Origin of the sequence: Streptomyces sp. NBC_00523, assembly GCF_036346615.1 — a bacterium.
GTDB lineage: Bacteria > Actinomycetota > Actinomycetes > Streptomycetales > Streptomycetaceae > Streptomyces.
The window spans coordinates 2907565-2964525 of sequence record NZ_CP107836.1 but is presented as its reverse complement, the minus strand read 5'-3'; the positions used below and the strand labels follow the sequence as shown (position 1 = coordinate 2964525).

The window sequence follows — 56961 nt, the reverse complement described above, 5'->3', positions numbered from 1 at the left end:
GCTGACGGTACGTCTCCAGGATGGAGGCATGCAAAGGATCTGCGTCATCGGCGGAAGCCGGTACTTCGGAAAGCTTTTGGTCCAACGGCTGCTGGAGGCCGGGCACTTGGTCACGGTCGTGAACCGCGGCTCCGCCCCGCCGCCCCCGGGCGCCGAGCACCTCGTCGTGGACCGTGACGACGAGGCCGCCCTCACCGCCGTGCTCGGGGACCGCACCTTCGACGTGGTCGTCGACCAGGTCTGCTACACCCCGGTCCAGGCCGCGAGCGCCGTCCGCGTCTTCGGGGGCCGCACCGCGCGGTACGTCATGACCTCCACCATCGAGGTCTATGACCCGGCGACGGCCGCGCTGCCGCCCGTCGCCCCCGGCGTCCCCGTGGCCGAGGGACAGGTGGACCCGGCCGGCTGGCGGGTACGGCCGGACCTGCCGTGGCACGACGCGGCGTACCTGGAGGCCCACTACGCCGAGGGCAAGCGGCAGGCCGAGGCGGTGTTCACCCGGGAGGGCCGCTTCGCCTTCGCCTCCGTGCGCAGCGCCCACGTACTCGGCGGCGGCACACAGGAGTTCACGGGCCGCCTGGCGTACTACGTGGAGCGGGTCGGCCGGGGCGAGGAGATCGCCGTACACCGCGAGGAGCGGCCCACTGTCTTCATCCATTACGCGGAGCTGGCCGGGCTGCTCCACTGGGCCGCCACGGCCACCGGCTTCACCGGTCCGCTGAACGCCTGCTCCGACGGCCTGCTCGACGTGACCGGCCTGACCGCCGCCATCGCGGCCGAGAGCGGCGGGCGGGCCGTGCACCGGACCGCCGCCCCGGACGAGCCGACGGGCCCGTTCTCCTTCGACCGGTTCTACGCGATGAGCAACCGCCGTGCGAAGGAGCTGGGTTTCGTCTTCTCCCGTACCGCCGACTGGCTGCCCACCGCCGTCGCCGAAGCGGCCGCCGCCCCCGCCACCTGAGGAGTACGCCATGCGTCACCGCACCATCGGAGAGCTGAAGGTCAGTGCCATCGGGCTCGGGGCCATGCCGCTCTCCATCGAGGGACGCCCCGACGAGCGGCATGCCGTGGCCACCGTCCACGCCGCGCTCGACGCGGGCATCACCCTCATCGACACCGCCGACAGCTACCACTGGTACGCCGGTGAGCGGGGCCACAACGAGCGCCTCGTCGCCCGCGCGCTGCGGAGCTACGGCGGCGACACCTCCGGCGTGCTGGTCGCCACCAAGGGCGGGCGCGGACGGCCCGGCGACGGCAGTTGGACCGTCAACGGCGCCCCCGAGCACCTCAGGCGGGCCGCCGAGGAGTCTGCCGGGCGCCTGGGCGTCGAGGCCATCGGCCTCTACCAGTTGCACAAGCCGGACCCCGGGGTGCCGTGGGCGGACTCCGTCGGCGCGCTCCGGGATCTGTTCGACGCCGGTACGATCCGCGCCGCCGGGATCTCCAACGTGACCACCGGGCAGATCCGCGCGGCCCGGGCCATCCTCGGCGACGCCCTGGTCTCCGTACAGAACCAGTACTCGCCCGCCGTGCGGGGCAGTGAGCCCGAGCTCCGGCTGAGCGAACGCGCGGGCCTCGCCTTCCTGCCGTGGAGCCCGCTGGGCGGCATCTCCCGCAGCGCGCTCGACGGCCCGTCTGGGCCGGCCTCCGAAGGCACCGCCTTCCACCGCGTCGCCGCCGCGCGCGGAGTGAGCCCCCAGCGGGTCGCCCTGGCCTGGCTGCTGGCCCGGTCACCGGCGATGGTCCCGGTACCGGGAGCCAGCCGCCCGGCGTCCGTCCAGGACTCGGCGCTCGCTGCCGAACTCAACCTGGACGAGACGGAGTCGGCGCTGCTCGACGAGGCGGCGGGCCGGGTCAGCCGGTGACCGGCGGGCGCCCGAGTCCGTGGCGGTCCGCCCACCCGGAGATCGCCGCTGCCAGCTCCTCCGGCCGGTCCTCCGGGGCGTGGTGGCCGGCCGGTCCGTGCCGGGAGACCTCCAGACCCGCGATGTTCGCCTCGCACCAGGCCACGGTCGCCGCGTCGGTCATGGCACCCGGGCCCGGCTCGAACGCGGCCAGCAGCTTGGGCACTTCGGGGCTCGCGGCCAGCCAGGCGTCGTAGCGCTCGATGCGGGCCACGACATCGGCGGGCTCACCGTCCAGCGGCATCATCCGCGTCCACGCCAGAATCGGGCGGCGGCTCTCCGGGGTGGGGAAGGGGCGGCGGTAGACGTCGAGGTCGGCCGGGTCGAGCGGGGTGGCGAGCGTGGCCGGCAGCCCCTCGATGAACGCGTCCTGCTCCAGGATCATGCGCTCGCCCACTCCGGGCGTACGGAGCAGGGTGAACAGTTCGCGTCCGGCGGGCGGGAACTCGTCACCGTACAGCGGCTTCACGATCGTCTCCATGAAGGCGAGCGCGCGGACGCTTCCGGGGAGGCGGGCGGCCCGGTCGAAGGCGAGGGCGCCGCCCCAGTCGTGGCCGATCAGCACGGCCCCGTCCAGGCCGAGCGCGTCGAACCAGGCGTCGAGGTGGCGGGCGTGGTCCTCGAAGGAGTAGGCGAGCCGGGGTTTGCCGGACTCGCCCATGCCGATGAGGTCGGGAGCCAGCAGCCGGCGGCCGGGCGCGGCCACCCCCGGCAGGACGTTGCGCCAGAGGTGGGAGGAGGTCGGGTTGCCGTGCAGGAAGACGAACGGCAGGCCGTCGGGGTCGCCGGACTCGCGGTAGTGGACGGTGGTGCCGAGAACGGGAACGGTGGGCATGGGAGTGCGTCACATCGCTTTCTTCACAGGGGAATTCACACGTTGAGGCTCAGGAACCGGTCGACGGTGATCTCGATGACCGTCAGGTCCGGCGGACCGGGCGGGGCCGCCCCGTAGCGGGCGGTGTAGCGGCGTACCGCCTCCGCCAGCCGTACGGGATCGCCGGTCACCGAGGCCCGGCCTTCGAGGGTGATCCAGCGGAAGCCGTCCGCCTGGCAGAGCGCGACCCGGGCCACCGGGCCGCCCGCCGACACGTTCCGCGCCTTGCGGGTGGCGGCCCGGGTGGTCACCCGCGCGAGGCCGGTGGCCGCGTCGTAGGTGAAGCGGACCGGGGCCACGTGCGGGGTGCCGTCGGGGCGCAGGGTGGTGAGGGTGGCCGTGCGGTCGAGGGCGAGGAAGTCGTGGGCGGCGGCGGTGAGCCGGGGCCGGTCCGGGCTCACTTCTTCCTCACGCCCTCGTTCCAGATGAGCTTGGCGATGTTCGGCTTCACCGCGGTCGTGACGACGCCCATGGCCGTACGCACATGGCGTCGTTCGTCCAGTTCGCGCAGCATGCTCGCGGCGAGGTCGGAGCGGGCCGTGAAGACGCCGTCGGCGCTGGACGGGGCGGTGAGGTAGTCGGTGACGGCGGGGTGCTCGAAGAGGCCCGACGGGCGGACCAGCGTCCAGTCGAGGGCCGTGCGGCCGACGATGTCCTCCATGCGGCGCATGTCCGCGTGCAGGGTGCGGCCCAGGCGCCGGTTCACCAGCGGGTCGAGCACGTGGTTGAAGAAGTGCGCCCCGGTGGGCCGCCACGAGGGGTCGGCGATGCTGGAGCTGACGACCAGCAGCCGCCCCACGCCGTGCCGGTTCATGGCCCGGGTGATGGCCGCCGCGCTCTGCGAGTACAGGGTGACGGGCGCCTTGCTGAAGCGGGCGCCGAGCGCGGACAGGACCGCGTCCGCCCCCTCGACCGCCGCGTCCACGGCCGCCGGGTCGGTGGCGTCGGCGACGGCCTGGGTGACCCCGGGGCGGGCCGGCAGCGAACCGGGGCGGCGGACGACGGCGGTGACCTCGTGACCGGCGGCGACGGCCTGCCCGGTGAGATGGCGTCCGGTCGGGCCGGTGGCGCCGAAGAGCGTGATGCGCATGGTGTGGGCTGCTTCCTGCGGGGTGCGGTGGGAACGCCTTGACTGTGCGGATCACGCGCCGCAGGCTCAACGCTGATGAATAACGCCCAGGCCGCCCCCGCCCGGACCCGTGGCCGCCCCCGGGGCAACCCGCCGACCCGCGCCTCGCTCGTCGTCGCGGCGCGGGCCCTCTTCCTGGAGCGCGGCTACCGGGCCACCACGCTGCGCGCCGTGGCCGTGGCCGCCGGGGTGGACGCGGCCCTGATCTCGTATCACTTCGGGTCAAAGCGCGGCCTGTTCGCCGAGGTGATGCAGGTCGGGTGCGCCGAGGCGCTGGCGGTGGACGAGGTGCTGCGCGGTGACCCGGCCACCCTGCCCGGACGGCTCATCGACGCGGTGACGGGCCTGTGGGAGGACGCCGACTTCCGGCGGCTCGCGAGCGGGGGCGAGGCCGCCTCAGAGGCCGTCCGCGACTACCTGGAAACGGAGCTGCTGGGGCGGCTCGTTGAATTTCTCGGGGGGTCGGACGCGACCGCCCGCGCCACCGCCGTGGTGACCGTGCTCGGCGGAATCATCTACACCCGCTATCTGAACCCCCTCCCCACCCCGGCCGCCCTCACCCCGGCCGGGACCCGCGCCGCCCTCACCCCGGCCGTCCGCGCGGCACTGGCTCCCCGGCGCCGGTAGCCCTGCCCGGAGCGGCCCGTCTCCACCCCGGGGCGTGGACCCCTGGGTGGAGTCCCTGAGACCGGGGTCCACCCGGGGGTCCAACCCCCTAGGGGGAGCTCCTTACAGCGAGCCAGGGGCCGTTCCTCCCGGTGGAGGACGTGCGGGGGCGGGGTCTCTCCGTAGCGTGGTTGTCGTACCGCAGACGCATCGCACAGGCAACACCGACGCACCGCACAGGCACCGCGGACACACCGCCCGAGGGGCGGACCGGAGGGAACGGGGTGGGGAAAACCCCACCGGAAGACTGCGCTGGGCACCAGCGCGCCGGACCCCCTCCCCACAGCAGACTTCACAGCAGACGGCGACACCCCGTCGCTGACCGACATAGGAGAAAAACCGTGACAACGGCTGTAACCATTCCCAGGCACGGGGGCACTGGAGGGCGTACGGCCGTGGCTGCGCGGGCGCGGCAGGTCGTCAAGGCGTACGGGACCGGAGAGACCCGGGTCGTCGCGCTCGACCACGTCGACGTGGACATCGCCCGCGGCCAGTTCACCGCGATCATGGGCCCGTCCGGCTCCGGCAAGTCGACGCTGATGCACTGCCTGGCCGGCCTCGACACCGTGACGTCCGGACAGATCCACGTCGCCGACACCGAGATCACCGGGCTCAAGGACAAGAAGCTCACCCAGCTCCGGCGCGACCGCATCGGGTTCATCTTCCAGGCTTTCAACCTGCTGCCGACGCTGAACGCGCTGGAGAACATCACGCTGCCGATGGACATCGCCGGCCGCAAGCCCGACGCCGCCTGGCTCGACCAGGTCGTGGAGACCGTCGGCCTGGCCGGACGCCTCAAGCACCGGCCGACCCAGCTCTCCGGCGGCCAGCAGCAGCGCGTCGCGGTGGCGCGCGCCCTCGCCGCCAGGCCGGAGATCATCTTCGGCGACGAGCCGACCGGAAACCTGGACTCCCGGGCCGGTGCCGAGGTCCTGAGCTTCCTGCGCAGGTCCGTGGACGAGCTGGGCCAGACCATCGTCATGGTCACCCACGACCCGGTCGCCGCCTCCTACGCGGACCGGGTGCTCTACCTCGCCGACGGGCGCATCGTGGACGAGATGCACAACCCCACCGCCGACCAGGTGCTGGACCGCATGAAGGACTTCGACGCGCGCGGGCGGACGTCATGACCGTCTGGAAGACCTCGATGCGCAACTTCCTCGCGCACAAGGGACGCATGGCGCTCTCCGCCGTCGCCGTCCTGCTCTCGGTGGCGTTCGTCTGCGGCACGCTCGTCTTCACCGACACGATGAACGCCACGTTCGACAAGCTCTTCGCCGCGACTTCGGCCGATGTCACCGTGAGCCCGAAGAACGCCGAGGTCGACGACATCCCCAAGAACGGCAAGCCGGAATCGCTGCCGGCCTCCGTCCTGGCGCGGGTCGCGAAGGCCGACGGGGTGAAGAAGGCCGAGGGCGGCGTCTCCAGCTCGGCCGTCACCGTCGTCGACAGCCACAACAAGAACATGGGCTCCGAGACCGGCGCCCCCACCATCGCCGGCAACTGGACGCAGAACGACCTGCGCTCCATGGAGATCACCTCCGGCCACGCCCCGCGCGGCCCGACCGAGGTCATGGTCGACGCCGACACCGCCGAGAAGCACCACCTGAAGATCGGCGACGAGCTGCGCACCATCGCGGCCACCGGCGACATCACCGGCAGGATCAGCGGCATCGCCACCTTCAAGGTGACCAACCCCGGCGCGGCGATCGTCTACCTCGACACCGCCACCGCCCAGCGCGCCCTGCTCGGCGCCCCCGACACCTTCACGCACCTCTCCGTCACCGCCGCACCCGGCGTCAGTGACAGCCGGCTGAAGCAGAACGTCGCCGAGGCGCTCGGCGGCTCGGCCGCGTACAAGCTCCAGACCCAGAAGGAGGCCGCGGCGGCGAACAAGGACTCCATGGGGTCGTTCCTCGACGTCATGAAGTACGCGATGCTCGGCTTCGCCGGGATCGCCTTCCTCGTCGGCATCTTCCTGATCGTCAACACCTTCTCGATGCTGGTCGCCCAGCGCACCCGCGAGATCGGCCTGATGCGGGCCATCGGTTCCAGCCGCAAGCAGGTCAACCGCTCGGTGCTGCTGGAAGCGGTGCTCCTGGGCATCGTCGGATCGATCCTCGGCGTCGGCGCCGGGGTCGGGCTCGCCGTCGGGCTCATGAAGGTGATGGGCGCCATCGGCATGGAGCTGTCCACCGACGACCTCACCATCGCCTGGACCACCCCGGTGACCGGCCTCGCGCTCGGCATCATCGTCACCGTCCTCGCCGCGTACGTCCCGGCCCGCCGGGCCGGCAAGGTCTCGCCCATGGCGGCCCTGCGCGACGCCGGGACCCCCGCGGACGCCACGTCGGGCTGGGTCAGGGCCGGCATCGGCCTGGTCCTCACCGGCGCCGGCGCGACCGCCCTGTGGTGGACGACCCGGGTCGACGAGGCGAGCGACGGTTCCGCCTTCCTCGGGCTCGGTGTGGTCCTCACCCTGATCGGCTTCATCGTCATCGGCCCGCTGCTCGCCGGAGTCGTCGTACGGGCGCTCAGCGCCGTGCTGCTGCGGTTCTTCGGCCCGGTCGGCCGGCTCGCCGAGCGCAACGCCCTGCGCAACCCGCGCCGCACCGGCGCGACCGGCGCGGCCCTGATGATCGGCCTGGCCCTGGTGGCCTGCCTGTCCGTGGTCGGTTCCTCGATGGTCGCCTCGGCCACGGACGAGCTGGACAAGTCGGTGGGGGCGGACTTCATCGTGCAGTCGGGCAACGGCCGGCCGATCGTCCCGCAGGCCGCCGAGGCGCTGGCCGCCGCGCCCGGCATCGAGCACCTCACGCACTACCGGGTCCTGGACGCCAGGCTCACCACCCCGGACGGCGTGACGAAGAAGCAGGAGGTCACGGCGGCCGACCCGAGCTACCAGCAGGACGTCCGGCGCGAGGTCCTCTCCGGCGACCTGGCGAAGGCGTACGGCGAGAACTCCATGTCGGTGGGCGAGGACTACGCCACCGCGCACCGCGTCAAGGTCGGTGACACGATCACCGTCGCGTTCGCGGGAGGCGACACGGCGAAGCTGAAGGTCGCCGCGGTCACCTCGGACGAGACGTCGCTCGACCAGGGCGCGATGTACATGAACACCTCGACCGCCCAGCAGTACGTCCCCGCCGCCAAGATGCCCCAGAACATGCTCATGTTCGCCAAGGCGAAGGACGGCGAGGAGGACGCGGCCTACGCGGCGCTCAAGGACTCGCTCGCGAAGTACCCGACGTACAAGGTCCAGAACCAGGCCGACTTCAAGGAGGACCTGAAGGACCAGATCGGCCAGCTCCTGAACGTCGTCTACGGCCTGCTCGCCCTGGCGATCATCGTCGCGGTGCTCGGTGTGGTGAACACCCTGGCCCTCTCGGTGGTCGAGCGGACCCGCGAGATCGGCCTGATGCGCGCCATCGGCCTCTCCCGCCGCCAGATGCGCCGGATGATCCGGCTGGAGTCCGTCGTCATCGCCCTCTTCGGCGCCCTGCTCGGCCTCGGCCTGGGCATGGGCTGGGGCACCTCGGCCCAGAAGCTGCTGGCCCTGGAGGGCCTGGGCGTCCTGGACATCCCGTGGCCGACCATCCTCACGGTGTTCGTCGCCTCCGCCTTCGTCGGACTGTTCGCCGCCCTGGTCCCGGCCTTCCGGGCGGGCCGGATGAACGTCCTGAACGCGATCGCCACGGACGGGTGAGAGTCACCGGCACGACCGGCCCCGGCCCGCTCCTCGGAGCGGGCCGGGGCCGGTCGTGTGGCCTGTGAGGCCCCCGTCGCGCAAGCGGCGCCCTTCCCCGAGTCGTACGCTAGTAACCCCCGGCCCTCCGGGGGTGGTCCCTGGGCCAGGCCGGGCTCGCACGAGCCGGCACGCACATCTGCGGCGTTGTCGTCAGTCGCCTACGCTCCGCGTGGGCTCCTTCCTCCGCCTTGCAGCTGCACGCACCGGCCCGCGCTCCCTGATCCGGCCCGGCCCAGGGACCACCCCCGGCACGTGTCGGGCCCTTCGCGTTGCCCCCGGGGCAGCGCGCCCTGGCGGCAGCCGGCCGTCAGAGGCCCTTCTCCTCACCCGGACGGAAGCCCTTCATGAGCCTGAACGGTCTGCTGGATGTCGTCGTACGTGATCCGGCGCTCGACGAAGCGGTGAAGGCCGCCGGTGACGGCCACCGGATGCACATCGACCTGGTGGGCCCGCCCGCCGCGCGGCCCTTCGCCGTCGCCGCGCTGGCCCGGGACGCCGGGCGGACCGTCCTCGCGGTCACCGCGACCGGCCGGGAGGCGGAGGACCTGGCGGCCGCGCTGCGCACCATGCTGCCGTCGGACACGATCGCGGAGTTCCCGTCGTGGGAGACCCTGCCGCACGAGCGCCTGTCGCCCCGCTCCGACACCGTGGGCCGCCGGCTCGCCGTGCTGCGGCGCCTCGCGCACCCGCGCGCCGACGACCCGGAGACCGGGCCGGTCTCGGTCGTCGTCGCGCCGATCCGGTCCGTGCTCCAGCCGCAGGTCAAGGGGCTTGCGGACCTGGAACCCGTCGCGCTGCGCACCGGGCAGAGCGCCGACCTCGGCGAGACCGTGGAGGCGCTGGCGGCAGCCGCGTACGCCCGGGTCGAACTGGTCGAGAAGCGCGGCGAGTTCGCGGTGCGCGGCGGCATCCTGGACGTGTTCCCGCCCACCGAGGAGCACCCGCTCCGGGTGGAGTTCTGGGGCGACGACGTCGAGGAGATCCGCTACTTCAAGATCGCCGACCAGCGGTCCCTGGAGGTCGCCGAGCACGGCCTGTGGGCGCCGCCCTGCCGTGAGCTCCTGCTGACGGACGAGGTGCGGGAGCGGGCCGCCGCGCTCGCCGAGGCCCATCCGGAGCTGGGCGAGCTCCTCCACAAGATCGCCGAGGGCATCGCGGTGGAGGGCATGGAGTCCCTCGCCCCGGTCCTCGTGGACGACATGGAGCTCCTGCTCGACGTGCTGCCCAAGGGCGCGATGGCCGTCGTCTGCGACCCCGAGCGGGTCCGGACCCGGGCCGCGGACCTGGTCGCGACCAGCCAGGAGTTCCTCCAGGCGTCCTGGGCGGCGTCGGCGGGCGGCGGCGAGGCCCCGATCGACGTCGGCGCGGCCTCGCTGCGGGGCATCGCGGACGTCCGCGAGCGGGCCCGTGAGCTGGACATGATGTGGTGGTCGATCTCCCCGTTCGCCGCCGACGCCGAGCTGGACGACGACACGCTGGCGCTGGGCATGCAGGCGCCCGAGATGTACCGGGGGGACACCGCGCGGGCGTTCGCCGACACGAAGGGCCGGCTGGCCGACGGCTGGCGCACGGTGTACGTCACGGAGGGACAGGGGCTCGCCTCGCGTACGGTCGAGATGCTCGGCGGCGAGGGGATCGCGGCCCGGCTCGACCCGGACCTGGACGAGATCACCCCGTCCGTGGTGCACGTCTCGTGCGGGGCCATCGACCACGGCTTCGTCCACCCCGGCCTGAAGCTCGCCGTGCTCACGGAGACCGACCTCACCGGGCAGCGCACCGCCACCAAGGACCTGGGCCGGATGCCGGTGCGGCGGCGCAAGACGATCGACCCGCTGACGCTGGAGACCGGCGACTACATCGTGCACGAGCAGCACGGCGTGGGCCGCTACATCGAGATGGTGCAGCGCACGGTGCAGGGGGCGACGCGCGAGTACCTGCTGGTCGAGTACGCCCCCGCCAAGCGCGGGCAGCCCGGCGACCGGCTGTACATCCCGACCGACCAGCTGGAGCAGGTCACCAAGTACGTCGGCGGCGAGGCCCCCACCCTGCACCGGCTCGGCGGCGCGGACTGGACGAAGACGAAGGCGCGCGCCAAGAAGGCCGTCAAGGAGATCGCCGCCGACCTGATCAAGCTGTACTCGGCCCGGATGGCGGCCCCCGGCCACACCTTCGGCCCGGACACCCCCTGGCAGCGGGAGCTGGAGGACGCGTTCCCGTACGCCGAGACGCCCGACCAGCTGACGACGATCGCCGAGGTCAAGGAGGACATGGAGAAGTCGGTCCCGATGGACCGGCTGATCTGCGGCGATGTCGGGTACGGCAAGACGGAGATCGCGGTCCGCGCGGCGTTCAAGGCGGTGCAGGACGGGAAGCAGGTCGCCGTCCTCGTCCCCACCACGCTGCTCGTGCAGCAGCACTACGGCACGTTCACCGAGCGCTATTCCCAGTTCCCCGTCAACGTACGCGCGCTGAGCCGCTTCCAGTCCGAGGCCGAGTCCAAGGCGACGCTCGCCGGGCTGAAGGACGGCGCCGTCGACCTGGTCATCGGCACCCACCGCCTGTTCTCCTCGGAGACGAAGTTCAAGGACCTGGGCCTCGTCATCGTGGACGAGGAGCAGCGGTTCGGCGTCGAGCACAAGGAGCAGCTGAAGAAGCTCCGCGCCAACGTGGACGTGCTGACCATGTCCGCGACGCCCATCCCCCGTACGCTCGAAATGGCGGTCACCGGCATCCGCGAGATGTCGACCATCACGACCCCGCCCGAGGAGCGCCACCCGGTCCTGACCTTCGTCGGCCCGTACGAGGAGAAGCAGATCGGCGCCGCGATCCGGCGTGAACTGCTGCGTGAGGGCCAGGCGTTCTACATCCACAACCGGGTCGAGTCGATCGACCGGGCGGCGGCGCGGCTGCGCGAGATCGTGCCCGAGGCGCGGATCGCCACGGCGCACGGCCAGATGTCCGAACAGGCCCTGGAGCAGGTCGTGGTGGACTTCTGGGAGAAGAAGTTCGACGTCCTGGTCTCCACGACGATCGTCGAGTCCGGCATCGACATCTCCAACGCGAACACGCTGATCGTGGAGCGCGGCGACAACTTCGGCCTCTCGCAGCTGCACCAGCTGCGCGGCCGCGTCGGCCGAGGCCGCGACCGGGGTTACGCGTACTTCCTGTACCCGCCGGAGAAGCCCCTGACGGAGACCGCCCACGAGCGCCTGGCCACGATCGCCCAGCACACCGAGATGGGCGCGGGCATGTACGTGGCCATGAAGGACCTGGAGATCCGCGGCGCGGGCAACCTCCTCGGCGGCGAGCAGTCCGGCCACATCGCGGGCGTCGGCTTCGACCTGTACGTACGCATGGTGGGCGAGGCGGTCGCCGACTACCGGGCCTCCCTGGAGGGCGGCGTGGAGGAGGAACCGCCGCTGGAGGTCAAGATCGAGCTCCCGGTCGACGCGCACGTCCCGCACGACTACGCCCCCGGCGAGCGGCTGCGCCTCCAGGCGTACCGCTCGATCGCCTCGGCGTCCTCGGAGGACGACATCAAGGCGGTCCGCGAGGAACTGACCGACCGCTACGGCAAGCTCCCCGAACCGGTCGAAAACCTCCTCCTGGTAGCCGGCCTGCGCATGCTGGCCCGCGCCTGCGGAGTCGGCGACATCGTGCTCCAGGGCCCGAACATCCGCTTCGCGCCGGTGGAGCTGCGCGAGTCGCAGGAGCTGCGCCTGAAGCGCCTGTACCCGAAGACGGTCATCAAGCCGGCCGTCCACCAGATCCTGGTCCCCCGCCCGACCACGGGCAAGATCGGCGGCAAGCCGGTGGTGGGACGGGAACTGCTGGCTTGGACGGGGGAGTTCCTTACGACGATTCTGGGGTCGTGAGCGGCCTACCCGGACGCGGCTGCGGTCTTGAAGACCAGCCACACGGTCTTGCCGACGACGTGGTCATCGACTCCGAAGTCGTCGGCGAGTTCCCGCACGAGGTGTAGCCCGCGTCCGGAGCAGGCGTCGTCGGCGGCCTGCTGGACGCTGGGCTGACCGGGCCCGCTGTCGCGGACCTCCAGTCGTACCCGGTCCTCGGCTCGGTGGAGGACGACGCCGAACTCCCGGCCGGGCAGCACGCCGTGCAGCAACGCATTGGTGGCGAGTTCCGACACGCACAGCCTTATGTCCTCGATCAAGGTGTGAAGCTGCCACTCGGCGAGGACGCCGGTAACGAAATCGTGTGAGGCACCGACAGAGGTGCGCCTGCGGGTGAAGCGTTGTTGCTGCACCAGGGACACGGTGGTTCACCGCCTTGCTTGCGGGTTGTAACGTGACGACGACCTTACTGCTATTCATGAAAAGCGGCAAGGTTGCGCTTCGGTGGGGTGCAACTGGGCCTCCCATCCGGACATGAGGCAGGCTGGGTGTCGTGTCGGTGGGAGCTGCGGAGGAGACGGACATGGGCGGTAACGAATGGGTCAGCACGTCGACGCCCTACCTCGCCGCGCCCTCCGGCGCTCCGGGCGACATTTGGGCGGCCGAGGCTGCCGCCGAGGGGCGCCGGGGGAGTCAGCGCATTGTCCAGGCGGGCGAGGTGCAGGCCCCGGAAGTGGTCGCGGAGCTGCTCGGGGTGGCGGCCGGGGAGGACGTCGTCGCCCGGCGCAGGATCATGTACCTCGACGGCGAACCCTGCGAGTTGACGGACACGTACTACCCGCTGGGCATCGCGGGCGGCACCGGCCTCGCCGGTACGGCCAAGATCCCCGGTGGGGCGGTCAGGCTCCTGGCGGAGCTGGGCCACGTCGGCGTACGCGTACGTGAAGAGGTGACCGCGCGGCGGGCGACCGGGTCCGAGGCCGATCAGCTGGCGATGGTGGAGGGTGACCCCGTCCTCCAGCTGACGCGGCTCACCCTGGATGAGGCGGACCGGCCCATCCAGGTCGACGTCATGGCCATGCCCCCGCGACGCCAGAAGCTGCGCTACGAGATCAGGATCGGATGACCGTGCCCAAACCCGAAGCCGACGCCGCCGACCGCCGTTCGCTGCATGAGCGGATCGCGGCTGATCTCAGGGACCAGATCATGGGCGGAGACCTCGCGCCCGGCGCTAACCTGCCCTCGACGGCCCACCTCAAGGAGCGGTTCGACGCCTCGAACGCAACGGTCCAGAAGGCGGTGCAGCTACTCAAGGACGAGGAGCTGGTGATCGGCAGAGCGGGCGCGTCGGTGACCGTCCGCGAGCACCGCCAGCGGACCGTGCGCCCGGCCGCGTCCATGGCCCCGGCGGGCGAGGGGGAACCGTACCGATGGCTGACCGAAGCGGCGAAGGGCGGCGCTCGGGCGCACAGCACCCTGCTCGAAGTGGCCGAGGTCCAGCCACCGGCGGATGTTGCGGAGGCGCTGAGGCTTTCGGAGGGCGATCCGGCTCTGCTGCGGCGCCAGTTGCTCGCGATCGACGACGAACCCGCCGAACTCGTGGCCTCGTACTACCCGCTGGACATCGTCAGTGGAACGGCGATGACCGTTCGCCGCAAGATCCCGGGTGGAACCCCGACGCTGCTCGCGGAGCTGGGGTACCCGCCGCGGCTCAGCGTCGACCGTGTGTCCGCGCGCGTGCCCACCCAGGAGCAGTACCAGGCGCTGCGCCTGCCTGGCGGGCTGCCGGTGCTGCGTACGCTGCGCGTCGTCTACAGCGATGACGAGCGTCCCATCGAGGCCACGGTCATGGTGAAGGCGGGGCATCTGTACGAGGTGCAGTACGAGTTCACCGCCAAATAAGCCCTCATGGGGCGGGTGTGTCCCCCGTGTTGAACAGCAGTCGGCCGACCAAACGGAAGGCCTCCTCCGGGTCCCGGTCGCCCACCGCGTCGTCCAGGTTGCCGCTGAGCAGGAGCGTGGCGAAGCCGTGGGCGAGGGACCAGGCGGCCACGCCCGCGAGGCGGGGGTCGTCGGTGGGGGGCAGGCCGGCGACGCCCGCGCGCAGTTCCGTCGTCGCGCGGGCCTTCGCCGCCAGGAGGTCCGGGGCGTCCGTGCGGTAGAGGTCCGGCTGGAACATCACCTGGAAGTGGGCCGGGTGCGCCCGCGCGAAGCGTACGTACGCCACGCCCCGCTCCGGGAGGTCCGGAGCCGCCGCCAGGGCGTCCGCGAACAGGGCGTACCCCTCGGCGGCGATCGCGGTGAGCAGGCCCGTGCGGTCCTTGAAGTGGTGGGCGGGGGCGGCGTGGGAGACGCCCGCCCGGCGGGCCAGGTCGCGCAGGCTGAGCGCGGCGGGACCCTCGGTCCGGATGACGTCGAGGGCGGCGGTGAGGACGGCCCGCCGCAGGTCGCCGTGGTGGTAGGCGCGGTCGCTGGTCATGGACAGCAGGTTACGCGGGATCTAGTCGTTGACAAGTTCGCCGATGACGCGCACTCTTGGGATCTAGGCAGTGGCTAGATAGCGGCCGGTGCGTGGCGGAAGGTGTGGACATGTCCGAGGAACTGGGTCGCGTACGGCAGTTGTGGCACCTGCTGGAGCCGGTGCACGCCGTCCTGTACTACGCGCCGGAGGCGTTCGAGGAGGCCGCCGCGCTCGGCTACGCGGTCGATGAGCGGTGGCCGAGCTACTTCGCCTGGCGCGCGGCGCCGCTGGGAGCGGCGGGGGCGGACCGGGTCGGGGAGGCGTTCCACAGCTTCAGCCCGCGCATGGTCGGCGCGTACGTCCCCGCCGTCTGGTCGGTCGCCTCGCCGGACGCGGTGCTCGCGGCGCGCGGCCGGGCCGTCGACCGTACGTACCAGGCGCTCCTGGGCGACGGGATCACCGCGCCGGACACGGCCGAGGCCGCCGCGCTGCTGCGGCGCGTCGCGGAGGCGGCCGACACCGCGGACCGGCCGATGGCCGCCGCGAACGCCGCGCTGCCCTGGCCCGACGCTCCGCACCTCGCCCTGTGGCACGCGGCGACCGTCCTGCGTGAACACCGGGGCGACGGCCACCTCGCGGCGCTGGCTGACGCGGAGCTGGATCCGGTCGAGGCGCTGGTGTCCTTCGCGGCGATCGGGGCGGCCCCGGCCGAGGTGTTCGCGAGCCGGGGGTGGGGCGACGAGGAGTGGCAGGCGGCGCTCGACCGGCTGGAGAAGCGGGGCCTGGTGGCCGCCGACGGCACGGCGACCGAGGCGGGCCGGGCGCTGCGGGCCGAGGTCGAGCGGCGTACGGACGAGGCGGCGGCCGGTCCTTGGCGGGTGCTCACGGACGCGGAGCGGGAGCGGCTGGTCGCACTGCTGGGCCCGCTGTGGGTCGCGGCGATCGGGTCGGGGCTGCTGCCGCCCGAGAACACGCTGGGGATCGGAAAGGTGTAAGGCCGCGGGGGCGGGAAGGCGGGCGCGAGGTGTGATCAGGCCCGCACGCGGGTACGGATCGCGGCCATGAAATCCTCCTGGCGGGGAAGACGTTCGTAGAATTCCCTGGTTGGTTCGGCTTTCTCACCGTCAGGACGGCTACGAGTGATATCTCCCCGCGTGTGTCGAGTGATGGTCCCCGCCCTGGCCGCCACGGCCGTGCTCGCGCTGAGCGGCTGCGACCCCGACCAACTGCCCAAGGACATCGACACCACCGGCGGCGGCGCGGACGGCGGCGGCCAGTCCGCCACCGGCTTCGGCGCCAGCCCGCTGACGAACGACGACGGGACGAAGCCCGGCCTCGCCCCCCTCACCTCCGACAAGGACCGTGCGGCGGCGCGGAAGATCATCGAGAAGGTCGCCACCAAGGGGCGCGGCCCCAAGACCGGGTACGAGCGGGACAAGTTCGGGTACGCGTGGAAGGACTCGGTGGACGACGTCCCCCTGTCCCACAACGGCTGCGACACCCGCAACGACCTGCTCGCCCGGGACGGCAAGGACGTCGAGCTGCGCTCCGGTTCGAAGTGCGTGGTCGTCTCCATGACGCTCAAGGACCCGTACACCGGCAAGACCATCGAGTGGCGCAAGCAGCAGGCGACCAAGGTCCAGATCGACCACGTCATGCCGCTGTCGTACGACTGGCAGATGGGCGCCGCCCACTGGAACGAGTCCAAGCGCCAGCAGATCGCCAACGATCCGCTCAACCTCATCCCCGTCGACGGCCCGGCCAACAACGCCAAACGCGACGCGGGCCCCGCGACCTGGCTCCCCCCGTACAAGCCGATCCGCTGCGCGTACGTGCTCCGCTTCGCGCAGGTCTCCCTGAAGTACGACCTGCCGGTGACGAGCGCGGACAAGGACATGATGCTGAAGCAGTGCGGCGGCTGACGCGGCGGTAGTCACGCGGGGCGGCGGGCACGGTCCGCCGCCTTTCCGCGTGCCCCGGGCGGGTCCTCAGAGCCCCGAGCCCCCCGTCGCGTCGATCACCGTGCCCGTCACCCAGCGGGAGTCGTCCGAGGCGAGGAACGCCACGATGTCCGCGACGTCCTCCGGCTGTCCGACGCGGCCCAGCGCGGCCAGGGACGCGGAACGTGCCTGGGCCTCGGCGTCGCCGCGCAGCCAGTCCGCGTTGATGTCGGTGTCGATGATGCCGGGGGCCACCGAGTTGACCGTGATGCCGCGAGGGCCCAGTTCCTTGGCGAGGGTCAGCGTGAAGTTGTCCAGGGCGCCCTTCGTCGCGCTGTAGGCGATGATGTTCGGCATCGCGACCCGGGCCGCGCCGCTGGATATGTTGATGATCCGGCCGCCGTCGCGCAGCCGGCCGAGCCCGTGGCGGACGATGAAGAACGGTGCCCGCACGTTGACGGCGAAGACCGCGTCGAACGCCTCCTCGGTGAGCGAGGACAGCTCGGAGTAGAGACCGACGCCCGCGTTGTTCACGATGATGTCCACCCCGCCGCCGGGCGCGTGCGCGGTGATCTCCGCGTCGAACGCCTCCCACAGCGCGGCCGCGTCCCCATGGGCGCCCAGCTCGGCCCGGAGGGCGAATGCCGAGCCGCCGTCCTTCCGGATGACCTCCACGACCTCGTCGGCCGCCGCCGCGTCCCGGGCGTAGGCGACGGCGACGACGGCGCCCTCGCGCCCCAGCCGTTCCGCGATGGACCGGCCGATGCCCCGGCTGCCACCCGTGACCAGTGCGACCTTGCCCTCAAGTGCGTGTGCAGGCATGACTGTTACCCCTCGACGATTTGTTGAGCGATCATTCCAGAAAGAACGTAGCACGACTTCTTGAGTGGGCGCTCTAGAATGTGGGGCATGGGTGAGACAGGTGCGGTGCGCGGACGGCCGCGCTCCTTCGACCGGGACGCCGCGCTCGCGGCGGCTGTCCGGCTGTTCTGGGAGCGAGGCTACGGGGCGACCTCGATCGGTGAGCTGACGGAGGTGATGGGCATCCGGCCCGCGAGCCTCTACGCCGCGTTCGGCGACAAGCGGTCGCTCTTCGAGGAGGCGGTCGCCGCGTACGGGAGGACGCCGGTCGGGACCTTCATGCGCGACGCCCTGGAACAGGAGCCCACGGCCTACCGCGCGTTCGCACGCCTTCTGCGGGAGGCCGCGCGGATCTATGCGGACCCCTCGCACCCGGCGGGCTGCATGGTGATCAGGGGGGCCGTGAACGTCACCTCGCAGGACGCCGGGGTGGCCGACCGCCTGAGGGGCGTGCGCAACTCCAACATCACGGCCTGGGAGGCGCGGCTGCGGGACGCGCAGCGGACGGGCGAACTGCCGGAGCGGGTGAACCCCCGGGCCCTCGCCGGGTACTTCGCGACGGTCGTTCAAGGCATGTCGCAGCGCTCCTGCGACGGGGCGGGCCCGGACGAGCTGGCCGAGATCGCCGAACTGGCGCTGGCCGCCTGGCCGGGGGAGCGCGAAGGGTGAGAAGACGCGGAAAACCCGCCCTGGGGGCGGGTTCCGCGGGGGCCGGGCGCGCTGCGCGGGTCAGAGCTTCAGGTCCCACTGCGTCGAGTCGTACGTGAAGCTGGGGCTGACCTCCACGGTGAGGTTCTTCGCGTCGGCCGGTGCGTCGAACGCGTAGAGCACCGTGACCTTCTTGCCCGGCAGGATCGTGCCGGTGAAGCCCGAGCCGACCTTGTCGTCGAAGATCTGCTCCGCGTCGACCCCGTCCTTCCCGGCCCGTCCTTCGACGGTGACCAGCGCCGAGTCGAACTTCTCCTTGCCCGCGTTTTCGATCACCACGGCGACCTGGTACGCCTTGTTGCCCTTGGTGTGACCGGCCGCGAACTCGCCGGGGGAGTACTTCGTCGCGTCGCCCACCGTGACCGTGAGGTCGTCGTCGTACACGATCCCGTCACCGGCCTCCAGCGCCTCACCGGTGGGCTTCTCCTCCTTGCCGGCCTTGTCGTCGCCGGACTTCTCCTTCTCCGCGCCCTTGCCCTTGCCGGCGTCCTCGCCCGCCTTCGGCTTCGCGGACGTCTTCGTGTCCGACACCGCCTTGTTCAGGTCGTCCACCGCGTCGCCCACCGCCCTGAAGGTGATCACCGCGCCGACCACCGACATGATCAGCGCGATCAGTGCGAGGACCGTGCCGAACGTGGCCATCTTCTTGTTCGTCGCCTCGCCCCTCTTGGCGCGGCCCCGGCCCACGAGCCCCAGGATCAGCGCGATCGTCCCGAGAATGCCCGCCAGCCAGAAGAGGAACGGGATGAGGCCCGACACCGCGCCGATGAGCCCGAGGATCAGGGCGGCGATGCCCAGTCCGTTGCGCGCGGGGCGCAGGCCGGGCGCGTGAGCGGGGCCGTACGGCTGCTGCGGCTGGGAGTGCGGGGGCTGCGGGGACTGCGGCGGCTGCGTGAACTGGGACATGGCTGTGCCCTTCGGCAAGTACGGGATGAAGTGGTGAGCGGATCCACCTGACGCCGCTCGTTCAGAGACGGGTCAATCACAGCATCATCTGTGAACCGAGTCAACACGGTTCACGCGAAAGAGGTTCATGCACGCCGTGAATCGGTGGCGAGTGCGCTGCTGTGTACGGGTCGGTATGCTCGCCCCGACCCGCCAGCGGTACAGCACAGGGAGACAGCAAGTGCCGGAGAACGCGACAGAGGTGACCGCCGCCGGGATCGCCCGCCTGGCAGGCGTGGGGCGCGCCGCCGTCAGCAACTGGCGCCGTCGGCATGCCGACTTCCCCCACCCCGTGGGCGGCACCGAGACCAGCCCGTCCTTCGCCCTGGCCGAGGTCGAGCGATGGCTCCGGGACCAGGGCAAGCTGGTCGAGGTCCCCCTCCGTGAACGCGTCTGGCAGCAGCTCGCCGGCCACCCGGCGGGCCCCGTCACGGCCCTCGTCCACACCGGCTGCGCCCTGCTCCTGGTGAATCGCAGCCCCGCCGCCTGGCGGGAGATCACCGGCGTGTCCGACGAGCGGATGGCCGGGGTGCTCTCGCTCGCCCTGGACGACGCCCTCGCCGACCGCTTCGGCCCCGCCGGGAACGGGCGCGCCGTCCGCACCCCGGACCGCGCCGAGCTCCTGCCGTCCGTGCCGCTACTGCGCGGCGCCGCCGAGCTGGCCGCCGGGACCGGCGGGACCGGCGTCCACGAGACGTACGAGTTCCTGCTCGGCCGTCAGCTGGACGCCAACCCGCGCCAGTACACGCTCACCCCGCCCGGACTCGCCGAACTGATGGCGGAGCTGGCCGGTACCGGCGGTCCGGGCGTGCGCACGGTGCTCGACCCGGCGGCGGGCACCGGCGCCCTGCTGACCGCGGCCCTCGGCCCGGCGGACGCCGCGGGAGCCCCCGACACCACGAGCCGCCCCACCGCCCTCCACGCCCAGGAGAGCGACCCCGGCCTCGCCGCCGTCACCGCGCTCCGCCTCGCCCTGCGCACCGCGGACACCCCGCGCACCACCCCCGGCGACCGCACCCTCGACGTGCGCACCGGGGACACCCTGCGCACCGACGCCTTCCCGCGCCTGGCCGCCGACGCGGTGCTCTGCCACCCGCCGTTCAACGAGCGCAACTGGGGCCACGACGAACTCGCCTACGACCCGCGCTGGGAGTACGGCTTCCCCGCCCGCACCGAGTCCGAACTCGCCTGGGTGCAGCACGCGCTGGCCCGGCTGCGCGACGGCGGCACCGCCGTCCTCCTGATGCCCCCCGCCGCCGCCTCCCGCCGCTCCGGCCGCCGCATCCGCGCCGACCTGCTGCGCCGGGGCGCCCTGCGCGCCGTCATCGCGCTCCCGGCCGGCGCCGCACCCCCGTACGGCATCCCGCTCCACCTGTGGGTGCTCCGCAGGCCCGGCACCGAGCCGCAGCCCACGCCCGAACTGCTGCTGATCGACACCGCGGAGCCCGCCGAGCAGACCACCGGCGGAGGCCGTGACCGCCTCGACCTGACCGCCCTGCGCCACGCGGTACTCGACGCCTGGCACGCGTACGAGGGACAGCAGCCGCAGCCCACGGCACCGCACTCCGCCGCCTCCCGCACCGTCCCTGTCATCGAACTCCTCGACGACGACGTGGACCTCGCCCCCGCCCGCCACCTCCCGTCCCCCGCCGCCACCGGCGGGCCCGCCGAGCTCGTCGGCGTACGGGAGCGGCTGACCACGACCCTGGGCCTCGCCACGAGCCTCACCCCGCCGCCCCCCGCGCCCACCGCACCCGCGCACCGCCCGCTCACCACCCTCGGCGAACTCGCCCGCGCGGGCGCCCTCCAGCTGCGCCACGGAGGCGCGGGCACCGGGACCGGCCCCGTCCTCACCGAGCACGACGTGCTGGGCGGCGCACCGCCCTCCGGCGCCCCGGCCACCGGCGCCCCGGCCACCGGCGCCCCCGAGGAGCCCGTCCTGGTCGAGGCGGGCGACGTCGTCGTTCCCGTGCTCGGCGGCGTCACCGTCGTCCGGGTCGTGGACGAGGCCACCGCGGGCGCCGCGCTCGGCCGCAACCTCCAGCTGCTGCGTCCCGACCCGGCCGTGCTCGACCCCTGGTTCCTCGCCGGCTTCCTGCGCGGCACCACCAACAACCGGCAGGCCAGCAGCCACGCCTCCACCGCCACCCGGCTCGACGCCCGCCGCCTCCAACTGCCGCGCCTGCCCCTGGCGGAGCAGCGGCGGTACGGCGAACGGTTCCGCGCGCTCGCCGCGTTCGAGGACGCGCTGCGGCTCGCCGGAAGGCTCGGCGGACAGCTCGTCCAGGGCCTCTACGACGGTCTGACGGACGGTACGGTCACGCCGGAGTGACCGGAACCACAACGGTTCCGCACAACCCCAAGCCCTCTGTCGGTGTCGCCCCTTACGCTCGGATCCGCACGCACGCCCGTGTGCGCGCGGACGTTTCACGACCAGGCAATCCAGGAGCAGCCATGTACGCCCCGGGTCTTCCGCCCACGGCGCCGCGCCGAGTCCCCGGCAGGGCCTGGATCGTCTCCATGCGCGTGCTGTTCACCCTGCTCGCGGTCTGCTCCTTGGGCTTTCTGCTGTGGGCACCGCTGCTCAGGCTCGCGTTCGTCCGCCGCCGTGCCCTCGACTGGTGGTTGGCCGGCACCGGCTTCGCGTTCATCTGTGTGGTGGTCGCCGTACTCGGCAGGAACGAGCCGAACGTGGAGGCGGACGCCATGGACAACGCCTTCATAGCGCTGATGCTCCTGCTCCTCGCGGCCGCCTGTGTGTACTACCTCGTCGCCGACGTACGTTTCCACGCGCGCCTGACCGGGAAGGGCGCCGGACTCCCGCACCAGGGGCCCGACTACGCGTACGTCACCACCGTGCCCGTGCCCACACCTCCGTACGGACAGCCGCAGCCCTACCCGCCGCACCCCGGGCAGCAGCAGGCCCACCCGCTTCCCCTCACCCGCTGCCCCCAGCCGGAGGACGCGCGCCCCGCCCCGCCCCAGCGCATCGACCAGGTCCGCGCCGAGCTGGACGAGCTGAGCGACTACCTCCGCAAGGAGGAGGGCCGGTGAACGGTCGCCTCATCGGCGGGCGGTACGAGCTGGCGACGATCCTCGGCCAGGGCGGCATGGGCCAGGTCTGGACGGCCTACGACCAGCGCCTCGACCGCCGGGTCGCCGTCAAGCTGCTGCGCCCCGACCGGGTCACCGGCCCCATCGGCAGCGAGGCCGCCGAGGAACTGCGCCGCCGCTTCGTCCGCGAGTGCCGGGTCACCGCGCAGGTGGATCACCCGGGCCTGGTCACCGTGCACGACGCCGGCAGCGACGGCGACGACCTGTTCCTCGTCATGCAGTACGTGGAGGGCGCCGACCTCGGCGACCACCTCGCCGAGCACGACCCGTACCCCTGGCCCTGGGCCGTCGCGGTGGCCGCGCAGCTGTGCGCCGTCCTCAGCGCCGTGCACGCCGTGCCGATCGTCCACCGCGACCTCAAGCCCCGCAACGTGATGGTCCGTCCGGACGGCACCGTGCTCGTCCTCGACCTCGGTGTCGCGTCCGTCCTCGACACGGACACCACCCGGCTCACGCACACCGGCTCGCCCATCGGATCCCCGGCCTACATGGCCCCCGAGCAGGCCATGGGCGGCGCGGTCGGCCCGTACACCGACCTCTACGCCCTCGGCGTCCTGCTGCACGAACTGCTCAGCGGCGATGTGCCGTTCGCCGGGTCCACCGCCCTCGGCGTGCTGCACCGGCACCTGTACGAACCGCCGCTGCCGGTCCGCCAGATCCGGCCCGACATCCCCGAGGCGCTGGAAGCGCTGGTGCTGCGGCTGCTCGCCAAGGACCCGCAGCACCGCCCGGACAGCGCCCAGGAGGTGTACGAACACCTCGCCCCGCTGCTGCCCGCGCGCGGCTCCCGGCCGCCCGCCGGGCCGCTCGATCCCACCCGCCCCTTCCTGCGCCCGCACGCCCCCTGGCCCGACCGCGCGACGGTCCCGCCGCCCGCCATGCCCGCCACCCCGCCCGCCCGTACGGACGTCGCCGCCGCCGTGGACGAGGTCAAGCGGCTCCTCGGCGAGGGCCGCATCACCCAGGCCGTGGACATGCTCGGCGGGCTCCTCCCGGTCGCCGCCGAACAGCACGGGTCCGGCTCCCCGGTGGTCCGCATCCTGCGCAAGCAGTACGCGGCGACCCTCATGGACGACGGCCAGTACCGCCGCGCCCTGCCCGAACTGCGCCGGCTCGCCGACGACCGGGCCGCCGAGGCGGGTTCCGCCGACCCGCAGACCCTCGGCTACCGCTGCGACGTCGCCCAGTGCCTGGAACAGCTCGGCGAACCCGCCGCCGCGCTCGCGGAGTACCGCGCCGTGCTGCCGTACTACGAGAACCAGTACGCCACGGGCAACGACCCGGCACGCTCGTACGAGATCCGCCACCGCATCGGGCAGTTGCTGCTCGCCCTCGGCGACCACGCGAACGCGCGCGCCCAGCTCCAGTCCCTGCTGTACGACACCGAGCGCGCCTACGGACCGCACCACCCGCTGCCCGTCGAGCTGCGCCGGCAGCTGGAACGCCAGATGGAGGTCCGGGGCGGCTGAGGCCCGGGACGGGCCGTTCACCCGATGGCCGCCCACCGGCCACGCCGGGCTCCGGAGGGCGACACATTGACCGGTTGATGTACATGGGTGCTGATCTCGCTGGTGGTGCCTTGTTTCAACGAGGAAGAGATCCTCGAACGCTTCCATGAACGCGTCACGGACGAAATGTCCCGTCTCGGGGACGCGTTCGAGGTCGTCTACGTCGATGACGGAAGCGCCGACCGGACCCTGCCCCTCATCCAGGAGCTGGCGACCGCCGACCCGCGCGTCCGGTACGTCTCCTTCAGCCGCAACTTCGGCAAGGAGGCCGCCATGCTGGCCGGTCTCCAGCACGCCGAGGGGGACGCCGTCGTCCTGATGGACGCCGACCTCCAGCACCCGCCGGAGCTGGTCGGACGCATGCTCCAGGAGCACGCCCGGGGCTACGACCAGGTCATCGCCCGCCGCACCCGGGCCGGCGACCGCGTCACCCGTACCCTCTCCGCGCGCGCCTACTACTGGCTGATCAACCGCCTCGTGGACGTCGAACTGGTCGACGGAGTCGGAGACTTCCGCCTCCTGTCCCGCCGCGCGGCGGACGCCGTGCTCTCGCTCACCGAGTACAACCGCTTCTCCAAGGGCCTCTTCTCCTGGGTCGGCTTCCCCACCACGACGTTCAGTTACGAGAACGCCGTACGGGAACAGGGCCGCTCCGCCTGGACCTTCGGCAAGCTCCTCAACTACGGCCTCGACGGGCTGCTCTCCTTCAACAACAAGCCCCTGCGCGCCGCCCTCTACCTCGGCCTGCTCCTCACCTCCGTCGCCCTCGCCTACGCCGCCTGGATCGTCGGCGTCGCCCTCGTACGCGGTGTCGACACCCCTGGTTACGTCACCCTGCTCGTCGTCGTCACCGCGCTCGCCGGCGTCCAGATGGTCCTCGCCGGAGTCGTCGGCGAATACGTCGGGCGCATCTACTACGAGGTCAAGCGCCGCCCGCACTTCCTGGTCAAGGCCACCAACACCCGGACCCGCGAAGCCGCCGCCGAGCCGGAGCCCCGGGAGTTCGTACGCCGATGACGGTCACCGCACAAATAGCACGTTTCGCGGTCGTGGGCGTGGTGAACACCGGCACGTACTACGGCCTCTACCTGCTCCTGCTGCACTGGCTGCCGTACATCGCCGCCCATGTGCTCGCCTTCGCGCTCAGCATGACCGGCTCGTTCTTCCTGAACTCGTACTTCACGTACCGCACCCGGCCCACCTGGCGGAAGTTCCTGCTCTTCCCCCTCACCAATGCGGCCAACTTCGTCATCACCACCGGCGGCGTCTACCTCTTGGTCGACCTGGCCGGATTCAGCGACCGCTACGCCCCGCTGCTGGCCGCCGCGGCCGCCATTCCCATTACGTTCGTGGTCTCGCGCACGATCATGCTGCGGCCGGAAGGCCGGGCCGTGTAGGACACAATGTCCCCGGCACGCGGGAGGGCCGTCCTCCCGCCGCCTTGATTGCACGAGTCACCGAGGGGTGTTGTGAACGGAAGAAGAAGCCGGGCGCTGCTGAAGGCCGTGACGCCGATGCTGGAGCCCGGGGAGCAGATCGTGGCGATGTCCCTGGTGAACCTGAGCGAGATATCGGTCAAGCGGAACCTGGCGATGGGCGTCGCCGCCGCGGTACTGAGCGGCGGGACGATGATCGCGGCGGCGGCCCCCACGCCGATCTACCTGGCGATCAGCCGCGAGAGGCTCTTCCTCTTCGTCGCCAACCCGGCCTTCGCGAAGCCGGACCGGCACCTGGCCACGTTCCCGCTCCGGGGGCTCACGCGCACCGAGGTCAAGAACCGGGTCCTGAAGAAGTCCTTCGACCTGGTCGACGCGTCCTCCGGCAGCGCGCTGCGCCTCTTCTTCCCCGCCCTGGTCAGGAACAACAGCCTGGACATCGTGGCCGGACTCGTCCCCGTCGCGGAGGCCACCGTCTGAGCCGGGGCGGCCCGCATCCCCAACTCCTCCCGAATCGTTGGTCGAATCAGTGGCCCGGACCGGTTCCACTCCCTAACATCGATCACCGCAAGGCTTTGTGCACCGCCGCACAATCTCCTCGGGAGGCTCCTTTGCACCGCCGCCGTCGCACCGCGCTCACCGTCTCCGCCGCGCTGCTCGCCGCAGCGCCGCTCCTCTCCGCCTGTGGCAGCCAGGCCCACCCCGGCGCCGCGGCCGTCGTCGGCGGCGACCGGATCACGGTGTCCACCGTGCAGGCGCAGGTGGCCGATGTGCGCGAGGCGCAGGGCTCGTCCCCGCAGTCCGCCCAGCTCACCGACCAGTCCGGCCAGCTGGCCCGCGCCAAGCTGCACGGGCTGATCCTGGACCGCGTCCTCGACCGGGCCGCGGCGGACGCGGGCGTCACGGTGAGCCGTGCCGAGATCCAGCAGATGCGGAAGTCGGCCGTCGCCCAGTACAGCGGCGAGAAGGGGCTGCGGCAGGCCGTCCTCCAGGAGCGCTGGCTCGCCCCGGGCCAGATCGACGCCTTCCTGCGCGAGCAGATCCAGATCACGAAGCTCGGCCAGGCCCTCGGCGCCGACCCGTCGACGCCCGAGGGCACCAAGGCCATCGGCGACGCGCTGACCAAGGCGTCCAAGGCGCTCCACGTCGACGTCAACCCCCGCTACGGCACCTGGGACAACCAGCAGATCCAGCTGGGCGACTACAAGGCCCCGTGGATCTCCCAGGTCACCAAGCCCGCCCAGGCGGCCGCCGAGGCCGGGGCCTGAGCCCCCGGTGACGGCCGGGGTAGATTCGGTGGCGTGAACGCTGAAGACCCCGGCCGCATCGTCCTGCTCACCGTCAGCCACCGGGTCGCGCCCGGACTGCTGTCCTGGCCCGCCTGGCAGGCGCTGCACGGCGCCGACGAGGTGCGCTGCGGCGAGCCGGAGCAGCCGCAGCTGCCGTATCTGAGCGAGGCCGGCGTCACCGTCACCCCGGGCGTCCCGGACGCCCAGGAGCTCGTGGACGCCTGCGCGGGCGGCCGCACCGTGGTCGTCCTCACCGGCGGCGCGGGCGACCAGCCGCTCACCGACGGCCTGGCCCGGCTGGCCGGCTCCGGGCGGGTCCGGATGCCGGACCTGGAGCTGCTGCCCGGCGCGTACGACCTGCCGGGCGCCAGGCTCCTCGACCTCGTCCAGGTCATGGACCGCATCCGCGTCGAGTGCCCCTGGACCTCGCAGAAGACCCACAAGGGCCTCGCCAAGTACGCCATCGAGGAGGCGTACGAGCTGGTCGAGGCGATCGAGGACGGCGACCGCGAGGAGCTGCGCGAGGAGCTCGGGGACGTACTGCTCCAGGTCGTCTTCCACGCGCGCATCGCGGAGGAGGACGAAGAGGAGCCGTTCTCCGTGGACGACGTGGCCGGCACGCTCATCGAGAAGCTGATCCACCGCCACCCGCACGTCTTCGGCGACGAGACCGCCGAGACCCCGGAGGACGTCCACGCGCACTGGCTGCGCACCAAGGCGATCGAGAAGCAGCGTGAATCCGTCACCGACGGCGTACCGCTCGGCCAGCCCGGCCTGGCGCTCGCCGCGAAGCTCGCGAGCCGGGTCCGTACCGCCGGACTCGACGTGCCGCTCCCCGAGGGCGACGACATCGGCTACCGCCTCCTCGCCCTCGCCGTACGGGCCCAGGAGGAGGGCGTCGACCCGGAGGCCTCGCTGCGGGCCGCGGGACGCGCGTACCGGGACGCGATCCGGACGGCGGAGGGCACCGGATAACGTCGCGCTCGCCGTCTCCGCCCCCCTACGCGTTGCTCGCTGCCGCCGTGAACTCCACCGGGAGCGTGCGGAGGCCGCGCATGATGAGACCGCCCCGCCATCGAAGGTCACCGGGTTCTACGGCCAGGTGAACGTCGGGCAGGCGACGGAACAAGGTCTCCAACGCGATGCGGCCTTCAAGCCGTGCCAGAGGTGCACCCAAGCAGTAGTGAATGCCGTGCCCGTATCCGAGATGCTGATTGTCCCGACGGGACAGATCGAGCGAGTCCGGCTCGGGGAAACGGGCCGGATCGCGGTCGGCCGCCGCGAGAACCACGAGCACGGGATCGCCCTCGCGGATCTGCGTTCCACCGATGTCGAGCGGCTCCGTGGCGTAGCGCCAGGTGGCCAGCTCCACCGGGCCGTCGAAGCGCAGCAGCTCCTCGATGGCGGTGTCCAGAAGGCGCTCGTCTTCTCGCTCGACCGCGTTCTGGAACATGGCACGCTGCGAGGGGTTCCGGAAGAACGCGTGCGCGCTGTTGCCGATCAGGTTGATGGTCGTTTCGAAGCCCGCGAAGAGGATCACGAAGCACATCGCGGCGGCCTCGTTCTCGGTGAGGTGCTCGCCGTGGTCGCTCGCCCGGATCAGCGCTGAGATCAGGTCGTCGCCGGGGTTCTCCCGCTTGCGGTGGATCAGCTCCGCGAGGTAGGCGCGGATCTTCTTCACGGACCGGGCGACCCCACCGCGCGGGCCGCCGCCGTGCCGGATCATCATGCCTGCCCAGTCCCTGAAGTCGTCCTGATCCTCCTCGGGTACGCCGAGCAGATCGCAGATGGCGTAGATGGGAAGCGGAAAGGCGAAGTCATGGATCAGATCCGCCTCCCCCTTCTCCACGAAGTCATCGATGAGCCGGTCCGCCAACTCCTGTACGCGGGGCCCGAAAGCGGCGATCGTCCGGGGCGTGAACGCCTTGGACACCAGTCGACGCAGCCTTGTGTGGTCGGGCGGGTCGATGTTCAGCAGATGCGTCATGAGGTTGGCACTGCGCTCGCCCGGGATGCCGGTCTTGCTCTTGCCCTGGGCGTCCTTCGCGTGGTGAGCCGGATTCTTCGAGAGACGGCTGTCCGCGAGGGCCTGCCGCGCGTCCGCGTAGCGGGTGACGAGCCAGGCCTCCACACCGCTCGGCAAGGTCGTCCGGTGTACGGGGCTGTGCTCCCTCAGCCAGGCATAGGCGGGGTACGGGTCGGTGGCGAACTCCCAGGTGAAGAGTTCGGGCGGCGGAGTGCGGTTCACACGACGACGGTATCCGGCCCCGTGGCTCCGGTTCTGCCGCAGGCGGCCGCGAGACGAGGCCGACGATCGCCCTACACGAACGAGTGACGGGCCGCCCATTTCCACAGAAAGTGCTCGTACGTGCAGCATATTCTCTTCTGAAAATGGCACCGGCCTCACAGCGCTTGGTAGAGCGCCATGAGGCCGAAACCTTCCCGGCGGTGCGTCAACACCCCGGGGACGGAACAGTCTCGGAGGACTGAACATGCCCATTGTGGCACGCCTACGCCTGCCCACTTCAGCCGTGATCGTCGTGGCGAAGTACGCGCGAGTCTCCACCGGCGAGCAACTCGACGGCTTCGGCCTCGAAGACCAGAAACGGATCTCCGACGGTTGGCTCGCCCGTCATCCGGAGGCCACGGTCTACGACGAGTACGTGGACGAGGCCGTCTCCGGTGCGCTGGAGAGCCGGCCCGAGATGGACCGCCTCGTCCAGGATGCGCGCCGAGGTTGCTTCAACCGCATCCTCGTCCCCGCAGTGGACCGAATCGGCCGCACGGCGCGTGCCGCGTACCAGTGGGCCTGGGACATGGCAGACCTGGGTGTCCACTTCCTCTCGGCCAGTGAGGACATCGACACCAGCACGGAGACCGGATGGTCCCGGTTCATGCGACACGTCACCCTTTCCGAAATGGAGTGGCGGCGCATCAGGGAACGAACATACGCCGGTCGTGAGCTGAAGATCAGCTATGGAGGCTGGCCCGGCGGCCCCGCCCCCTACGGCTACAGGATCGCGAAGGACACGACAACGGTGGGAGGGCGGCAGAAGACGTTCAGTGTTCTGGTCACCGATGACGACGAGTCCAGGGTGCTCTTCGCTGCCACCGAGTTCATTGTCGACCGGGGTATGAACATTTCCGAGGCGGCCGAGGAACTGAACGCGCGGGGGCTTCTCACCCGCAGCGGCGTGCCGTGGGGTGCGGCGAATCTCCGCAACCGCCTGCACAGCGAGACCATCCACCGCGGCTACGTCGTCTATCGCAAGACAAACCGAGGTGCCGGTAAGAACAACACTCGGCTCCACGAAGACGGCAGCCCCGTCCATGGTGACCCGGTCAGGATGGGTGTTCCGCCCATTCTGTCCGAGGAGCGCGCCCGACAGCTCATGGAGACCCTCAGAAGCATCGGGTTCCAGAACGGCCGAATCAACGACCGGATCTATCCCCTGAGCGGCCGGATCGACAGTCTCTGCGGGTCGGTCTACACCGGCACGGGGCGGGGGAGCGGGAAAGCGCGTGGCTACCGCTGTAAGGGCTCGGTCGGGGAAGGGGGTGCCTGTCGAGAGCCGCACTTTGATGCGGCGGAGCTGGAAGCAGCCGTCTGGACCCAACTGGCCGATCTCATGAAGGACAAGGACCAGCTGTGGGCGAGGGTAGCCGAGTGCCTTAGCAGCCCGCAGGGGGACAAGGAGAAGTACGAGAAGCGGGTACGCGTTCTTGCCGACGACATCGCGGTGCGAGAGGACCTCATCCACCGGCAGGTGCCCGCATACCTGGCAGCCGGTATCGATCCCCTTGTGCTCACGGCCGGACTCAAGGCGATGGAGCAGGAGCTGGAGGAGTGCAGAAGGCAGAAGGAATTCGCCGAGCAATGGCTGCAGGCACAAACCGATCACCAGTGGCAGGCGGGGAAACTTGCCGCCCTCGCGAGCGACGCGAGTGAGGGGCTCGACAGCATGACGCCGGACGGGCGCAAGGAGCTGTGCGACTTCCTCAACGTCCGTGTCACACCTCGGGCGATGGGTAAGGCGAGCAGGTCCGGCATCAGGTGCGAGGTCAGGGAGTGGCATCACGAAACGGGGACTTTGGTACCTCCCGACCCGACGGGTGAGGAGTGGGAAGCGGTTCTGGCGATGTTGCGTCGATTTCTCCCCGAGAAGTCGAAGAAGCACTTCATCTCGAAGTACGACATCCGCGTGCAGTTCTCCGGCATGCTCCACAGGTTGCGGAGCGGCTTGCCATGGGGCGAGATGCCGCTTATCTGGGGGCCGATCAACCCCATGAGAGAGCGCCAGCGCTTCTGGTGGAAGCGGGGAGCCTGGCCGGAGATCATGGCCGTTCTGGGAGCGGACCGCCGAGGTGTGGAGGCGTACCGGCATTCAGTGCTGCCGCAGCTCACCGTCACCGTTCAACCGCGTGAGGGTCTGTCGGTGCAGGTGTGCAGTGACGCTCTCGATGCCAGTGCAGCGCTGTGATGCGGCAGGTCCGGCGCTTCTCCGTGGCTGTGGAAAGGGGCATGCGCGGGCGGCTGAAAGTGACACTCTGTCAACCCTGTGACTTTCGCGTGATCTCTACTGCATCGACTTGTGACTCACGTTCGAGTTTCGCTAGGTTCACCGTTCGACTCACCAGTCGCTTGTCAGTCACACGGAAGGCATCTCCCATGGGCTCCGCGAACGGCAGACACCGCCGCCCTCGTCAGGCACCCGCCATCGTGGTCGCCGCAGGCGTCACCGGCTCGGCCATCGCCATCCCGCTGCTCGGCGCGGCAAGCGCACACGCCGCGGACACCGCGACCTGGGACCGGGTGGCCGACTGCGAGAGCGGCGGCATGTGGAGCGCCGACCTCGGCAACGGCTCCTACGGCGGTCTCCAGTTCACGCCGGAGCTGTGGAAGGCGTACGGCGGTGAGTCGTACGCCGAGCGCGCCGACCTCGCCAGCCGCTCGCAGCAGATTGCGGTGGCCGAGCGGGTCCTGGCCGCCAAGGGCCCCAAGGCGTGGCCGAGCTGCGCGGTGATCTCCGGGCTCACCAAGGCCGCGGGCAAGGCGGACGTGGACCCGGGCGACAAGGGCGAGGAGGACCCCGCCCGGGGCGCCGACTCGGGCCTCGACGCCGGTCTCGGCACCGACCCGGTGGACGACGCCTCCTCGGGCTCGTCGGCCACCGCCTCGGACGAGGCGTCCGACGCGGCCACCACGGGCAAGGAGGCCGGCAAGAGCTCCGGCAAGCACGCGGGCAGGAGCGCCGAGGAGAAGGCGGACGCCTCCGCCTCCCCGTCGGGCGACGCTTCGGCCGACCCGTCCGCCGACCCCTCCGGCACCCCGTCCGCCTCGGACGACCCGTCCACCACGCCCTCGGGCGACCCCTCCGCGGACCCCTCGGCCGGCGCGACGGACGACGCGCGGGCGAAGGGCGGCAAGCACCGGGGCGCCCCGGCCGCCGACGACGCCACCGGGACGGCCGACGGGCGCGACACGGGCCGCCACGCCTCGCGGGGCGACGGCGACGCGCGCGACAGTGCCACGGGGCCGGCTGGCGGCACGTACACCGTGCGGCCGGGCGACAACCTCTGGGCGATCGCCGACGCGCAGGACCTGCCCGGCGGCTGGCCCGAGCTGTACGAGGCGAACAGGGCCGAGGTGGGCTCCGACCCGGACCTCATCCTGCCCGGCCAGAACCTCGATCTGGGCCTGGGTGACCTGGCCCCGGACCAGGTCGCCGAGAGCGCCGGATGAGCCGTTAGAGCCCCCTGCGCTTTGGGTGGTTTAAGAGGCCCATGTCCCACTTTTGACCGAGTGAGACATGGGTCTCTTTGCGTGAACTCACGCCCCTTGTCCGGGAGGTCCCGCCGCATCCGTTCCGACCTGCACAAATGAGGGTTCATCGGATGCTCTTACGGGATGATTATCCGGTATGTCCTTCTTTGAATATGACCGGTGGGTGTGATTACGGTCAGAACCGCTCGCACCGCGGGCCCCGTCGACCGTCACGCCGAATCCTGCCGTCGGTCGGAGGGAACAGACGCGAAAGCGCCGTAGGCAGGAGCGGGGGACCCAGGTAGGCGCTGGGCCCGGTCGTCGGGAGACGGGCGGGGCCGGCTAGGGGTGAAGTCGCGCCAGGAGCGCGGCCGGGCAACTCACTTGGCCCGAACCCGACAGCTCACCTCGCAGGCGTCGGTGAGGAGAAGACTCGATGCTGCTCAACCGCAAGGGCAACAAGCACCGCCGCCCCTCCAAGGCCGTCCGTGTCGCGACGCTCGCCGGTGTCGCCGGTGCCGCCGTCGCCGTGCCGCTGATGGGCGCGACCAACGCCTCCGCCGCCTCCGTCGCCACGTGGGACGCCGTCGCCCAGTGCGAGTCCGGCGGCAACTGGTCGATCAACACCGGCAACGGCTACTACGGCGGCCTGCAGTTCTCCCAGTCCAGCTGGGCCGCCGCCGGCGGTACGCAGTACGCGCCCCGCGCCGACCTGGCCACCAAGGCCCAGCAGATCGCCACCGCCGAGAAGCTCCTCGACCTGCAGGGCCCGGGCGCCTGGTCCTGCGCCGGTGCCGGCAACCTGACCAACGACGGTGTCGACCCGGGCGTCGACACCGGCTCCGGTGCCGCGAAGCAGGAGGCCCCCAAGCAGGAGGCCGCCCCGAAGAAGGCCGAGCGCACGGAGGCCCCGGCCACCAACCGCTCCGACCGCTCGGACGCCCCGAAGGCCGCGAAGAAGACGGTCACCACCCCCACCGGCAAGAAGGTCGCCAAGGGTGACGGCGAGTACAAGGTCGTCTCCGGTGACACGCTGAGCAAGATCGCCGCCGAGCACCACGTCAAGGGCGGCTGGGAGCGGCTGTTCAAGCTGAACAAGGACATCGTCCAGGACGCCGACCTGATCTACCCGGGTCAGCAGCTCCACCTGACGAAGTAACGAAGCAACCGCGATCCCTCCTCGCTGATCGCTCAGGCCGCCCCGGCCCGGCACGCACTCTCCCCCCGTGTGTTGCCGGGCCGGGGCACGCCGCATTGAGGCCGCCGGGCACCCGTGAGCGTTCAACTGTTGTAGTTACCAGTCAGTAGTTATCCGGCCTTTCGCTCCGGTATGCCCGCCCTTGGGTCCTTTTTCGTCCCAGGGGACGGGCGGTCGGCCGACGCCGACGGCCGGGCCGGTTAGGCTCTTGTCGCAAGGCCAAAGTGACCCTGCACAATCAGCGTCATATCCCAGAAGGAGATGCCTCGTGCCGTCCATCGACGTCGTCGTAGCCCGGGAAATCCTCGACTCCCGGGGCAACCCCACGGTCGAGGTCGAGGTCGGCCTCGACGACGGCAGCACCGGTCGTGCTGCTGTTCCGTCCGGCGCCTCCACCGGCGCGTTCGAGGCCATTGAGCTTCGCGACGGCGACCCCAACCGCTACCAGGGCAAGGGCGTCGAGAAGGCCGTCCTCGCCGTGATCGAGCAGATCGGCCCGGAGCTCGTCGGCTACGACGCCACCGAGCAGCGCCTCATCGACCAGGCGATGTTCGACCTGGACGCCACGGAGAACAAGGGCTCGCTCGGCGCCAACGCCATCCTCGGCGTCTCCCTCGCCGTCGCCCACGCCGCCTCCGAGGCCAGCGACCTCCCGCTGTTCCGCTACCTCGGCGGCCCGAACGCGCACCTGCTGCCCGTTCCGATGATGAACATCCTGAACGGCGGCTCGCACGCCGACTCCAACGTGGACATCCAGGAGTTCATGATCGCGCCGATCGGCGCCGAGTCGTTCTCCGAGGCCCTGCGCTGGGGCGCCGAGGTCTACCACACGCTGAAGAAGGTCCTGAAGACCAAGGGCCTGTCCACCGGCCTCGGCGACGAGGGCGGCTTCGCGCCGAACCTGGAGTCCAACCGCGCCGCCCTCGACCTCATCATCGAGGCCATCAAGGAGGCCGGTTACGCCCCGGGCAAGGACATCGCGCTCGCGCTCGACGTCGCCGCGTCCGAGTTCTACAAGGACGGCTCGTACGAGTTCGAGGGCAAGTCCCGCTCGGCCGCCGAGATGACCGAGTACTACGAGGAGCTCGTCTCCGCGTACCCGCTGGTCTCCATCGAGGACCCGCTGTACGAGGACGACTGGGCGGGCTGGAAGGTCATCACCGACAAGCTGGGCGCCAAGGTCCAGATCGTCGGCGACGACCTCTTCGTCACCAACCCGGAGCGCCTGGCCCGCGGCATCGAGGAGGGCTCCGCCAACGCCCTGCTCGTCAAGGTCAACCAGATCGGTTCGCTGACCGAGACCCTGGACGCCGTCGAGCTGGCCCAGCGCAACGGCTTCAAGTGCATGATGTCGCACCGCTCCGGCGAGACCGAGGACGTCACCATCGCCGACCTCGCCGTCGCCGTGAACTGCGGTCAGATCAAGACCGGCGCCCCGGCCCGCTCGGACCGCGTCGCCAAGTACAACCAGCTGCTGCGCATCGAGGAGATCCTCGACGACGCCGCGGTGTACGCGGGCCGCTCGGCGTTCCCGCGCTTCAAGGGCTGACGCCCCTCGCGGGTACCCCCCGCCTCCGTCCGTCCCCGCGCCCGGTCACGTACCGTGTGCGGGGACGGACGTCGTAATGGGGAGGCGGGAACATGGCCGTGAAGGACAGGGACCGGTTCTCCACCGCGACCCGGCTGCGGCTGCTCGGTGAGCAGACCGCCGCCCGCGTCTACCGGTCCCAGAACCGGCGCCAGGCCCGCCGCTCCCGGCTCACCGGCCGGGCCGCCTTCCTGGCCCTGGTCGTCTGCTCCCTGGTCGTCGCCCTCGCGTATCCGATGCGTCAGTACGTGTCGCAGCGCGACGAGATCGCCGACCAGCGCAGGCTGGCCCGCGAGGCCGAGGCGCGCACCGAGGAGCTGCGGGACCAGAAGGCCCGGCTCCAGGACGACGCGTACATCAAGCGGCTGGCCCGCGAGCACCTGCACTACGTTCTTCCGGGGGAGACCGGCTACACCGTGGTCGACCCCGACGCGGTCAAGGAGCGCAACGGGAAGCCGGCCGAGACGGACCGGCCCTGGCACTCCAACCTGTGGGACGGCGTGGACAGCGCCGACCGCGGCTGACGGCCGTCCCCATCCCCGTACCTCTGCAGAACCCGCGGTTCGAGCAGTCCGATCAGCACCCTAGGCAGGCATGGAAACGCCCCCTCCCCAGACCGAGCCCACCGTCCCCACCGAGGCGGACATCGCCGCGTTCCAGCAGCAGCTGGGCCGCCCGCCGCGCGGGCTGCGCGCCATCGCGCACCGCTGTCCGTGCGGCAACCCGGACGTGGTCGAGACGCAGCCCCGGCTGGAGGACGGCACGCCGTTCCCGACGACGTTCTACCTGACGTGCCCCCGCGCCGCGTCCGCGATCGGCACGCTGGAGGCGAACGGGGTCATGAAGGAGATGACCGAGCGCCTGGGCAAGGACCCCGAGCTCGCGGCGGCCTACCGGGCGGCGCACGAGGACTACATCGCGCGGCGCGACGCCATCGAGGTCCTGGAGGGCTTCCCGAGCGCCGGTGGCATGCCGGACCGGGTGAAGTGCCTGCACGTGCTCGTCGGGCACTCGCTGGCGGCCGGTCCCGGCGTCAACCCGCTGGGCGACGAGGCGATCGCGATGCTGCCGGAGTGGTGGCGCAAGGGACCCTGCGTGTCGCCGTGCGGCGAGCAGGGTACGGACGAGGGCTGAGGGGGCGGCAGACATGACGCGCGTGGCCGCCATCGACTGCGGCACCAACTCGATCCGCCTGCTGGTCGCGGACGCCGACCCGGTCACCGGGGAGCTCGTCGAGCACGCCCGGCGCATGGAGATCGTCCGGCTGGGGCAGGGCGTCGACCGGACCGGCCGGCTCGCCCCCGAGGCGCTGGAGCGCACGTTCGCCGCCTGCCGCCAGTACGCGGCGGTGATCCAGGAGCACGGCGCCGACAAGGTGCGCTTCGTCGCCACCTCCGCCTCCCGGGACGCCGAGAACCGCGACGACTTCGTGCGCGGGGTGCGGGACATCCTGGGCGTCGAGCCGGAGGTGATCAGCGGGGACCAGGAGGCCGCGTTCTCGTTCACCGGGGCGACCAAGGAGCTGACCGGGCGCGACGACCTCGCGAAGCCGTACCTGGTCGTGGACATCGGCGGCGGTTCCACCGAGTTCGTCGTGGGCGACGACCGGGTGCGGGCCGCCCGGTCCGTGGACATCGGCTGCGTACGGCTGACCGAGCGTCACCTCGTGCGTGACGGCGTGGTCAGCGATCCGCCGTCGCCCGAGGGGGCCGAGGCGATCCGCGCCGACGTGGCCGCCGCCCTGGACCTGGCGGAGGAGACCGTGCCGCTCGCCTCGGCGGCCACGCTGGTGGGCCTCGCCGGGACGGTCACCACGGTGGCCGCGATGGCGCTGGGCCTGGAGGAGTACGACTCCGAGGCGATCCACCACTCCCGCGTCTCCCTGGAGCAGGTCCGGGAGATCACCGCGCGGCTGCTGTCCTCCACCCATGCGGAGCGCGCGGCGATCGGCGCGATGCACCCGGGCCGGGTCGACGTGATCCCGTCCGGTGCGCTGATCCTCCAGGCCGTGATGGAGCGGACCGGGGTGCGCGAGGTCGTGGTGAGCGAGCACGACATTCTGGATGGAATCGCCTTTTCGCTGGCGTGAGCCGGGCGCTCATGCGTCGTCCCGCCCGCACCGTTGAGAGGGCGGGACGTGCCTGGTGGGGCGGCTTTCGGGCCGCCTCGCCACCAACTTCGTGAACTTCTTCACAAGGAATTGCCCACCCCGGGCCCGTCTTCTGCTCCGGATGGGTAGCGCAGGAGGTGAGCGGGGTCACTCCGGGGCCGGACCGACAGGTTCCGGGAGTGTTACGCCCGGGTGGACCGGGAGGCCCCTTCGCCCGGGGCCGAGGGCCAAGGGCCAGCTCGCAGGCGGTGAACAACGTTCACCACTGTAACGGGGTTCCCGGTGCGGGTCATGACCTGGGTCACGTGGGCGGCGAACTATAGCAGAGGGTGGCCACAACCTTGTGAAGGGGCTCACGAGCATGCCCCCCGAGTGGGGTGGATACTCGATGGCATGAGCACCACGGAGCGTCCCAGGATCCTCGTAGTAGGCGGTGGGTACGTAGGTCTGTACGCAGCTCGGCGCATCCTCAAGAAGATGCGCTACGGCGAGGCGACCGTCACGGTCGTCGACCCCCGGTCGTACATGACCTATCAGCCCTTCCTCCCCGAAGCTGCCGCCGGCAGCATCTCCCCTCGGCATGTCGTCGTCCCGCTGCGGCGCGTCCTGCCCAAGGCCGAGGTGCTCACCGGTCGCGTCACCACGATCGACCAGGACCGCAAGGTCGCCACGGTCGCGCCGCTCGTCGGCGAGGCCTACGAGCTGCCCTTCGACTACCTGGTCATCGCGCTCGGCGCGGTCTCCCGCACCTTCCCGATCCCCGGCCTTGCCGAGCAGGGCATCGGTATGAAGGGCATCGAGGAGGCCATCGGCCTGCGCAACCACGTTCTGGAGCAGCTGGACAAGGCCGACTCCACGACGGACGAGGACGTCCGCCGCCGGGCCCTCACCTTCGTCTTCGTGGGCGGCGGGTTCGCCGGTGCGGAGACCATCGGCGAGGTCGAGGACATGGCCCGCGACGCGGCCAAGTACTACACCAACGTGAAGCGCGAGGACATGCGCTTCATCCTGGTCGACGCCGCCGACAAGATCCTCCCCGAGGTCGGTCCGAAGCTCGGGACCTGGGGCCGCGAGCACCTGGAGTCCCGTGGTGTCGAGGTCTTCCTCTCGACCTCCATGGACTCCTGCGTCGACGGCCACGTGGTGCTGAAGAACGGCCTGGAGGTCGACTCCAACACCATCGTGTGGACCGCCGGTGTGAAGCCGAACCCGGCCCTGGCCCGCTTCGGCCTGCCGCTCGGCCCCCGCGGCCACGTGGACACCACCGAGAAGCTCCAGGTGCAGGGCACCGACTACATCTGGGCCGCGGGCGACAACGCCCAGGTGCCGGACATGGTCGGCCGCAAGGCGGGCAACCCCAACGCCTGGTGCCCGCCGAACGCCCAGCACGCGCTGCGTCAGGCCCGGGTCCTCGGCGACAACGTGATCTCCGGGATGCGCGGCTTCCCGCAGGCCGACTACAGCCACGCCAACAAGGGCGCGGTCGCCGGTCTGGGCCTGCACAAGGGCGTCGCGATGATCGTCATGGGCAAGATGAAGATCAAGCTCAAGGGCCGTCTCGCCTGGTACATGCACCGTGGCTACCACGGTCTGGCGATGCCGACCTGGAACCGCAAGATCCGGATCTTCGCCGACTGGACCCTCGCGATGTTCCTCAAGCGCGAGGTCGTCTCCCTGGGTGCCATGGAGACGCCGCGCGAGGAGTTCTACGAGGCCGCCAAGCCGGCCCCCGCGCCGGCCGCCGCCAAGCCCGTGGGCGAGAAGGCCAAGGCCTCCTAGCTCCACCCGGCCGCAAGGCCGCAGTACGACGCCCGAAGGGGCCGTCCGCCATCCGTGGTGCGGACGGCCCCTTCGGCGTATCCGGGTACGAAAGGGCGGCGCGCGGCACGGGCCGCACCCCCGGCGGATGCGTGTGCCGTGCACGCATTTTGCCGTTCCCTTGCCCGGTAGCGGGATGGCCGGGCCGCCGCAGACTGTTGTGGGGGATGTACCACGCCAAGGCGCCCCGGGTGCCGGGGCGTGGTCCGGGACATGTGTGGGCATGTCTGGGCACGTCGGGAAACACCGTCACGGAGGTGTGCGCCATGGCAGACGCCGCATTGCGGCTGACCGCTCTCGCCCAGCAGTTGCTGGGCCAACCCCTACCGGTCCGCGTCCGGGCCTGGGACGGCAGCGAATCCGGACCGCCCGGAGCCCCCGTCCTCGTCATCAGGAACCGCCGGGCCCTGCGCCGGCTGCTGTGGAAGCCGGGCGAACTCGGTCTGGCCCGCGCCTGGGTGGCCGGCGAGCTGGACATCGAGGGCGACCTCTACGAAGCCCTGGACCTGATGGCCGGGCTCATCTGGGAGCGCACCTCCGACGCGCCGGGCGGCCTCCAGGCCCTGCGCGACCCGAAGTCGCGCGCCGCCGCCGCGGACCTGCTGAAGCTGTCCGGGCCCTGGCTGCCGCCCGCCCCGCCGCCCGAGGAAGTGCGCCGCCGCAGCGGTCCCCTGCACACCAGACGCCGCGACAAGGAGGCCATCAGCCACCACTACGACGTGGGCAACGACTTCTACGAACTGGTCCTCGGGCCGTCCATGGTCTACTCCTGCGCCTACTGGGAGGACGCCGGGACCCTGGAGGACGCCCAGCGCGACAAACTCGACCTCGTCTGCCGCAAACTGGCCCTCAAGGAGGGCGACCGCCTGCTGGACGTCGGCTGCGGCTGGGGCTCCATGGCCATCCACGCCGCCCGCGAGTACGGCGCCCACGTCACCGGCGTCACCCTCTCCACCGAGCAGGCCGCCTACGCCCGCAAGCGCATCGCCGACGAGGGCCTGACCGACCGCGTGGAGATCCGGGTCCAGGACTACCGGGACGTCCGCGACGGGCCCTACGACGCCATCTCGTCCATCGGCATGGCGGAGCACGTCGGCTCCGTCCGCTACCGGGAGTACGCCGACGACCTCTTCGCCCTCCTCAAGCCCGGCGGGCGCCTCCTCAACCACCAGATCGGGCGCCGCCCGGAGCGGGACGAGTCGGCGTACGAGATCGACGCGTTCATCGACGCCTACGTCTTCCCGGACGGGGAACTGGCCCCGGTCGGCCGGACCCTCGCCCTCCTGGAGGAGGCCGGCTTCGAGGCCCGCGACGTCGAGGCGCTGCGCGAGCACTACGCGCTGACGCTGCGCCAGTGGGTCGCCAACCTGGAGCGGGGCTGGGGGAGCGCCGTGAAGATGGTCTCGCCCGGCCGGGCGCGCGTCTGGCGGCTCTACATGGCCGCTTCCGCGCTGTCTTTCGAGCGCAACAAGATCGGCGTCAACCAGATCCTCGCGGTGCGCCCGGAGACGGACGGCGCCTCACGCATGCCGCTGCGCGCCCGCGTCTGGAAGGCCGACGCGACCGCCTGAGCGACGTACAGCAGGGACGTACGCACGGAAGGGGCCGGTGTCCGCGGACACCGGCCCCTTCCCTCGTACCGCTCCTGCTACTCGGTCTTGATGGCCGTCAGCATGTTGAGCCTCGCGGCGCTGCGGGCGGGCCACAGGGCTGCGAGCACACCGACCGCACCTGCCAGGAGCAGGAAGACCGCGATCCGGCTCCACGGGATGACCAGTACGTACTGCGGGATGCTCTCGGCGACGGTCTGCCCGATCGCCCAGCCGAGGAACAGCCCGAGCCCGATGCCGACGAGCGCGCCGAACAGCGAGATCACCACCGCCTCAAGGCGGATCATCCGCTTCACCCGGCGACGGTCCAGGCCGATCGCCCGCAGCATGCCGATCTCCTGCTGGCGCTCGAACACCGACATGGCCAGGGTGTTGACGACCCCGAGCACCGCGATGATCAGGGCCATGCCGAGCAGGCCGTACATGATGTTCATCGCGAGGTTGACGCCGCCGCCGAACATGTCCCGGATGTCCTGGCGGTCCATGATGCTCATGCCCGGGTTGTCGCCCAGCGCGTCCACCAGCGCCTGCTCGTTGGCCGCGTTCGCGCCGCCGTCGGCCTTCACCCAGACCTCCTGGATGTCGCCCTTGCCCTCGTGCGGGGCGACGGTGGCGCGGGGGATCAGGACCGGCGAGAGGAACTCGTTGTCCTTGTAGAGCGCGCCGACCTTCAGCGTCTCCTTCTTGTCGTCCCCGTACGTGACCGGGATGGCGTCCCCGGGCTTCCAGCCGTGCGTCTTCGCAGTCTTCTCGGCGACCGCGATCTGCCCCTTCTCCAGGGTGTCCAAAGAGCCCGCGACGGTGTCGACGGTGAGCACCTGCTGCACGTCGCCCGGGGTGACGCCGGAGGCCGAGACGCCCTGCCCGCCGATCGTCAGCCAGACGGCCTGCTGGGGCGAGGCGGCGGTGACGCCCTTGGCCTTCTCCAGAGCTGTCAGCGCCGACTCGTCGAGCGCGTCACCGCTGGCCATCGAGACCATGTAGTCGGCCTTGATGTTGTCCGTGGTCACCTTGTCGACCGCCTGGCCGAGGGTGACGCCGAGCACCGAGATCCCGGTGACGAGGGTGAGGCCGATCGCCAGCGCGGACGCGGTGGCACCGGTGCGCCGGGGGTTGCGGACCGCGTTCTGCGCGGCGAGCTTGCCGGAGACCCCGAACAGCCGGCGCAGCAGCGGGCGCACCAGGGCGATCACCGGGCGGGACAGCAGCGGGATGAGGACGATGACGCCGATCAGCGCGAGGAACGTGCCGCCCCCGACGAGCAGCCGCCCGGACGTCCCGCCCTCGGCCGCGCCGCCGAGGATCCCGGCGGCCCCGAGCAGCGTGATGACACCGCCGATGGTGTTGCGTACGACGAGGGACCTGACGGTGGCCACCGCGTGCGCGCTGTTCATGGCGGCGACCGGCGGGATCTTCGCGGCCCGGCGGGCGGGCAGCCAGGCGGCGAGGACGGTGATCAGGACGCCCACGGTGAAGGCGGCGATCACGGTGACCGGGGAGACGATCAGCGGACCGGCCGGGATCTTGCCCCCCAGCAGGCTCATGGCCGAGCGCAGCCCGACGGCGAGCCCGAGGCCCACCGCGAAGCCGACGACGGAGGCGATGAGGCCGACCACGGCCGCCTCCAGGAGCACCGAGCGCTTGACCTGGCGGCGCGAGGCGCCGACGGCGCGCATCAGGGCCAGCTCCTTGGTGCGCTGAGCGACCAGCATGGTGAAGGTGTTGGCGATCAGGAAGACGCCGACGAAGAGGGCGACCCCCGCGAAGGACAGCAGCAGCCAGTTGATCCCGCTGAGACCCTTCTCGATCTCCTCGGCCTGCTCGTCGGAGCGCGCCTGGCCGGTCTTGGCCTCGGCGTCCTCGGGCAGCAGCGGCTTCACGGCGGTCAGCAGCTGCTGGTCCGAGGCACCGGGCTTCGCGGCGACGGAGACGTCCTTGAACTCACCGGGGCGCAGGAACAGCTTCTGCGCGACGGGGGTGTCGAAGAGGACCAGGCTGCCGCCGGCGTTGACCGCGCCGTCCTGGGTGGTGAAGACCCCGGACAGGGTGTACTCCTTCACCGGCCCGTTGGTGGCGACGCGGACCTTGTCGCCGACCTCGTACTTCCCCTTGTCCGCGGTGTCGCGGTCCAGCGCGATGCTGCCGGGCTCGGTGGGACCCGTGCCGTCGGTGAAGCTGTACGCGGGGTCCTTGCCGTCCTTGCCGGGGGCGAAGTTGGAGCCGCTGTTGGACCAGCCGTTGCCGATCAGCTTGCCGTCGGGGTCGGCGACCCCGGCGAAGCCGTCGACCCGGCCGGTGACGGAGGCGACGCCGTCCAGGGCCCGGATCTTCTCCAGGGTGGCCTCGCCGACGGCTGCCGTCTCCTTGTCGCGCTGGTCGGCGTGGGTGGTGACGGCGACGGCGATGTCGTCGTAGCTCTTGGCCGACTGGTTGCGGAGGGCGTTGCCGAGGGTGTCGGTGAAGACCAGGGTGCCGGAGACGAAGGCCACGCCGAGCATCACGGCGAGGATCGTCATCAGCAGCCTGGCCTTGTGCGCGAGCACATTGCGCAGGGCGGTACGGAACATGTCAGTCAGTCCTGGGTGTCTGCCGGCCCGGGTGAGCAGGTGCCGGAGGAAGGGGTACGAAGCGCCGGTACGCGCCGGTTCAGCTGGTGCGGCCCTTGGCGTCGAACGCCTTCATCCGGTCCAGCACCCCGTCCGCGGTGGGGTGGATCATCTGGTCGACGATCGCCCCGTCGGCCAGGAAGATGACCCGGTCCGCGTAGGAGGCGGCGACCGGGTCGTGGGTCACCATCACCACGGTCTGGCCCAGTTCACGCACGGAGTTGCGGAGGAAGCCCAGGACCTCGGCGCCGGAGCGGGAGTCGAGGTTGCCGGTCGGTTCGTCCCCGAAGATGATCTCGGGCTGGGAGGCCAGGGCGCGGGCCACCGCCACGCGCTGCTGCTGGCCGCCGGAGAGCTCGGTGGGGCGGTGCTTCAGCCGGTCGGAGAGGCCCACCATGTCGATGACCCGGTGCAGCCACTCCTGGTTCGGCTTGCGGCCCGCGATGTCCATCGGGAGCGTGATGTTCTCCAGGGCGGTGAGCGTCGGCAGCAGGTTGAACGCCTGGAAGATGAAGCCGATCTTGTCCCGCCGCAGCTGCGTGAGCTGCTTGTCCTTGAGTGAGCCCAGCTCCGTCTCGCCGATGCGCACCGAACCGCTGCTGAAGCTGTCGAGGCCGGCCACGCAGTGCATCAGCGTGGACTTGCCGGAGCCCGACGGGCCCATGATCGCGGTGAACTCGCCCTGCGGGAAGTCCACGGTGACCCGGTCGAGAGCGGTCACCCGGGTCTCGCCCTCGCCGTAGACCTTGGACAGTTCCGTGGCGCGGGCGGCCACCGCGGTGGCGCGGTGAGCGGTGGACATGGTGGTCACAGCAGACTCCAGGGTGGGGTGCGTACGGGGCGGGGCCCGCCCGGCGGCCCGCCGCGTCGGCGTGGGCCCCCGGGTCAGGGGTACCACTCCATCGTCCCCGCCGGACGGCTCCCGGACGTCACTCCCGGTGCCCGTTCCCGGGGCCCTCTTGAGTCGCATGACCCGCCCCCCGGCGTCCTCCTCGGGTATGACATCCACCTCCGCGCGGCTTAGGGGGCTTTGTTCGGCGCACCTGTGGACCCTCGTGGCACCAGCCGGGCCGCCTTGTCCTCGCACCCCTCCGCCCCACCGTCCGTGACCAGGGACAGCAGGGTCCGGGCCGCGAGCGCCCCGTACGCCGGGATGTCGCGGCTCAGCGCGGTCAGCGGGGGGCGGACGACCCGGGAGAGCTGGGAGTCGTCCCAGGCGACGAGCGAGAGGTCGCCCGGCACGTCGAGGCCCATCTCCTGGGCGACCGAGAGCCCGGCGACGGCCATGATGTCGTTGTCGTACACGATCGCGGTGGGGCGCCCGGGCGAGCTGACCAGGCGGCGCGTGGCGTGCGCCCCGTCCTCGCCGGAGTAGCCCGTGTGCACGACGACCGGCTCGCCGAGGCCCAGTTCGGCGCAGACCTCGCGCTGGGCCCGGTCGCGCAGGGCGGTGTGGTTCAGCTCCGGCATCCCGGCGACCCGGGCGACCGAGCGGTGGCCGAGGGCGGCGAGATACGCGAAGGTGTCGCGGACCGCCGCCGCGTCGTCGGACCACACGGCGGGCAGCGGACCGGACGCGGAGGGGTGGCCGATCGCCACGGCGGGCAGGCCGAGCCCGGCGACGCCGTCGATGCGCGGGTCGGAGCCGCGCAGGTCGGTGAGGAAGACACCGTCCACCCGGCCCTCGCCCCACCAGCGGCGGTAGACCTCCAGCTCCTGGGCCGGGTCCGTGACGACCTGGAGCAGCAGGGCGCAGCCGCGCGGCGAGAGCTCGGACTCGATGCCGCTGATCAGTTCCATGAAGAACGGCTCGACGCCAAGCAGCCGGGCGGGCCGGCACAGCGCGAGGCCCACCGCGTCGGCCCTGGCCCGGGTGAGGGCGCGGGCCGCGCTGTTGGGGCGCCAGCCGATCTCCTGCGCGATGGCCTTGATGGCGGACCGGGTCGCGGGGGAGACGCCCGGCCGGTCGTTCAGCGCGTAGGACACGGCGACCTTGGACACCCCGGCGCGGGCCGCGATGTCGGCGATCGTGGGGCGGTGCTTGGGCATGTGACCTCGCTTAACCGGTTCGTGCAGCGTGCACATCCTAGCCGCCGCGACGGGTCCGCGCGGCCCCCCTTGCCGCCCGTGATCGCGCGACCCGCCTGCGCCCTACACGGAATGGGAGCGCTCCCGCACCCTTGACAGGGGCATGAGGCGGCCTTAACTTCACGGCACTTACCCGGTTCAGTAACTCCGCTCGGCAGGGACGGCGGGGAGAAGGAGGGACGATGGGCACGGGATTCCGGGGACGGATCGCGGCCACGCTCGCCGTGATCGCACTCGCCGCCACCGCGTGCACGGGGGGCGGTTCTTCGGGCGGCACGGGCGGTACCGGCGGTGGGGGAGGCGGCGCTCTTCCCCGTAACGAGACGCTCTACACCACCGGCACCCAGTGGGGGCCGCCCGCCAACTACAACCCGCTGCACAACTGGGACCACGCCACCGGCACCAAGGGCCTCGTCTACGAGACCCTGTTCCACTTCGACCCCAACGCGGGCAAGCTCACGCCCTGGCTCGCCGAGTCCGGCAGCTGGACCGGGGACAAGACCTACGAGGTGAAGCTGCGCCCCGGCATCAAGTGGTCCGACGGCAAGCCCCTCACCGCGAAGGACGTCGCCTACTCCTACGGGATCGGGAAGATCGAGGCGTCCGCCTTCCACAGCCTGTGGAGCTGGCTCTCCGGCGCCGAGGCGGTCGACGCCACCACGGTCCGCTTCACCTTCAAGGAGGCCCGCTACCAGGAGTGGGACTTCACGCTCTACGGGCAGCCCGTCGTTCCCGAACACATCTGGGGCAAGCGTTCCGAGAAGGAGGTCCTGGACGGCGTCAACGACAAGCCCGTCGGCACCGGCGCGTACACGCTCAAGAGCCACACCCAGGACCGGGTCGTCTGGCAGCGGCGCGACGACTGGTGGGGCGTCAAGGCGCTCTCCATGAAGCCCGCGCCCCGCTACATCGTGGACGTGTCCAACCCCAGCAACGAGGTCGTCATCGGCCAGCTCGGCCAGAACCAGCTGGACCTGAGCAACAACTTCCTGCCCGGCGCCGCCTCCCTGGTCAAGAGCAAGAAGGTCGTCTCGTACTACGACGAGCCGCCCTACATGCTCTCCGCCAACACCGCCTGGCTGGTGCCCAACACCACGAAGAAGCCGATGGACGACGCGGCCTTCCGCAGGGCGCTCGCCGCGTCCGTCGACACCGGGAAGATCGTCAAGGGCGTGTACGGGGGCCTGGTCAAGGGCGCCGACCCGACCGGGCTGCTCCCGCAGTGGGACACGTACATCGACAAGGGCCTCGTCGCGAGCGAGGGCTTCACCTTCGACACCGCCAAGGCCAAGCAGATCCTCGCGGACGCCGGCTACAAGGACACCGACGGCGACGGCCTGGTGGAGAACAAGGACGGCTCGAAGATCAGCCTGAAGCTGGCTGTGCCCACCGGCTGGACCGACTGGATGGAGGCCGCGAAGGTCATCGCCTCGTCCGCCAAGGCCGCCGGAATCAAGGTCACCACCGAGTTCCCCGACGCCAACGCCCTCAACGAGCAGCGCGGCAAGGGCAACTTCGACCTCGTCGTCAACAACGAGCGCCAGCTCTCCAGCACCCCGTGGACGTACTACGAGTACATGTTCCAGCTGCCCGTCCAGAAGCAGCAGAACACCGTCAACTTCGGCCGCTACGAGAACGAGGACGCCTGGAAGCTCGTCCAGCAGCTCGGCGCGGTGAAGACCGACGACACCGAGGGCATGAAAAAGGTCATCTCGAAGATCCAGGACATCCAGCTGAAGGAGATGCCCGTCATCCCCCTCTGGTACAACGGCCTGTGGGCCCAGTCCACCACCGGCACCTGGACCAACTGGCCCTCGGACGCGCCCGGAGCGCCCAAGTACGCCCCCGCGATGTGGCGCAACTGGCTGGAGATGGGCGGCTTTGAAGCGCTTACGCAGCTGAAGCCCGCCAAGTGACACGGCAGTTCTGAGAGCGGCCGGCTCCCGAGGGGGCTCTTCCCCCGGCCGGCCGCTCCCATTCCACGACCGCCCCGCCGTGCGCGCCGACCTGACCGCCGACCGTACGGCGGGGCTCTCTCCGGGGAGCCCTCTTGCGCCGCTACTTCGCCCGCAAACTACTCATCTACGCGCTGACCTTCGTCGTCGCCGTCACCGTCAACTGGATGATCCCGCGCTTCATGCCCGGCGACCCGGTCGCCGCCATGGTGGCCCGCGCCCGGGTCTCGCAGCCCGAGGCCGTCGAGGCCATGCGCGCCTACTACAACAACCTCTTCGGCTTCGACGAGCCCGTCTGGCAGCAGTACCTGCACTTCTGGAGCGCCCTCCTCCAGGGCGACTTCGGTCTCTCCATCTGGGTGTTCCCCAAACCCGTCGCCGACGTCCTGCTCGACGCACTCCCGTACACGCTCGGGCTGATGATTCCCGCCGTCCTGCTCAGCTGGTTCGTTGGGAACTGGGCCGGGGCGCTCGCCGCCCGGCGCAAGGTGCTCGACAACACCGTGCTCCCGGCCGGCTATCTGCTCACCGCCATGCCCTACATGTGGATCGCCGTCATCCTCGCCTGGGCGCTCGGCTCCAAGGCGGGCTGGTTCCCGCTCTCCGGCGGCTACAGCCTCGACATCCAGCCCACCTGGTCCTTCGCCTTCGCGACGGACCTGTTCCAGCACTGGGTGCTGCCGTTCCTGTCGCTCTTCCTGGTCGCACTCGGCGGCTGGGCGATCGGCATGCGCAACATGATCATCTACGAGCTGGAGTCGGACTACTCCAACTACCTCTCGGCCCTCGGCGCACCCCAGCGCCTCATCCGCCGCTACGCCTTCCGCAACGCCGTCCTGCCCCAGATCACCGGGCTCGCCCTCCAACTGGGCGTCCTGGTCGCCGGAGCGCTCGTCACGGAGATCGTCTTCGCGTACCCCGGACTCGGCTCGCTCATCCTCGCCGCGATCCAGAACCAGGACTTCTTCCTGCTCCAGGGCGCGTTCCTGTTCATCGTCATCGGCGTCCTGATCGCCAACTTCCTCATCGACATCGTGTACGTCGTGGTCGACCCCCGTACCCGTACCGGCATGGCAGGAGGCCAGTCATGAGCACCGTGCCCGAACCGGCCACCGAACCCGCCGCGCCCTCCGCGCCTGCCGCCCGGCCCGGCCGCGAGACGCTGCACTACGCCGTCCGCAACCCGAAGCTGCTCATCGGGTTCACCGTCGTCGTGCTGCTCCTGCTCGTCGGGATCGTCGGCCCCCCGCTCCTCGACAACGCCGACCCCAACGAGTACGTCGGCCCGCAGGCCGCGCCGCCGGACGGCACGTACTGGATGGGCACCACCACCTTCGGGCAGGACGTCTACGCCCAGTTCGTGCACGGGCTGCGCTCGACGTTCCTGGTCGGTGTCGTCGGCGGGGCCATCGCCGCCGCGATCGCCATGCTCGTCGGCTTCCTGGCCGGCTATCGAGGGGGTGCGGTGGACGAGATCCTCAACATGCTCACCAACGTCGTCCTGGTGCTGCCCGCGCTCGCCGTCCTGCTCATCATCAACGCGTACCTCGGGGTCCGCTCGGTGCCCGTGCAGGGGCTGTTCATCGGGCTCACCTCCTGGCCGTGGGCGGCCCGGGCCATCCGGGCGCAGACCTTCTCGCTGCGCACCCGGGAGTTCGTGGACCTGGCCCGGCTCAGCGGCAGCGGCACCTGGCGGATCATCTTCCGCGAGATCGCGCCCAACATGAGCTCGTACCTCTTCATGATGTTCATCCTGCTGTTCGGCGGCTCGGTCCTGATCGCCTCCTCGCTCGACTTCATCGGACTCGGCCCCACCGAGGGCGTCTCGCTCGGGCTGATGCTCCAGAGCGCCCAGCAGTGGAGCGCCCTCCAACTCGGCATGTGGTGGTGGTTCGTCCCGCCGGGCGCCGGGATCACCGCGATCGTCGGAGCGCTGTACGTCGCCAACGTCGGCCTCGACGAGGTCTTCAACCCCAAGCTGCGGGAGGCCTGACCATGACCGCGACCGCTCTCCGGGAGGTCTGAGCGCATGACCCTGACCGTGACCGACCTCCGGGTCCACTACCGCACCCTGCGCGGTGAGGTGAGGGCCCTGGACGGCGTCTCCTTCGACCTTGCCGACGGGGAGATCCTGGGCCTCGCCGGTGAGTCCGGGTGCGGCAAGAGCACGCTCGGCAAGTCGCTGATCCGCCTCGACGGCCGGATGCGGCACGCCGGCGGCACCGTCACGCTGGACGGCGACGACGTGCCCGTGGCCGACGACCGGGCGATGAACGCCTTCCGCTTCCACCGGATCTCGCTCGTCCCGCAGTACTCCATGAGCGCCCTCAACCCGACCCGCCGCATCGGCCGCATGATCCGCGAGCTGCTGGCGTCGCGCGGCGCGAGCGTGGACACCGCCGAACTGCACCGCAGGCTCGACCTGGTGGGCCTGGACCACGACGTCCTGGACCGCTACCCGATCGAGCTGTCCGGCGGGATGAAGCAGCGCACCGTCATGGTGATCTCCACCCTGCTCGACCCGTCCGTCCTCATCGCCGACGAGGTCACCTCCGCGCTCGACGTCTCCACCCAGCGCGCCGTCGTCGGCGCGCTCACCGGGCTGCGCGACAAGGGCCTGGTCACCAGCATGATCTTCGTGACCCACGACCTCGGGCTCACCTCGCACATCGCGGACTCGATCATGGTCATGTACGCGGGCAAGCTCGCCGAGAAGGCGCCCACGAAGACCCTGACGACCGCGCCCCGCCACCCGTACACCAAGCTCCTGCTCGGCGCGCTCCCCGAGGTCGGGGCCCGGCACGCCGACCGGCCCCTCACGGGCATCGCCGGAGCCCCGCCCTCGCTCCTGAACCCCCCGGCCGGCTGCCGCTTCCGCGACCGCTGCCCCGTCGCGGACGAGCGCTGCGCCGAGGAGCCCCCGGTGACCGAGATCGCCCCCCGCCACTCCGTCGCATGCTGGAAGGCCTGATGCTGACCCTCGACCACGTCACCAAGACCTACCGGGCCGGGGCGTTCGGCGGCGGCTCCGTCACCGCCGTCGACCGGGTCTCCTTCACGGCCGAGCCCGGCGAGGTCGTCTCCCTCATCGGCGAGAGCGGCAGCGGCAAGTCCACCATCGGCCGCATGATCCTCGGCCTCACCGGCGTCAGCTCCGGCACCCTCACCCTGGACGGGCAGCGGGTGCGGCCGGGCAAGGACTTCTACCGCCGCGTCCAGGGCGTCTTCCAGGACCCCTTCTCCTGCTACAACCCGGTCTTCCGCGCGGACCGCGTCTTCGACCTGGTCCGCCGCGCGTACCACCCGGGCGTCCGCGACGCGGAGTGGGCCGACCGCGTCGAGATGGCGGTACGCGATGTGCGCCTGGACCCCGCACAGGTCCTCGGCCGCTACCCGCACCAGCTCAGCGGCGGCCAGCTGCAACGGCTCCTCATCGCCCGCGCCCTCCTGCTCGATCTGAGCTTCCTGGTCGCCGACGAGATCACCAGCATGCTCGACGCCTCCACCCGCATCGACGTCCTCAACCTCCTGGCCGGGCTCAAGGAACGCGGCCTCGGCGTCCTCTACATCACGCACGACCTCGCGCTCGGCACGTACCTCGCGGAGAAGACGGTGGTGCTGCGCCGGGGCCGGGTGGTCGAACGCGGCGACACCCAGAAGGTGTTCGGCAGCCCTCTCCACCCGTACACCCGCACCCTGCTCGCCGCCGTGCCCCGCCTCAACCAGCCGTGGGACCCGCCGGAGCCGGTACGTTCGTGTGCCTTCCACGAGGGGGGTGGCGGCGCCACCACCGACCTGTACGAGACCGAGCCGGACCACTTCGTCGCCTGTGCCCAGCTCCCCGACTGCGGAAGGACCCCCGCGTGACCCTTCGCCACCTGCCCCTGCACGACGGCTGGACGCTCCACCCGGCCGGACCCGTGCCCTCCGGGCTCCCCACAGGAGGCGTTCCCGACGGCATCCCCGCCACCGTTCCCGGCTGCGTCCACACGGACCTGCTGGCCGCCGGGCTCATCGAGGATCCGTATCTGGACGACAACGAGAACCGGCTCGGCTGGATCGGCCGCACCGACTGGACCTACCGCACCACCTTCGACTGGACGCCGGACGGCCACGACCACGCCGCCCTGTGCTTCGACGGCCTCGACACGGTCGCGACGATCCTGCTCAACGGGACGGAGATCGGCCGGACGGCGAATCAGCACCGGTCGTACCGTTTTCCCGTGCGCGATCTTTTGAGCGAGGGTAGAAATACCCTCGACGTAACTTTCACCGCGCCGTATACCTACGCCGAGGAACTCCGCGACCGCCTCGGCGACCGCCCCGGCGCCTACGCGGAGCCGTACGCCTTCATCCGCAAGATGGCCTGCAACTTCGGCTGGGACTGGGGTCCGACGCTCGTCACGTCCGGCATCTGGCGTCCGGTCGCCCTGGAGATGTGGAGCGGTCCGCGCATCGCCTCCGTGAAGCTGCTGCCCGACCTGGACCCGGAGGGCGTGCCGTTCCTGACCGCCGAGGTGGAGATCGAGCACGACGGCCTGGAAGCGGTCTCGGGTTCGGTCGGCGTGGTCGGCGCGGGGTCCCTCTTCATCCTCTCCGAGGACGAGCACCGCGTGCGGGTCAGTCTCTCCGTTCCGCAGGCCGAGCCCTGGTGGCCGCACAGCCACGGCGCACAGCCGCTGTACGAGGTGGAGGTCCGCGTCGGTGACCACGTCCGCCACCTCCGCACGGGGTTCCGGTCCGTCACGCTCGAAGAGGGGGCGTTCCGGATCTCCGTGAACGACCAGCCGGTCTTCGTGCGCGGGGTGAACTGGATTCCCGAGGACTGTTTCCCGTCCCGCCTGACCCGGCAGCAGCTCTCCGACCGCCTCGACCAGGCCGTCGCCGCCCACGTCAACCTGGTCCGGGTGTGGGGCGGCGGGCTCTACGAGAGCGACGACTTCTACGAACTGTGCGACGAGAAGGGGCTCCTGGTCTGGCAGGACTTCCCGTTCGCCTGCGCCGCGTACCCGGAGGAGCAGCCGCTGTGGGACGAGGTGGCGGCCGAGGCGCGCGAGAACGTCACCCGTCTGGCCCCGCACCCTTCCCTCGTCCTGTGGTGCGGAAACAACGAGAACCTGGAGGGCCACGCCGACTGGGGCTGGCAGAAGGAGCTCGGCGACCGCACCTGGGGCCACGGCTACTACCACCGGCTGCTGCCCGGGATCGTCGCCGAGACCGACCCGACGCGCCCGTACTGGCCGGGATCGCCGTACTCCGGCAGCCCCGACGCCCACCCCCAGGACCCGGAGCGCGGCACGATCCACATCTGGGACGTGTGGAACCGCGCCGACTACCGCGCGTACGCCGACCGGGTGCCGCGCTTCGTCGCGGAGTTCGGCTTCCAGGGGCCGCCCGCGTACGCCACACTCCGCCGCGCGGTCAGCGGCCCGCTCGCCCCCGGCGCCCCGCTCCTGGCCCACCACCAGAAGGCCGAGGACGGCGACGCGAAGCTGCTGCGCGGCCTGGGCGACCATCTGCCGCAGCCGGGCCCGGACTTCGACGACTGGCACTGGCTCACCCAGCTCAACCAGGCCCGCGCCGTCGCGTTCGGCATCCGCCACTTCCGCTCCCACGCCCCGTACTGCATGGGCACGATCGTCTGGCAGCTCAACGACTGCTGGCCGGTCGTCTCCTGGTCGGCGGTCGACGGCGACGGCCGCCGCAAGCCCCTCTGGCACGCGCTGCGTGCGGTGTACGAGGACCACCTGATCGCCGTCCGCGACGGCTCCGTCCATCTGGTCAACGACACGGCGGCCCCCTGGGCGGGCACCCTGCGCCTGACCCGGCACGCCCTGGACGGCACGGTCCTGGCCGAGGAGGCCCTGCCGGTGACCACGGCCGCCCGCGCCACGACAAGCGTCCCGCTGCCCGCCTCGCTCGCGACGCCGGCCGACCCGGCCCGCGAACTCCTCGTCGCCCGCCTGGACGACACCAGGGCCCTGCACTTCCACGAGGAGGACACGCGACTCGCCCTGCCGCCTGCGCGCTACGGGGTGACGGTGACCGAGGAGGAGGGCGCCCCGACCCCCACGTACCGCGTCGAGGTGACGGCGGAGACCTTTCTCCGGGACCTCTGCCTCTTCCCCGACCGCCTCCACCCGGACGCCGAGGCCGACACCATGCTTGTCACGCTCCTCCCGGGCGAGAGCACCACGATCCGGGTCACGGGCGCGGTGCTGGAGGACCCGTCCGCGCTGGCGACTCGCCCGGTGCTGCGGTGCGTGAACGACCTGATCGCAACCTAAAATCAGCCACGAGGTGGCGCGCCCCTGGCGATCGGTGGCGCGCCCCTGGCGAAACGACTGTGTCGGTGCGGCGACTTTCCGTCAATTCGCCCGGCACCCCCGCACTGCCGCCATCTTGCCCGGGCATGTGGGTATGCCTCCGACGTGCGCTGACGGGGACTCAAGAGATCGATAAATAAGACAACATCGAGCCACTGTTCGGCTGATCGGACCGAGCCCCCCGGATAGGGTCATGTGCCAACGCGGAGCCGCGCGCCAAGCCCGGATGGTGGAATGCAGACACGGCGAGCTTAAACCTCGCTGCCCCTCGGGGGCGTACCGGTTCGAGTCCGGTTCCGGGCACCATCGCGTAGCAAGTCCCAAGCCATCGGGTACCCGGAACGATCACCTCCGAACCACGCAATCGGCAACCTTCACGAAGCGGCCGCCCCGTTGTCAGTGCCCGGTGGTGTCATGGCCGTACGGATGGCGACGGAACGGGGTGGGGTCGTGGGGACCTGGGGTGCGGGAAACTTTGACAGTGATACCGCGGCGGATCATCTTTCCGGGCTTGTGGGGCGGCTCGTCGCCGAGGTGGGCGAGGCGCTGGGCGGGGATCCCGGGGGGATCGAGCCCGATGAGTACGACGGGGTGGCCGTCCCCTGCAATCTGGAGCTGCTGCTTCTCCTGCACTCGCGCGGCTGGGTCGGTGTGACCCTGCCCGCGCCGGAGGTCGTCCGGGGGTGGCGGGACGCGTACATGGCGGTGTGGGAGCGGACCATCGACGGGCTGGAGCCTGTCGAGGGGTTCAAGGACGAGCGGCGGGCCGTGCTGGTGGCGACCTTCGACCGGCTGGCGGAGGCCGCGGCGGGGCAGCGGGAGTCCACGGGCTGAGAAACGCGGTGGGTCCGGGGCCGCCCGACCGGCAGGTTGGGCTCATGACGGATACGGATCAGTTCAAGCGCGACCTGCGGCTCTATCTCCAGGACGCCCGCGACGCCTTCCTCTGGAAGCTCGACGGGCTGTCCGAGTACGACGTCCGGCGCCCCCTCACCCCCACCGGGACCAATCTGCTCGGGCTCGTCAAGCATGTGACCGGAGCCGAGGCGTTCTACCTCGGGACCGTCTTCGGGCGGCCCGTCGACGCGCCGGGCCTCTGGATCGCCGGGGACGCCGAGCCGAACGCCGATCTGTGGGCCACGGCCGACGAGTCCCGTGAGGAGATCACCGGGCGGTACCGCCGGGTGTGGGCGCACTCCGACGCGACCGTGGAGGCGTTCGGGCTGGACGCGAGGGGCGCCCTTCCCGGGGAGGGCGGGCCGGAGCTCTCGCTGCACCGCGTCCTCGTCCATCTCGTCGCCGAGACCCAGCGCCATGCCGGGCACGCCGACGTCGTCCGGGAGCTGATCGACGGGGCGACCGGGCTGCGGCGCGGGAGCGAGGACATGGCGCCCGGCGACGAGGCATGGTGGCGTGGCCACCGGGAAAGGGTGGAGAGCGCGGCCCGGGAAGCGGGCGGACGTACCGCAGGGTGACCGCGCGCGGCCGGTCCGTTCGGAGAAAGATCCTCCTTCGGCACTAGGCTGATTGCTTTGCCTACCCATTACTCTTGTGGGAAGGCCACGCTGGGTGGCCATGGAGGAGTGAGATGAGGAGCAGCAACCCGGTCTTCTCGCGACGGGGCTTCAGCCGCGACAACGGTTACGCGGGCTTCAACGCGGCGCCGCAGGCCGGGGCCCCCGCAGCGGGTGCCAACCCGTACGCACAGGGCACCGCCCCGAACCCGTACGCGACCAACCCCTACGCCCCCACGGGCGCCCCCGCGCCGGCCCGTACCGGCGCGATGACCATCGACGACGTCGTCACGCGCACGGCGATGACGCTGGGCACGGTCGTGCTCGGTGCCGCGCTCGCCTGGGCGCTCCTGCCGGTGGACGAGGCGAACCTCAACAAGTCGTACGGCATCGCCATCGGCGCCGCGATCATCGCGTTCGTGCTGTCGCTCGTCCAGTCGTTCAAGCGCAAGCCCGTTCCCGCGCTGATCATCGCCTATGCCGCCTTCGAGGGTGTCTTCCTCGGCGTCATCTCCAGCGCGGTCAGCACGTACATCGGGCCCGGCGTCGTGATGCAGGCGGTGATGGGCACCATGTGTGTCTTCGCCGGTGTGCTGCTCGCGTACAAGATGCGCTGGATCCGCGTCACCCGCCGGTTCTACGGCTTCGTGATGGCCGCCGCCATGGGCTTCATGCTCCTGATGGTCGTCAACCTGCTGTTCGCCGCCTTCGGCGGCGGTGACGGCCTCGGCTTCCGCAGCGGTGGCCTCGGCATCCTCTTCGGCGTCATCGGCATCATCCTCGGCGCCTGCTTCCTGGCCCTCGACTTCAAGCAGGTCGAGGACGGCATCGCGTACGGCGCTCCGCGCGAGGAGTCCTGGCTGGCCGCCTTCGGCCTCACCATGACCCTGGTGTGGATCTACCTGGAGATGCTCCGCCTGCTCTCCATCCTCAGCGGCGACGACTGATCGCCCCCGGCGCACGCGTAAGCGGCCCGCGGTCTCCCTCCGGAGGCCGCGGGCCGCTGCCGTCTGTACGGCGATAGGGTCGCGGGGTGCTCGATACGACGCCCCTGATCATCGCCGTGGACCGATTCGCCGACCGGCTGCGCGCCGCCCCGCAGAGCAGGCTGCAGCGGGGAGCGGCGGCCCAGGGCCTCGCCGCCGCGCGTGAGCTGTCGGCGCGGGCCCAGCACGCCGAGGAGCCCGGCCGGGAGCCCAGGGTGATGCCGGACGCCGGGGTCTTCGTCGTCGGCGACCAGCTCGCCGTCGCCGGCCGGGACCTGGCCGTGGCACTGGAAACGGCCCCGTCCGAAGAGCTGGACGAGGCCGTGCGATGCGTCGAGGAGGCGGCCGCGCGGGCCTTCGCGTAGGGCGCGCGGCGCGCAGGGAGGCGGCAGCCTCCCCGTAAAGCCGGGGACCGACGTCGGGGCGGGCTCAGAAGCTCGCTATGACGCGGTCGGCGAGTATGTACACGTTCTCCTTGCCGCAGGAGAACGTCAGCGCGTACGCGCCCGAGACGCCGGAGCCGCCCAGCAGTACCGGGTGCTCGCCCGCGCGCAGCGACTCGGCCAGGCGCTCGGCCGTCTCGCGGTGGCCGGGGGTCATACAGAGCGTCGTACCGTCGGCGAACACGTACACGTCGAGCGTGCCGAGCGGGCCCGGGCGCACGTCGGACAGCTCCGTGCGGCTGTCCGCCAGCTCCTCCAGGCGGTTCACGGTGCGCTCGTGGTCGGTGACGACGGGCGTCTGTACGGGGACGAAGTCCGGGTGCGAGGGGTGGCGGCGGCGGGCCGCGGCCAGCTCGGGGGAGTCCTCGGCGAACTCCGTCTCCGGCAGCTCCGCCAGCTCGGTCAGCTCGTCCAGGGCCTCGGCCGCCTCGATGTCCATCGACTCCAGACCGGCGAAGTCGCTCTGGCGCGGCATGAAGAACGGGGCGTCCTCGCCCAGACCGGCCAGCCCGCCCAGC

General features: G+C 71.2%; 50 protein-coding genes, 1 tRNA gene and 1 riboswitch (1 of these 52 only partly in view). Of the genes, 39 read left to right on the top strand and 12 right to left on the bottom strand.

The genetic code is table 11. From position 1 onward, the window contains the following. The first annotated feature begins 28 nt into the window (after positions 1-28). Entirely contained in the window at positions 29-961 is a 933-nt protein-coding gene (locus tag OHS17_RS13260) for an NAD-dependent epimerase/dehydratase family protein (protein ID WP_330312331.1), read from the top strand. A gap of 10 nt (positions 962-971) precedes the next feature. Continuing rightward, positions 972-1865, top strand: coding sequence for an aldo/keto reductase (locus OHS17_RS13255; RefSeq protein ID WP_330312330.1), 894 nt, complete (start codon positions 972-974; stop codon positions 1863-1865). Here the strand turns inward: OHS17_RS13255 and OHS17_RS13250 are convergent. Genes OHS17_RS13250 through OHS17_RS13240 form a run of 3 tightly spaced genes read right to left on the bottom strand, consistent with a single transcriptional unit; the run spans position 1855 to position 3868 of the window. After that, positions 1855-2739, bottom strand: a complete 885-nt coding sequence (locus OHS17_RS13250; RefSeq protein ID WP_330312329.1) for a haloalkane dehalogenase — start codon at positions 2737-2739, stop codon at positions 1855-1857. The two genes, OHS17_RS13255 and OHS17_RS13250, sit on opposite strands and share 11 nt — an antisense overlap. A 35-nt stretch (positions 2740-2774) precedes the next feature. Continuing rightward, entirely contained in the window at positions 2775-3179 is a 405-nt protein-coding gene (locus OHS17_RS13245) for a pyridoxamine 5'-phosphate oxidase family protein (protein ID WP_330312328.1), read from the bottom strand. Next, positions 3176-3868, bottom strand: coding sequence for an NAD(P)-dependent oxidoreductase (locus tag OHS17_RS13240; RefSeq protein WP_330312327.1), 693 nt, complete (start codon positions 3866-3868; stop codon positions 3176-3178). Before OHS17_RS13240 ends, OHS17_RS13245 begins: the two co-directional genes overlap by 4 nt. A 75-nt stretch (positions 3869-3943) precedes the next feature. Between OHS17_RS13240 and OHS17_RS13235 the strand changes: the two genes are divergently transcribed. From OHS17_RS13235 to mfd, 4 genes are all read left to right on the top strand, one after another. After that, positions 3944-4534 (top strand): TetR/AcrR family transcriptional regulator, encoded by a 591-nt coding sequence (locus OHS17_RS13235; RefSeq protein WP_330312326.1) that lies wholly within the window; start codon positions 3944-3946, stop codon positions 4532-4534. Between the two features lie 380 nt (positions 4535-4914). Beyond that, positions 4915-5703 (top strand): ABC transporter ATP-binding protein, encoded by a 789-nt coding sequence (locus OHS17_RS13230; protein WP_330312325.1) that lies wholly within the window; start codon positions 4915-4917, stop codon positions 5701-5703. Beyond that, positions 5700-8279, top strand: a complete 2580-nt coding sequence (locus OHS17_RS13225; RefSeq protein ID WP_330312324.1) for an ABC transporter permease — start codon at positions 5700-5702, stop codon at positions 8277-8279. Before OHS17_RS13230 ends, OHS17_RS13225 begins: the two co-directional genes overlap by 4 nt. 386 nt (positions 8280-8665) lie before the next feature. Further along, complete coding sequence (gene mfd, locus OHS17_RS13220; RefSeq protein ID WP_018104091.1) at positions 8666-12196, top strand: transcription-repair coupling factor; 3531 nt, start codon at positions 8666-8668, stop codon at positions 12194-12196. A gap of 5 nt (positions 12197-12201) precedes the next feature. Here mfd and OHS17_RS13215 read toward each other — a convergent pair whose 3' ends face one another. After that, positions 12202-12597 carry an ATP-binding protein gene (locus OHS17_RS13215; RefSeq protein WP_330312323.1) on the bottom strand — a complete coding sequence of 132 codons (396 nt, stop codon included), beginning with the start codon at positions 12595-12597 and terminating at the stop codon, positions 12202-12204. Between the two features lie 161 nt (positions 12598-12758). Between OHS17_RS13215 and OHS17_RS13210 the strand changes: the two genes are divergently transcribed. Both OHS17_RS13210 and OHS17_RS13205 read left to right on the top strand, forming a co-directional pair. Then, a complete protein-coding gene (locus tag OHS17_RS13210; RefSeq protein ID WP_330312322.1) occupies positions 12759-13301 on the top strand; it encodes a GntR family transcriptional regulator in 543 nt (180 codons plus the stop codon). Next, on the top strand, positions 13298-14077 hold the full coding sequence (locus OHS17_RS13205) for a GntR family transcriptional regulator (RefSeq protein WP_330312321.1): 780 nt from the start codon (positions 13298-13300) through the stop codon (positions 14075-14077). The genes OHS17_RS13210 and OHS17_RS13205 overlap by 4 nt, the downstream gene beginning before the upstream one ends. Before the next feature lie 4 nt (positions 14078-14081). Here OHS17_RS13205 and OHS17_RS13200 read toward each other — a convergent pair whose 3' ends face one another. Further along, complete coding sequence (locus OHS17_RS13200; RefSeq protein ID WP_330312320.1) at positions 14082-14654, bottom strand: TetR/AcrR family transcriptional regulator; 573 nt, start codon at positions 14652-14654, stop codon at positions 14082-14084. Positions 14655-14764: 110 nt separating this feature from the next. Between OHS17_RS13200 and OHS17_RS13195 the strand changes: the two genes are divergently transcribed. Both OHS17_RS13195 and OHS17_RS13190 read left to right on the top strand, forming a co-directional pair. Beyond that, the gene (locus tag OHS17_RS13195) at positions 14765-15631 is read left to right on the top strand and encodes an SCO6745 family protein (RefSeq protein WP_330312319.1); all 867 of its coding nucleotides are present in this window, start codon (positions 14765-14767) and stop codon (positions 15629-15631) included. Between the two features lie 171 nt (positions 15632-15802). Next, entirely contained in the window at positions 15803-16558 is a 756-nt protein-coding gene (locus OHS17_RS13190) for an HNH endonuclease family protein (protein ID WP_199780892.1), read from the top strand. Positions 16559-16624: 66 nt separating this feature from the next. Here the strand turns inward: OHS17_RS13190 and OHS17_RS13185 are convergent, their stop codons facing one another. Further along, positions 16625-17398 (bottom strand): SDR family oxidoreductase, encoded by a 774-nt coding sequence (locus OHS17_RS13185; RefSeq protein WP_330312318.1) that lies wholly within the window; start codon positions 17396-17398, stop codon positions 16625-16627. Between the two features lie 78 nt (positions 17399-17476). Between OHS17_RS13185 and OHS17_RS13180 the strand changes: the two genes are divergently transcribed. Further along, positions 17477-18106 (top strand): TetR/AcrR family transcriptional regulator, encoded by a 630-nt coding sequence (locus OHS17_RS13180; protein ID WP_330312317.1) that lies wholly within the window; start codon positions 17477-17479, stop codon positions 18104-18106. A gap of 60 nt (positions 18107-18166) precedes the next feature. Here the strand turns inward: OHS17_RS13180 and OHS17_RS13175 are convergent, their stop codons facing one another. Further along, the gene (locus OHS17_RS13175; protein WP_330312316.1) at positions 18167-19051 is read right to left on the bottom strand and encodes a DUF4190 domain-containing protein; all 885 of its coding nucleotides are present in this window, start codon (positions 19049-19051) and stop codon (positions 18167-18169) included. Between the two features lie 220 nt (positions 19052-19271). Between OHS17_RS13175 and OHS17_RS13170 the strand changes: the two genes are divergently transcribed. The 8 genes from OHS17_RS13170 to OHS17_RS13135 all read left to right on the top strand — a co-directional run bounded on the left by OHS17_RS13170 (position 19272) and on the right by OHS17_RS13135 (position 27412). Further along, the gene (locus OHS17_RS13170) at positions 19272-21422 is read left to right on the top strand and encodes an N-6 DNA methylase (RefSeq protein ID WP_330312315.1); all 2151 of its coding nucleotides are present in this window, start codon (positions 19272-19274) and stop codon (positions 21420-21422) included. Positions 21423-21544: 122 nt separating this feature from the next. After that, entirely contained in the window at positions 21545-22144 is a 600-nt protein-coding gene (locus OHS17_RS13165) for a hypothetical protein (protein WP_330312314.1), read from the top strand. Further along, on the top strand, positions 22141-23673 hold the full coding sequence (locus tag OHS17_RS13160) for a serine/threonine-protein kinase (RefSeq protein ID WP_330312313.1): 1533 nt from the start codon (positions 22141-22143) through the stop codon (positions 23671-23673). The genes OHS17_RS13165 and OHS17_RS13160 overlap by 4 nt, the downstream gene beginning before the upstream one ends. Before the next feature lie 87 nt (positions 23674-23760). Next, complete coding sequence (locus OHS17_RS13155) at positions 23761-24729, top strand: glycosyltransferase family 2 protein (RefSeq protein ID WP_018104081.1); 969 nt, start codon at positions 23761-23763, stop codon at positions 24727-24729. Then, on the top strand, positions 24726-25109 hold the full coding sequence (locus OHS17_RS13150) for a GtrA family protein (protein ID WP_330312312.1): 384 nt from the start codon (positions 24726-24728) through the stop codon (positions 25107-25109). The genes OHS17_RS13155 and OHS17_RS13150 overlap by 4 nt, the downstream gene beginning before the upstream one ends. Before the next feature lie 72 nt (positions 25110-25181). Beyond that, positions 25182-25628 carry a hypothetical protein gene (locus OHS17_RS13145; RefSeq protein WP_330312311.1) on the top strand — a complete coding sequence of 149 codons (447 nt, stop codon included), beginning with the start codon at positions 25182-25184 and terminating at the stop codon, positions 25626-25628. Positions 25629-25759: 131 nt separating this feature from the next. Next, positions 25760-26416, top strand: coding sequence for a SurA N-terminal domain-containing protein (locus OHS17_RS13140; protein ID WP_161212390.1), 657 nt, complete (start codon positions 25760-25762; stop codon positions 26414-26416). Positions 26417-26449: 33 nt separating this feature from the next. Beyond that, positions 26450-27412, top strand: a complete 963-nt coding sequence (locus OHS17_RS13135) for a nucleoside triphosphate pyrophosphohydrolase (RefSeq protein ID WP_330312310.1) — start codon at positions 26450-26452, stop codon at positions 27410-27412. A gap of 25 nt (positions 27413-27437) precedes the next feature. On the opposite strand, the gene OHS17_RS13130 is transcribed toward OHS17_RS13135, so the two are convergent. Further along, positions 27438-28814 carry a cytochrome P450 family protein gene (locus OHS17_RS13130; RefSeq protein WP_330312309.1) on the bottom strand — a complete coding sequence of 459 codons (1377 nt, stop codon included), beginning with the start codon at positions 28812-28814 and terminating at the stop codon, positions 27438-27440. 115 nt (positions 28815-28929) lie between these two features. Between OHS17_RS13130 and OHS17_RS13125 the strand changes: the two genes are divergently transcribed. The 9 genes from OHS17_RS13125 (at position 28930) to OHS17_RS13085 (ending at position 40486) form a co-directional block, all read left to right on the top strand. Further along, entirely contained in the window at positions 28930-30918 is a 1989-nt protein-coding gene (locus tag OHS17_RS13125; protein ID WP_330312308.1) for a recombinase family protein, read from the top strand. Positions 30919-31106: 188 nt separating this feature from the next. Further along, entirely contained in the window at positions 31107-32180 is a 1074-nt protein-coding gene (locus OHS17_RS13120) for a transglycosylase family protein (RefSeq protein WP_330312307.1), read from the top strand. Positions 32181-32465: 285 nt separating this feature from the next. Beyond that, positions 32466-32633: riboswitch (cyclic di-AMP (ydaO/yuaA leader) on the top strand. A 4-nt stretch (positions 32634-32637) separates the two neighbouring features. Continuing rightward, a complete protein-coding gene (locus OHS17_RS13115) occupies positions 32638-33360 on the top strand; it encodes a LysM peptidoglycan-binding domain-containing protein (RefSeq protein ID WP_073864851.1) in 723 nt (240 codons plus the stop codon). Positions 33361-33667: 307 nt separating this feature from the next. Further along, on the top strand, positions 33668-34948 hold the full coding sequence (eno, locus tag OHS17_RS13110) for a phosphopyruvate hydratase (RefSeq protein ID WP_018104074.1): 1281 nt from the start codon (positions 33668-33670) through the stop codon (positions 34946-34948). Positions 34949-35040: 92 nt separating this feature from the next. Next, the gene (locus OHS17_RS13105) at positions 35041-35511 is read left to right on the top strand and encodes an FtsB family cell division protein (protein WP_073864850.1); all 471 of its coding nucleotides are present in this window, start codon (positions 35041-35043) and stop codon (positions 35509-35511) included. Positions 35512-35581: 70 nt separating this feature from the next. Further along, positions 35582-36121: a DUF501 domain-containing protein gene (locus OHS17_RS13100; protein WP_018104072.1), complete on the top strand. Its 540-nt coding sequence runs from the start codon at positions 35582-35584 to the stop codon at positions 36119-36121. 13 nt (positions 36122-36134) lie between these two features. Beyond that, entirely contained in the window at positions 36135-37076 is a 942-nt protein-coding gene (locus OHS17_RS13095; RefSeq protein WP_330312306.1) for a Ppx/GppA phosphatase family protein, read from the top strand. 414 nt (positions 37077-37490) lie between these two features. Further along, a complete protein-coding gene (locus OHS17_RS13090) occupies positions 37491-38876 on the top strand; it encodes an NAD(P)/FAD-dependent oxidoreductase (protein ID WP_026171645.1) in 1386 nt (461 codons plus the stop codon). A gap of 305 nt (positions 38877-39181) precedes the next feature. Then, positions 39182-40486: a cyclopropane-fatty-acyl-phospholipid synthase family protein gene (locus OHS17_RS13085; protein ID WP_330312305.1), complete on the top strand. Its 1305-nt coding sequence runs from the start codon at positions 39182-39184 to the stop codon at positions 40484-40486. A gap of 77 nt (positions 40487-40563) precedes the next feature. Here OHS17_RS13085 and OHS17_RS13080 read toward each other — a convergent pair whose 3' ends face one another. From OHS17_RS13080 to OHS17_RS13070, 3 genes are all read right to left on the bottom strand, one after another. Further along, entirely contained in the window at positions 40564-43092 is a 2529-nt protein-coding gene (locus tag OHS17_RS13080; RefSeq protein ID WP_330312304.1) for an ABC transporter permease, read from the bottom strand. Positions 43093-43171: 79 nt separating this feature from the next. Beyond that, on the bottom strand, positions 43172-43942 hold the full coding sequence (locus tag OHS17_RS13075) for an ABC transporter ATP-binding protein (RefSeq protein ID WP_018104067.1): 771 nt from the start codon (positions 43940-43942) through the stop codon (positions 43172-43174). A 209-nt stretch (positions 43943-44151) separates the two neighbouring features. Then, positions 44152-45180 (bottom strand): LacI family DNA-binding transcriptional regulator, encoded by a 1029-nt coding sequence (locus tag OHS17_RS13070; protein WP_330312303.1) that lies wholly within the window; start codon positions 45178-45180, stop codon positions 44152-44154. Positions 45181-45401: 221 nt separating this feature from the next. Here OHS17_RS13070 and OHS17_RS13065 point away from each other — a divergent pair, with 221 nt between their 5' ends. From OHS17_RS13065 to OHS17_RS13015, 11 genes are all read left to right on the top strand, one after another. Next, positions 45402-47135 carry an ABC transporter substrate-binding protein gene (locus OHS17_RS13065; protein WP_330312302.1) on the top strand — a complete coding sequence of 578 codons (1734 nt, stop codon included), beginning with the start codon at positions 45402-45404 and terminating at the stop codon, positions 47133-47135. A 134-nt stretch (positions 47136-47269) separates the two neighbouring features. After that, positions 47270-48265 carry an ABC transporter permease gene (locus OHS17_RS13060; protein WP_330312301.1) on the top strand — a complete coding sequence of 332 codons (996 nt, stop codon included), beginning with the start codon at positions 47270-47272 and terminating at the stop codon, positions 48263-48265. Continuing rightward, positions 48262-49167, top strand: coding sequence for an ABC transporter permease (locus OHS17_RS13055; protein WP_330312300.1), 906 nt, complete (start codon positions 48262-48264; stop codon positions 49165-49167). The genes OHS17_RS13060 and OHS17_RS13055 overlap by 4 nt, the downstream gene beginning before the upstream one ends. A gap of 36 nt (positions 49168-49203) precedes the next feature. Then, complete coding sequence (locus tag OHS17_RS13050) at positions 49204-50145, top strand: ABC transporter ATP-binding protein (RefSeq protein ID WP_018104062.1); 942 nt, start codon at positions 49204-49206, stop codon at positions 50143-50145. Continuing rightward, positions 50130-51041 (top strand): ATP-binding cassette domain-containing protein, encoded by a 912-nt coding sequence (locus tag OHS17_RS13045; RefSeq protein WP_330312299.1) that lies wholly within the window; start codon positions 50130-50132, stop codon positions 51039-51041. The genes OHS17_RS13050 and OHS17_RS13045 overlap by 16 nt, the downstream gene beginning before the upstream one ends. Further along, positions 51038-53461, top strand: coding sequence for a glycoside hydrolase family 2 protein (locus OHS17_RS13040; RefSeq protein ID WP_330312298.1), 2424 nt, complete (start codon positions 51038-51040; stop codon positions 53459-53461). Before OHS17_RS13045 ends, OHS17_RS13040 begins: the two co-directional genes overlap by 4 nt. A gap of 259 nt (positions 53462-53720) precedes the next feature. Beyond that, positions 53721-53806 (top strand) — tRNA-Leu (locus OHS17_RS13035). A gap of 207 nt (positions 53807-54013) precedes the next feature. Then, a complete protein-coding gene (locus OHS17_RS13030; protein WP_383166939.1) occupies positions 54014-54334 on the top strand; it encodes a hypothetical protein in 321 nt (106 codons plus the stop codon). Between the two features lie 44 nt (positions 54335-54378). Then, entirely contained in the window at positions 54379-54975 is a 597-nt protein-coding gene (locus OHS17_RS13025; RefSeq protein WP_330312296.1) for a DinB family protein, read from the top strand. A gap of 113 nt (positions 54976-55088) precedes the next feature. Further along, positions 55089-55961 (top strand): Bax inhibitor-1/YccA family protein, encoded by an 873-nt coding sequence (locus OHS17_RS13020; protein ID WP_330312295.1) that lies wholly within the window; start codon positions 55089-55091, stop codon positions 55959-55961. An 86-nt stretch (positions 55962-56047) separates the two neighbouring features. After that, positions 56048-56365 (top strand): hypothetical protein, encoded by a 318-nt coding sequence (locus OHS17_RS13015; protein WP_330312294.1) that lies wholly within the window; start codon positions 56048-56050, stop codon positions 56363-56365. A 64-nt stretch (positions 56366-56429) separates the two neighbouring features. Here the strand turns inward: OHS17_RS13015 and OHS17_RS13010 are convergent, their stop codons facing one another. Beyond that, positions 56430-56961 carry the 3' portion of a hypothetical protein gene (locus tag OHS17_RS13010; protein WP_161212739.1) on the bottom strand. The gene runs 278 nt beyond the window's last position, so 532 of the gene's 810 nt are visible here — the last part of the coding sequence; its start codon lies off the right edge, out of view; the stop codon is at positions 56430-56432.

What these genes read in the sequence shown, in the direction of transcription:
- OHS17_RS13260 (WP_330312331.1), top strand. Translation starts at nt 29, where the DNA reads ATGCAAAGGATCTGCGTCATCGGCGGAAGCCGGTACTTCGGAAAGCTT.
- OHS17_RS13255 (WP_330312330.1), top strand. Translation starts at nt 972, where the DNA reads ATGCGTCACCGCACCATCGGAGAGCTGAAGGTCAGTGCCATCGGGCTC.
- OHS17_RS13250 (WP_330312329.1), bottom strand. Translation starts at nt 2,739, where the DNA reads ATGCCCACCGTTCCCGTTCTCGGCACCACCGTCCACTACCGCGAGTCC.
- OHS17_RS13240 (WP_330312327.1), bottom strand. Translation starts at nt 3,868, where the DNA reads ATGCGCATCACGCTCTTCGGCGCCACCGGCCCGACCGGACGCCATCTC.
- OHS17_RS13235 (WP_330312326.1), top strand. Translation starts at nt 3,944, where the DNA reads ATGAATAACGCCCAGGCCGCCCCCGCCCGGACCCGTGGCCGCCCCCGG.
- OHS17_RS13225 (WP_330312324.1), top strand. Translation starts at nt 5,700, where the DNA reads ATGACCGTCTGGAAGACCTCGATGCGCAACTTCCTCGCGCACAAGGGA.
- mfd (WP_018104091.1), top strand. Translation starts at nt 8,666, where the DNA reads ATGAGCCTGAACGGTCTGCTGGATGTCGTCGTACGTGATCCGGCGCTC.
- OHS17_RS13210 (WP_330312322.1), top strand. Translation starts at nt 12,759, where the DNA reads ATGGGCGGTAACGAATGGGTCAGCACGTCGACGCCCTACCTCGCCGCG.
- OHS17_RS13205 (WP_330312321.1), top strand. Translation starts at nt 13,298, where the DNA reads ATGACCGTGCCCAAACCCGAAGCCGACGCCGCCGACCGCCGTTCGCTG.
- OHS17_RS13200 (WP_330312320.1), bottom strand. Translation starts at nt 14,654, where the DNA reads ATGACCAGCGACCGCGCCTACCACCACGGCGACCTGCGGCGGGCCGTC.
- OHS17_RS13195 (WP_330312319.1), top strand. Translation starts at nt 14,765, where the DNA reads ATGTCCGAGGAACTGGGTCGCGTACGGCAGTTGTGGCACCTGCTGGAG.
- OHS17_RS13190 (WP_199780892.1), top strand. Translation starts at nt 15,803, where the DNA reads ATGGTCCCCGCCCTGGCCGCCACGGCCGTGCTCGCGCTGAGCGGCTGC.
- OHS17_RS13185 (WP_330312318.1), bottom strand. Translation starts at nt 17,398, where the DNA reads ATGCCTGCACACGCACTTGAGGGCAAGGTCGCACTGGTCACGGGTGGC.
- OHS17_RS13180 (WP_330312317.1), top strand. Translation starts at nt 17,477, where the DNA reads ATGTGGGGCATGGGTGAGACAGGTGCGGTGCGCGGACGGCCGCGCTCC.
- OHS17_RS13175 (WP_330312316.1), bottom strand. Translation starts at nt 19,051, where the DNA reads ATGTCCCAGTTCACGCAGCCGCCGCAGTCCCCGCAGCCCCCGCACTCC.
- OHS17_RS13165 (WP_330312314.1), top strand. Translation starts at nt 21,545, where the DNA reads ATGTACGCCCCGGGTCTTCCGCCCACGGCGCCGCGCCGAGTCCCCGGC.
- OHS17_RS13150 (WP_330312312.1), top strand. Translation starts at nt 24,726, where the DNA reads ATGACGGTCACCGCACAAATAGCACGTTTCGCGGTCGTGGGCGTGGTG.
- OHS17_RS13130 (WP_330312309.1), bottom strand. Translation starts at nt 28,814, where the DNA reads ATGCTGCACGTACGAGCACTTTCTGTGGAAATGGGCGGCCCGTCACTC.
- OHS17_RS13125 (WP_330312308.1), top strand. Translation starts at nt 28,930, where the DNA reads ATGCCCATTGTGGCACGCCTACGCCTGCCCACTTCAGCCGTGATCGTC.
- OHS17_RS13120 (WP_330312307.1), top strand. Translation starts at nt 31,107, where the DNA reads ATGGGCTCCGCGAACGGCAGACACCGCCGCCCTCGTCAGGCACCCGCC.
- OHS17_RS13115 (WP_073864851.1), top strand. Translation starts at nt 32,638, where the DNA reads ATGCTGCTCAACCGCAAGGGCAACAAGCACCGCCGCCCCTCCAAGGCC.
- OHS17_RS13105 (WP_073864850.1), top strand. Translation starts at nt 35,041, where the DNA reads ATGGCCGTGAAGGACAGGGACCGGTTCTCCACCGCGACCCGGCTGCGG.
- OHS17_RS13100 (WP_018104072.1), top strand. Translation starts at nt 35,582, where the DNA reads ATGGAAACGCCCCCTCCCCAGACCGAGCCCACCGTCCCCACCGAGGCG.
- OHS17_RS13095 (WP_330312306.1), top strand. Translation starts at nt 36,135, where the DNA reads ATGACGCGCGTGGCCGCCATCGACTGCGGCACCAACTCGATCCGCCTG.
- OHS17_RS13090 (WP_026171645.1), top strand. Translation starts at nt 37,491, where the DNA reads ATGAGCACCACGGAGCGTCCCAGGATCCTCGTAGTAGGCGGTGGGTAC.
- OHS17_RS13085 (WP_330312305.1), top strand. Translation starts at nt 39,182, where the DNA reads ATGGCAGACGCCGCATTGCGGCTGACCGCTCTCGCCCAGCAGTTGCTG.
- OHS17_RS13080 (WP_330312304.1), bottom strand. Translation starts at nt 43,092, where the DNA reads ATGTTCCGTACCGCCCTGCGCAATGTGCTCGCGCACAAGGCCAGGCTG.
- OHS17_RS13070 (WP_330312303.1), bottom strand. Translation starts at nt 45,180, where the DNA reads ATGCCCAAGCACCGCCCCACGATCGCCGACATCGCGGCCCGCGCCGGG.
- OHS17_RS13065 (WP_330312302.1), top strand. Translation starts at nt 45,402, where the DNA reads ATGGGCACGGGATTCCGGGGACGGATCGCGGCCACGCTCGCCGTGATC.
- OHS17_RS13055 (WP_330312300.1), top strand. Translation starts at nt 48,262, where the DNA reads ATGAGCACCGTGCCCGAACCGGCCACCGAACCCGCCGCGCCCTCCGCG.
- OHS17_RS13050 (WP_018104062.1), top strand. Translation starts at nt 49,204, where the DNA reads ATGACCCTGACCGTGACCGACCTCCGGGTCCACTACCGCACCCTGCGC.
- OHS17_RS13045 (WP_330312299.1), top strand. Translation starts at nt 50,130, where the DNA reads ATGCTGGAAGGCCTGATGCTGACCCTCGACCACGTCACCAAGACCTAC.
- OHS17_RS13025 (WP_330312296.1), top strand. Translation starts at nt 54,379, where the DNA reads ATGACGGATACGGATCAGTTCAAGCGCGACCTGCGGCTCTATCTCCAG.
- OHS17_RS13020 (WP_330312295.1), top strand. Translation starts at nt 55,089, where the DNA reads ATGAGGAGCAGCAACCCGGTCTTCTCGCGACGGGGCTTCAGCCGCGAC.